The 56,856-nt window shown below is 39.2% G+C and carries 70 protein-coding genes, 1 rRNA gene, 2 pseudogenes and 2 other annotated features (1 of these 75 only partly in view); of the genes and pseudogenes, 70 read left to right on the top strand and 3 right to left on the bottom strand.

Features of this window, described 5'->3' with window-relative positions; all coding sequences use genetic code 11:
* Positions 1–11 (top strand) — a binding site (T-box leader); it begins 207 nt to the left of the window's first position.
* A gap of 159 nt (positions 12–170) precedes the next feature.
* The 64 genes and pseudogenes from cysE (at position 171) to rpsI (ending at position 49,054) form a co-directional block, all read left to right on the top strand.
* A complete protein-coding gene (gene cysE, locus BFJ97_RS20925; protein ID WP_068986567.1) occupies positions 171–821 on the top strand; it encodes a serine O-acetyltransferase in 651 nt (216 codons plus the stop codon).
* Positions 818–2,218, top strand: coding sequence for a cysteine--tRNA ligase (gene cysS, locus BFJ97_RS20920; protein WP_068986561.1), 1,401 nt, complete (start codon positions 818–820; stop codon positions 2,216–2,218). The genes cysE and cysS overlap by 4 nt, the downstream gene beginning before the upstream one ends.
* A 5-nt stretch (positions 2,219–2,223) precedes the next feature.
* Complete coding sequence (locus BFJ97_RS20915) at positions 2,224–2,643, top strand: Mini-ribonuclease 3 (RefSeq protein ID WP_068986560.1); 420 nt, start codon at positions 2,224–2,226, stop codon at positions 2,641–2,643.
* On the top strand, positions 2,643–3,395 hold the full coding sequence (gene rlmB, locus BFJ97_RS20910; protein ID WP_068986559.1) for a 23S rRNA (guanosine(2251)-2'-O)-methyltransferase RlmB: 753 nt from the start codon (positions 2,643–2,645) through the stop codon (positions 3,393–3,395). Before BFJ97_RS20915 ends, rlmB begins: the two co-directional genes overlap by 1 nt.
* 2 nt (positions 3,396–3,397) lie before the next feature.
* Complete coding sequence (locus tag BFJ97_RS20905; RefSeq protein WP_068986566.1) at positions 3,398–3,910, top strand: NYN domain-containing protein; 513 nt, start codon at positions 3,398–3,400, stop codon at positions 3,908–3,910.
* A 68-nt stretch (positions 3,911–3,978) separates the two neighbouring features.
* Entirely contained in the window at positions 3,979–4,626 is a 648-nt protein-coding gene (sigH, locus tag BFJ97_RS20900; protein WP_068986558.1) for an RNA polymerase sporulation sigma factor SigH, read from the top strand.
* Positions 4,627–4,702: 76 nt separating this feature from the next.
* Positions 4,703–4,849: a 50S ribosomal protein L33 gene (rpmG, locus tag BFJ97_RS23875; protein ID WP_004233588.1), complete on the top strand. Its 147-nt coding sequence runs from the start codon at positions 4,703–4,705 to the stop codon at positions 4,847–4,849.
* 48 nt (positions 4,850–4,897) lie between these two features.
* Positions 4,898–5,083, top strand: a complete 186-nt coding sequence (secE, locus tag BFJ97_RS20895; RefSeq protein ID WP_068986557.1) for a preprotein translocase subunit SecE — start codon at positions 4,898–4,900, stop codon at positions 5,081–5,083.
* A gap of 567 nt (positions 5,084–5,650) precedes the next feature.
* The gene (gene nusG / locus BFJ97_RS20890; protein ID WP_049662801.1) at positions 5,651–6,184 is read left to right on the top strand and encodes a transcription termination/antitermination protein NusG; all 534 of its coding nucleotides are present in this window, start codon (positions 5,651–5,653) and stop codon (positions 6,182–6,184) included.
* Positions 6,185–6,410: 226 nt separating this feature from the next.
* A complete protein-coding gene (gene rplK, locus BFJ97_RS20885) occupies positions 6,411–6,836 on the top strand; it encodes a 50S ribosomal protein L11 (protein ID WP_004233593.1) in 426 nt (141 codons plus the stop codon).
* A gap of 119 nt (positions 6,837–6,955) precedes the next feature.
* Positions 6,956–7,654, top strand: a complete 699-nt coding sequence (rplA, locus tag BFJ97_RS20880) for a 50S ribosomal protein L1 (RefSeq protein WP_068986556.1) — start codon at positions 6,956–6,958, stop codon at positions 7,652–7,654.
* Between the two features lie 61 nt (positions 7,655–7,715).
* Positions 7,716–7,860: a sequence feature (ribosomal protein L10 leader region), on the top strand.
* Positions 7,861–7,892: 32 nt separating this feature from the next.
* Positions 7,893–8,393 (top strand): 50S ribosomal protein L10, encoded by a 501-nt coding sequence (gene rplJ, locus BFJ97_RS20875; protein WP_068986555.1) that lies wholly within the window; start codon positions 7,893–7,895, stop codon positions 8,391–8,393.
* Positions 8,394–8,465: 72 nt separating this feature from the next.
* Entirely contained in the window at positions 8,466–8,828 is a 363-nt protein-coding gene (rplL, locus tag BFJ97_RS20870) for a 50S ribosomal protein L7/L12 (RefSeq protein ID WP_068986554.1), read from the top strand.
* A 76-nt stretch (positions 8,829–8,904) separates the two neighbouring features.
* Positions 8,905–9,507, top strand: coding sequence for a class I SAM-dependent methyltransferase (locus BFJ97_RS20865; protein ID WP_068986553.1), 603 nt, complete (start codon positions 8,905–8,907; stop codon positions 9,505–9,507).
* A gap of 241 nt (positions 9,508–9,748) precedes the next feature.
* Positions 9,749–13,324, top strand: a complete 3,576-nt coding sequence (gene rpoB, locus BFJ97_RS20860) for a DNA-directed RNA polymerase subunit beta (protein ID WP_175401824.1) — start codon at positions 9,749–9,751, stop codon at positions 13,322–13,324.
* Positions 13,325–13,531: 207 nt separating this feature from the next.
* Positions 13,532–17,218 (top strand): DNA-directed RNA polymerase subunit beta', encoded by a 3,687-nt coding sequence (gene rpoC, locus BFJ97_RS20855; RefSeq protein ID WP_068986551.1) that lies wholly within the window; start codon positions 13,532–13,534, stop codon positions 17,216–17,218.
* A gap of 138 nt (positions 17,219–17,356) precedes the next feature.
* Positions 17,357–17,605, top strand: a complete 249-nt coding sequence (locus BFJ97_RS20850) for a ribosomal L7Ae/L30e/S12e/Gadd45 family protein (protein WP_068986550.1) — start codon at positions 17,357–17,359, stop codon at positions 17,603–17,605.
* A gap of 98 nt (positions 17,606–17,703) precedes the next feature.
* Positions 17,704–18,123 carry a 30S ribosomal protein S12 gene (rpsL, locus tag BFJ97_RS20845; RefSeq protein WP_008181595.1) on the top strand — a complete coding sequence of 140 codons (420 nt, stop codon included), beginning with the start codon at positions 17,704–17,706 and terminating at the stop codon, positions 18,121–18,123.
* Between the two features lie 146 nt (positions 18,124–18,269).
* Positions 18,270–18,740 (top strand): 30S ribosomal protein S7, encoded by a 471-nt coding sequence (rpsG, locus tag BFJ97_RS20840; protein WP_024364378.1) that lies wholly within the window; start codon positions 18,270–18,272, stop codon positions 18,738–18,740.
* A gap of 80 nt (positions 18,741–18,820) precedes the next feature.
* Entirely contained in the window at positions 18,821–20,899 is a 2,079-nt protein-coding gene (gene fusA / locus BFJ97_RS20835) for an elongation factor G (RefSeq protein WP_068986549.1), read from the top strand.
* Between the two features lie 139 nt (positions 20,900–21,038).
* Positions 21,039–22,226 (top strand): elongation factor Tu, encoded by a 1,188-nt coding sequence (tuf, locus tag BFJ97_RS20830; RefSeq protein WP_068986548.1) that lies wholly within the window; start codon positions 21,039–21,041, stop codon positions 22,224–22,226.
* A gap of 507 nt (positions 22,227–22,733) precedes the next feature.
* Complete coding sequence (locus BFJ97_RS24915) at positions 22,734–22,871, top strand: hypothetical protein (RefSeq protein ID WP_175401823.1); 138 nt, start codon at positions 22,734–22,736, stop codon at positions 22,869–22,871.
* Positions 22,872–22,928: 57 nt separating this feature from the next.
* Entirely contained in the window at positions 22,929–23,612 is a 684-nt protein-coding gene (locus tag BFJ97_RS20825) for a response regulator transcription factor (protein ID WP_068986565.1), read from the top strand.
* Between the two features lie 6 nt (positions 23,613–23,618).
* Entirely contained in the window at positions 23,619–24,635 is a 1,017-nt protein-coding gene (locus tag BFJ97_RS20820) for a sensor histidine kinase (RefSeq protein WP_068986564.1), read from the top strand.
* Between the two features lie 96 nt (positions 24,636–24,731).
* Entirely contained in the window at positions 24,732–25,493 is a 762-nt protein-coding gene (locus tag BFJ97_RS20815; RefSeq protein ID WP_068986547.1) for an ABC transporter ATP-binding protein, read from the top strand.
* Complete coding sequence (locus BFJ97_RS20810) at positions 25,483–27,471, top strand: FtsX-like permease family protein (protein ID WP_068986546.1); 1,989 nt, start codon at positions 25,483–25,485, stop codon at positions 27,469–27,471. Before BFJ97_RS20815 ends, BFJ97_RS20810 begins: the two co-directional genes overlap by 11 nt.
* 169 nt (positions 27,472–27,640) lie before the next feature.
* The gene (locus BFJ97_RS20805) at positions 27,641–28,957 is read left to right on the top strand and encodes a Na+/H+ antiporter family protein (RefSeq protein WP_068986545.1); all 1,317 of its coding nucleotides are present in this window, start codon (positions 27,641–27,643) and stop codon (positions 28,955–28,957) included.
* Between the two features lie 478 nt (positions 28,958–29,435).
* Complete coding sequence (gene rpsJ / locus BFJ97_RS20800; protein ID WP_004233624.1) at positions 29,436–29,744, top strand: 30S ribosomal protein S10; 309 nt, start codon at positions 29,436–29,438, stop codon at positions 29,742–29,744.
* 43 nt (positions 29,745–29,787) lie between these two features.
* Positions 29,788–30,417, top strand: a complete 630-nt coding sequence (rplC, locus tag BFJ97_RS20795) for a 50S ribosomal protein L3 (protein WP_068986544.1) — start codon at positions 29,788–29,790, stop codon at positions 30,415–30,417.
* A gap of 26 nt (positions 30,418–30,443) precedes the next feature.
* Entirely contained in the window at positions 30,444–31,067 is a 624-nt protein-coding gene (gene rplD, locus BFJ97_RS20790) for a 50S ribosomal protein L4 (RefSeq protein WP_012296062.1), read from the top strand.
* On the top strand, positions 31,067–31,351 hold the full coding sequence (gene rplW, locus BFJ97_RS20785; protein ID WP_068986543.1) for a 50S ribosomal protein L23: 285 nt from the start codon (positions 31,067–31,069) through the stop codon (positions 31,349–31,351). The genes rplD and rplW overlap by 1 nt, the downstream gene beginning before the upstream one ends.
* A 48-nt stretch (positions 31,352–31,399) precedes the next feature.
* Entirely contained in the window at positions 31,400–32,230 is an 831-nt protein-coding gene (gene rplB, locus BFJ97_RS20780) for a 50S ribosomal protein L2 (protein ID WP_068986542.1), read from the top strand.
* Between the two features lie 60 nt (positions 32,231–32,290).
* Positions 32,291–32,569: a 30S ribosomal protein S19 gene (gene rpsS, locus BFJ97_RS20775; protein ID WP_004233637.1), complete on the top strand. Its 279-nt coding sequence runs from the start codon at positions 32,291–32,293 to the stop codon at positions 32,567–32,569.
* A 22-nt stretch (positions 32,570–32,591) separates the two neighbouring features.
* On the top strand, positions 32,592–32,936 hold the full coding sequence (gene rplV, locus BFJ97_RS20770) for a 50S ribosomal protein L22 (protein ID WP_004233639.1): 345 nt from the start codon (positions 32,592–32,594) through the stop codon (positions 32,934–32,936).
* A 3-nt stretch (positions 32,937–32,939) separates the two neighbouring features.
* A complete protein-coding gene (gene rpsC / locus BFJ97_RS20765; protein ID WP_025116438.1) occupies positions 32,940–33,593 on the top strand; it encodes a 30S ribosomal protein S3 in 654 nt (217 codons plus the stop codon).
* Between the two features lies 1 nt (position 33,594).
* On the top strand, positions 33,595–34,029 hold the full coding sequence (gene rplP, locus BFJ97_RS20760) for a 50S ribosomal protein L16 (protein WP_054767906.1): 435 nt from the start codon (positions 33,595–33,597) through the stop codon (positions 34,027–34,029).
* Entirely contained in the window at positions 34,019–34,219 is a 201-nt protein-coding gene (gene rpmC / locus BFJ97_RS20755; RefSeq protein ID WP_004233646.1) for a 50S ribosomal protein L29, read from the top strand. Before rplP ends, rpmC begins: the two co-directional genes overlap by 11 nt.
* An 18-nt stretch (positions 34,220–34,237) precedes the next feature.
* Positions 34,238–34,501 (top strand): 30S ribosomal protein S17, encoded by a 264-nt coding sequence (gene rpsQ / locus BFJ97_RS20750; protein ID WP_053482810.1) that lies wholly within the window; start codon positions 34,238–34,240, stop codon positions 34,499–34,501.
* A 43-nt stretch (positions 34,502–34,544) separates the two neighbouring features.
* Positions 34,545–34,913, top strand: a complete 369-nt coding sequence (gene rplN / locus BFJ97_RS20745; protein WP_004233650.1) for a 50S ribosomal protein L14 — start codon at positions 34,545–34,547, stop codon at positions 34,911–34,913.
* 35 nt (positions 34,914–34,948) lie between these two features.
* Complete coding sequence (gene rplX / locus BFJ97_RS20740; RefSeq protein ID WP_053482809.1) at positions 34,949–35,257, top strand: 50S ribosomal protein L24; 309 nt, start codon at positions 34,949–34,951, stop codon at positions 35,255–35,257.
* 28 nt (positions 35,258–35,285) lie between these two features.
* Positions 35,286–35,825, top strand: coding sequence for a 50S ribosomal protein L5 (rplE, locus tag BFJ97_RS20735; RefSeq protein WP_068986541.1), 540 nt, complete (start codon positions 35,286–35,288; stop codon positions 35,823–35,825).
* 21 nt (positions 35,826–35,846) lie between these two features.
* Positions 35,847–36,032, top strand: a complete 186-nt coding sequence (locus BFJ97_RS20730; RefSeq protein ID WP_004233656.1) for a type Z 30S ribosomal protein S14 — start codon at positions 35,847–35,849, stop codon at positions 36,030–36,032.
* A gap of 29 nt (positions 36,033–36,061) precedes the next feature.
* Complete coding sequence (rpsH, locus tag BFJ97_RS20725) at positions 36,062–36,460, top strand: 30S ribosomal protein S8 (protein ID WP_008181717.1); 399 nt, start codon at positions 36,062–36,064, stop codon at positions 36,458–36,460.
* Positions 36,461–36,490: 30 nt separating this feature from the next.
* The gene (gene rplF, locus BFJ97_RS20720; RefSeq protein WP_068986540.1) at positions 36,491–37,030 is read left to right on the top strand and encodes a 50S ribosomal protein L6; all 540 of its coding nucleotides are present in this window, start codon (positions 36,491–36,493) and stop codon (positions 37,028–37,030) included.
* A gap of 32 nt (positions 37,031–37,062) precedes the next feature.
* Entirely contained in the window at positions 37,063–37,422 is a 360-nt protein-coding gene (gene rplR / locus BFJ97_RS20715; protein ID WP_083227117.1) for a 50S ribosomal protein L18, read from the top strand.
* A gap of 21 nt (positions 37,423–37,443) precedes the next feature.
* Positions 37,444–37,947: a 30S ribosomal protein S5 gene (gene rpsE / locus BFJ97_RS20710; RefSeq protein ID WP_068986538.1), complete on the top strand. Its 504-nt coding sequence runs from the start codon at positions 37,444–37,446 to the stop codon at positions 37,945–37,947.
* Between the two features lie 13 nt (positions 37,948–37,960).
* Positions 37,961–38,143 carry a 50S ribosomal protein L30 gene (rpmD, locus tag BFJ97_RS20705; RefSeq protein WP_068986537.1) on the top strand — a complete coding sequence of 61 codons (183 nt, stop codon included), beginning with the start codon at positions 37,961–37,963 and terminating at the stop codon, positions 38,141–38,143.
* A 34-nt stretch (positions 38,144–38,177) separates the two neighbouring features.
* Positions 38,178–38,618, top strand: coding sequence for a 50S ribosomal protein L15 (rplO, locus tag BFJ97_RS20700; protein WP_010860592.1), 441 nt, complete (start codon positions 38,178–38,180; stop codon positions 38,616–38,618).
* Positions 38,618–39,913 carry a preprotein translocase subunit SecY gene (gene secY / locus BFJ97_RS20695; protein WP_068986536.1) on the top strand — a complete coding sequence of 432 codons (1,296 nt, stop codon included), beginning with the start codon at positions 38,618–38,620 and terminating at the stop codon, positions 39,911–39,913. Before rplO ends, secY begins: the two co-directional genes overlap by 1 nt.
* Before the next feature lie 70 nt (positions 39,914–39,983).
* Positions 39,984–40,637 (top strand): adenylate kinase, encoded by a 654-nt coding sequence (locus tag BFJ97_RS20690; protein WP_068986535.1) that lies wholly within the window; start codon positions 39,984–39,986, stop codon positions 40,635–40,637.
* A gap of 249 nt (positions 40,638–40,886) precedes the next feature.
* Positions 40,887–40,964 (top strand): annotated as a pseudogene (locus BFJ97_RS24390) (type I methionyl aminopeptidase); the annotation flags it as partial.
* An 86-nt stretch (positions 40,965–41,050) separates the two neighbouring features.
* Complete coding sequence (gene infA / locus BFJ97_RS20685) at positions 41,051–41,269, top strand: translation initiation factor IF-1 (protein ID WP_004233690.1); 219 nt, start codon at positions 41,051–41,053, stop codon at positions 41,267–41,269.
* 37 nt (positions 41,270–41,306) lie between these two features.
* Positions 41,307–41,420 carry a 50S ribosomal protein L36 gene (gene rpmJ, locus BFJ97_RS20680; RefSeq protein WP_000868344.1) on the top strand — a complete coding sequence of 38 codons (114 nt, stop codon included), beginning with the start codon at positions 41,307–41,309 and terminating at the stop codon, positions 41,418–41,420.
* 24 nt (positions 41,421–41,444) lie between these two features.
* Positions 41,445–41,810: a 30S ribosomal protein S13 gene (gene rpsM / locus BFJ97_RS20675; protein WP_004233729.1), complete on the top strand. Its 366-nt coding sequence runs from the start codon at positions 41,445–41,447 to the stop codon at positions 41,808–41,810.
* Between the two features lie 25 nt (positions 41,811–41,835).
* Positions 41,836–42,225 carry a 30S ribosomal protein S11 gene (gene rpsK / locus BFJ97_RS20670; protein WP_036151912.1) on the top strand — a complete coding sequence of 130 codons (390 nt, stop codon included), beginning with the start codon at positions 41,836–41,838 and terminating at the stop codon, positions 42,223–42,225.
* 139 nt (positions 42,226–42,364) lie between these two features.
* On the top strand, positions 42,365–43,309 hold the full coding sequence (locus tag BFJ97_RS20665; RefSeq protein WP_004233733.1) for a DNA-directed RNA polymerase subunit alpha: 945 nt from the start codon (positions 42,365–42,367) through the stop codon (positions 43,307–43,309).
* A gap of 57 nt (positions 43,310–43,366) precedes the next feature.
* Positions 43,367–43,747 (top strand): 50S ribosomal protein L17, encoded by a 381-nt coding sequence (gene rplQ, locus BFJ97_RS20660; protein ID WP_068986534.1) that lies wholly within the window; start codon positions 43,367–43,369, stop codon positions 43,745–43,747.
* 552 nt (positions 43,748–44,299) lie between these two features.
* On the top strand, positions 44,300–45,145 hold the full coding sequence (locus BFJ97_RS20655; protein ID WP_068986533.1) for an energy-coupling factor ABC transporter ATP-binding protein: 846 nt from the start codon (positions 44,300–44,302) through the stop codon (positions 45,143–45,145).
* The gene (locus BFJ97_RS20650) at positions 45,121–45,993 is read left to right on the top strand and encodes an energy-coupling factor ABC transporter ATP-binding protein (RefSeq protein WP_068986532.1); all 873 of its coding nucleotides are present in this window, start codon (positions 45,121–45,123) and stop codon (positions 45,991–45,993) included. The genes BFJ97_RS20655 and BFJ97_RS20650 overlap by 25 nt, the downstream gene beginning before the upstream one ends.
* Positions 45,990–46,787: an energy-coupling factor transporter transmembrane component T family protein gene (locus BFJ97_RS20645; protein WP_068986531.1), complete on the top strand. Its 798-nt coding sequence runs from the start codon at positions 45,990–45,992 to the stop codon at positions 46,785–46,787. The genes BFJ97_RS20650 and BFJ97_RS20645 overlap by 4 nt, the downstream gene beginning before the upstream one ends.
* 13 nt (positions 46,788–46,800) lie before the next feature.
* The gene (truA, locus tag BFJ97_RS20640; protein ID WP_068986530.1) at positions 46,801–47,541 is read left to right on the top strand and encodes a tRNA pseudouridine(38-40) synthase TruA; all 741 of its coding nucleotides are present in this window, start codon (positions 46,801–46,803) and stop codon (positions 47,539–47,541) included.
* Positions 47,542–47,624: 83 nt separating this feature from the next.
* Positions 47,625–47,921 carry a hypothetical protein gene (locus tag BFJ97_RS24910; RefSeq protein WP_068986529.1) on the top strand — a complete coding sequence of 99 codons (297 nt, stop codon included), beginning with the start codon at positions 47,625–47,627 and terminating at the stop codon, positions 47,919–47,921.
* Positions 47,922–48,198: 277 nt separating this feature from the next.
* Complete coding sequence (rplM, locus tag BFJ97_RS20630; protein ID WP_049662886.1) at positions 48,199–48,636, top strand: 50S ribosomal protein L13; 438 nt, start codon at positions 48,199–48,201, stop codon at positions 48,634–48,636.
* A 25-nt stretch (positions 48,637–48,661) separates the two neighbouring features.
* Complete coding sequence (gene rpsI / locus BFJ97_RS20625) at positions 48,662–49,054, top strand: 30S ribosomal protein S9 (RefSeq protein ID WP_004233744.1); 393 nt, start codon at positions 48,662–48,664, stop codon at positions 49,052–49,054.
* Positions 49,055–49,452: 398 nt separating this feature from the next.
* Here the strand turns inward: rpsI and BFJ97_RS20620 are convergent, their stop codons facing one another.
* Entirely contained in the window at positions 49,453–49,938 is a 486-nt protein-coding gene (locus tag BFJ97_RS20620; protein ID WP_068986528.1) for a nucleoside deaminase, read from the bottom strand.
* Positions 49,939–50,315: 377 nt separating this feature from the next.
* Here BFJ97_RS20620 and BFJ97_RS20615 point away from each other — a divergent pair, with 377 nt between their 5' ends.
* The 4 genes and pseudogenes from BFJ97_RS20615 (at position 50,316) to BFJ97_RS20600 (ending at position 54,339) form a co-directional block, all read left to right on the top strand.
* Positions 50,316–51,206, top strand: coding sequence for a LysR family transcriptional regulator (locus BFJ97_RS20615; protein WP_068986527.1), 891 nt, complete (start codon positions 50,316–50,318; stop codon positions 51,204–51,206).
* Positions 51,207–51,546: 340 nt separating this feature from the next.
* A pseudogene (locus tag BFJ97_RS20610) lies at positions 51,547–52,371 on the top strand (DUF4822 domain-containing protein); the annotation flags it as partial.
* A gap of 126 nt (positions 52,372–52,497) precedes the next feature.
* A complete protein-coding gene (locus BFJ97_RS20605; protein ID WP_068986525.1) occupies positions 52,498–53,211 on the top strand; it encodes an N-acetylmuramoyl-L-alanine amidase in 714 nt (237 codons plus the stop codon).
* 72 nt (positions 53,212–53,283) lie between these two features.
* Complete coding sequence (locus BFJ97_RS20600; RefSeq protein ID WP_068986524.1) at positions 53,284–54,339, top strand: P-loop NTPase; 1,056 nt, start codon at positions 53,284–53,286, stop codon at positions 54,337–54,339.
* 54 nt (positions 54,340–54,393) lie between these two features.
* On the opposite strand, the gene gerD is transcribed toward BFJ97_RS20600, so the two are convergent.
* Positions 54,394–54,996, bottom strand: coding sequence for a spore germination lipoprotein GerD (gerD, locus tag BFJ97_RS20595; RefSeq protein ID WP_068986523.1), 603 nt, complete (start codon positions 54,994–54,996; stop codon positions 54,394–54,396).
* Between the two features lie 153 nt (positions 54,997–55,149).
* On the opposite strand from gerD, the gene BFJ97_RS20590 reads away from it, so the two are divergent.
* On the top strand, positions 55,150–55,824 hold the full coding sequence (locus tag BFJ97_RS20590) for a KinB-signaling pathway activation protein (protein ID WP_068986522.1): 675 nt from the start codon (positions 55,150–55,152) through the stop codon (positions 55,822–55,824).
* Positions 55,825–55,874: 50 nt separating this feature from the next.
* Here the strand turns inward: BFJ97_RS20590 and BFJ97_RS20585 are convergent, their stop codons facing one another.
* Positions 55,875–56,534, bottom strand: coding sequence for a hypothetical protein (locus tag BFJ97_RS20585; RefSeq protein WP_254660219.1), 660 nt, complete (start codon positions 56,532–56,534; stop codon positions 55,875–55,877).
* Between the two features lie 257 nt (positions 56,535–56,791).
* On the opposite strand from BFJ97_RS20585, the gene BFJ97_RS20580 reads away from it, so the two are divergent.
* Positions 56,792–56,856 (top strand): 16S ribosomal RNA (locus BFJ97_RS20580); the annotation flags it as partial.

Raw genomic sequence — 56,856 nt, 5'->3', positions numbered from 1 at the left:
GCGTCTCTGTCATTCCTTTTAGGGATGATAGGGGCGCTTTTTATTTTTTATCCACATGTTGATATGGTGGGGTGCGCGAACACAACTCAGCTAACTCTATGGTGAAATCAACGTCTGCTGCAGTATTTCAAAGGGTCAAGGCCAATCAGGATGAAAAGGGGGAGTTTTTTGTGTTTAAAAGAATGAAGGAAGATGTAGAAACAATTTTTGAGAATGATCCAGCAGCTCGTAGTGTACTTGAAGTTGTGCTAACATACTCAGGTTTACATGCTACATGGGCGCATCGAGTAGCCCATTGGTTCTTTAAAAGGCGCTTTTATTTTATAGCCCGGACCATTTCACAAATTAGTCGCTTCTTTACCGGAATTGAAATCCATCCTGGAGCAAAGATTGGTCGACGTTTCTTTATTGACCATGGGATGGGCGTTGTTATTGGCGAAACATGTGAGATTGGTGATAATGTAACCTTATATCAAGGGGTAACTTTAGGTGGTACAGGAAAAGAAAAGGGGAAACGCCATCCGACATTAAAGGACAATGTACTTGTTGCAACAGGAGCAAAAGTTTTAGGTTCTATTACAATTGGTGAGAATAGTAAAATTGGTGCAGGTTCAGTTGTCTTAAAAGAAGTGCCACCAAATGCTACAGTTGTCGGTATTCCTGGTAAAATAGTGATTAAGGATGGAGTTCGTCTAGAGAAAAAACTAGACCACCAAAATATACCTGACCCTGTAGAAGAACGTTGTCAAGCTTTTGAGAAACAGATTGCAACATTGCAACAGGAAATCGAAAGCTTACAAAAGGAGAGAGAAACACAATGAGTATTCAAATTTTCAACTCATTAACACGACAAAAGGAAACTTTCGTACCACTAGAAGAAGGTAAAGTAAAAATGTACGTTTGTGGTCCGACGGTTTATAACTATATTCATATTGGAAATTCACGCCCTGTAATTGTTTATGACACAGTGCGTCGTTATTTTCAATACAAAGGCTATGATGTGAAGTTTGTCTCAAATTTCACAGACGTGGATGACAAAATTATTAAGGCTGCTAACGAGCTTGGAGAGGAAGTTCACGAATTAACAGAGCGCTTCATTGCTGCGTATTTTGAAGATGTTACAGCATTGGGCTGCAAGAAGGCAGATGTACACCCTCGCGTTACAGAGCATATGGATGATATTATACAATTCATTCAAATCTTAATCGATAAAGGCTATGCTTATGAGTCAGCTGGAGATGTCTATTACCGAACTCGTAAATTTGATGGCTACGGTAAATTATCGCATCAATTGGTGGATGATTTAAAAATCGGTGCTCGTATTGAAGCCGGCGAGAAAAAAGATGATGCATTAGATTTCGCGCTATGGAAAGCTGTTAAGCCAGGTGAGATTTATTGGGAAAGTCCTTGGGGGAAAGGTCGTCCGGGTTGGCATATTGAATGCTCGGTAATGGCACGTGAACATTTAGGAGATACTATTGATATACATGCTGGTGGGCAAGATTTAACATTCCCGCATCATGAAAATGAAATCGCACAATCTGAAGCTCATAATGATAAAACATTTGCGCGTTATTGGATGCACAATGGGTATATTAATATTGATAATGAAAAAATGTCCAAATCTCTTGGTAATTTTATTCTCGTCAATGATATCCGCAAACAAATTGACCCGCAAATTTTACGCTTCTTTATGCTTTCTGTGCATTATCGACATCCAATTAACTTCGCGAAGGATTTAGTAGATGCAGCAGCAACTGGTTTAGAACGAATTCGTACTGCCTACAACAATGTTAAGCACCGTTTAACAGCAACTGCTGGCCTAGGTGATCATTCGGAAGAATGGCTTGGAAAAATTGCTGAACAAAAAGCGCATTTTGAAGAAGCGATGGATGATGATTTTAATACAGCCAATGCCATTTCCGTATTATTTGAAATAGCACGTATCGCCAATATTTATTTAAATGAAACAAATACCGATGAAAAAGTATTATTGCGTTTTGCTGAAACTTTTGAGGTGTTAGGTGACGTCTTAGGTATTGAATTTGCAAAAGAAGAAGAGCTATTAGACGAAGAAATTGAAGCACTTTTACAGGAGCGTGTAGAGGCACGTAAAAACCGTGATTTTGCTCGTTCAGATGAAATTCGTGACCATTTGCAAGCGCAAGGTATCATTTTAGAAGATACGCGACAAGGAACTAGATGGAAACGAGGGTAAGTAACTTGGATAAACTCCGTAACGAAGATGTCAAGCAATTGAATGCCTTAGCGTTAGCCTATATGGGAGACGCAGTTTTAGAGCAAAAGGTACGAGAGCATTTGCTACGTGCTGGCCGTGTTAAACCTAATACACTTCATAGAGAGGCGACACGTTATGTATCAGCGAAAGCGCAATCTATGATTGTACATCAAATGATGGATGAAGGCTTTTTAACAGAGGAGGAATTGGCTGTGTTCCGTCGTGGACGCAATGCCAAATCCGGCTCTGTGCCAAAAAATACAGATGTTCAAACATACCGTAATAGCTCAGGCTTTGAGGCGGTGCTTGGTAGTTTGTATTTATTAAATGAATTAGAACGCGTGTATGCAATCATTGCATACGCTATTCAAATAATCGAGGAATCAAAAGGAGTGTCGAAATAATGGCAGAGCAAAATGGTGAAATTATTGCCGGTAAAAACCCAGTGTTAGAAGCACTTCGTTCAGGCCGCGATATGAATAAAGTATGGATTGCAGAAGGTGTGAAAAAATCAGGGGTTAATGAACTTCTAGATTTGGCAAGAGAACGTGGAGTTATCGTTCAATTTGTCCCGAAAAAAAAGGTGGATCAATTATCAGATACCAATCACCAAGGAATAGTTGCCTCTGTTGCAGCATATAGATATGCAGAGCTAGAGGATTTATTCGCTGCAGCGGCAAAAAAACAAGAAGATCCATTCTTCTTAATTTTAGATGAGCTAGAGGACCCGCATAATCTGGGCTCTATAATGCGAACTGCTGATGCGATAGGTGCGCATGGCATAATTATTCCGAAGCGCCGTTCTGTGAGTTTAACAGCTGTAGTGGCAAAGGCGTCAACTGGAGCAATAGAGCACGTACCTGTTGTTCGTGTTAATAATCTAGCGCAGACAGTAGACGAGCTAAAAGAACGAGGAGTATGGATTGCGGGTACAGATGCAAAAGGTTCTGCAGACTATCGTAAAATGGATGCAACGTTGCCACTTGCGATTATTATTGGTAGTGAAGGCAAAGGAATGGGTCGCTTATTAAAAGAGAAATGTGACTTTTTATATCATTTACCAATGATCGGGCATGTCACATCACTAAATGCATCGGTAGCTGCGGCACTCTTAATGTATGAAGTGTATCGTAAACGTCAAGAAGCGAATGATTGACAATGAACAACATTTTGCTGGTTGACGGCTATAATATGATTGGAGCTTGGAAAGAGCTACGGCCATTACGAGATACGAATTTTGAAGATGCTCGTAAGAGATTAATTGAACTTATGGCTGAGTATAAGGCTGCTATGGGATGGCGCGTCGTTATCGTTTTTGACGCTCATCTTGTACCAGGTGTGGAGCAATCTTATATAGAAAATGATATCGAAGTCATTTATACAAGAAAAAACGAAACAGCAGATGAACGTATTGAAAAGATGACACGAGAACTAAAAGCTAGAAATGTTCAGATTCATGTAGCTACTTCGGATATGGCAGAGCAAAGTGTGATTTTTGGTAATGGTGCTTTGCGGAAATCGGCCCGAGAGCTAGAAATTGATATGGGCATTATTCAGCATAAAATTTCTCATGATGTGAAACAAAAACAGGATAGCAAGCCGCCATCTCGGATAGAGCTAAAGCCTGATGTTGCTGTGGCTTTTGAAAAATGGCGGCGTGGTTTGAAATGATTGATTGACTCATATTTTCCAATTCCGTTATACTGTTCCTAATTATCTGTTGTGGCTGAGGTGATACCATGTTTAAAAATAGTATTGTACAAGTGACACAAGATTTTGAACGATTCAATGATGAAGAACTTATTGAAATGGTGCATCAAGGTAATACAGATGCGTTGGATTATTTAATTACGAAATACCGTTTGTTAGTAAGAGCAAAGGCTAGATCTTATTTTTTAATTGGTGCGGATAAGGAAGACATTGTGCAAGAGGGCATGATTGGGTTATATAAAGCCATTCGTGATTTTAAGGGAGATAAGCTGGCTTCTTTTAGAGCTTTTGCTGAGCTGTGTATTACTAGACAGATTATCACGGCTATTAAAACAGCTACAAGGCAAAAGCATATACCATTAAATTCTTACGTTTCTTTGGACAAGCCTATTTTTGATGAAGAATCAGATCGTACATTAATGGACGTGTTAACAGGTGCTATTATGGATGATCCAGAAGAATTAATGATTCATAGAGAAGAGTTTGGTTACTTAGAAGAAAAGATGAGTGAGATTTTAAGTGAATTAGAGCTACAAGTATTAGCTCTTTACTTAGATGGCCAGTCTTATCATGAAATTTCCGAGAAATTAAATCGTCATGTGAAATCCATTGACAATGCTTTACAACGAGTAAAGCGTAAATTAGAGCGACATTTAGTACTTGAAGAAATGTCCTAGCGGTTGCATACCCTTGTTGACATTGACAAATATAGGTGTTAGTCTTGAAAAGACAAAGTGCCGAAAAGGTGATTATATGGCAAAAAAAGTCGTTTTAAATTGCGAAAAATGTGGATCGAGAAATTACACGTTTCCTGCTAAGGAAGGTTCAACTGTACGCCTCGAATTAAAGAAATTTTGCTCGCATTGCAATGAACATACAATGCATAAACAAACGCTATAAAACAATTTGTAAATAGACAGATATGATTGATTCGGAGGTCAGGCTAGAATGGGCAAGATTAAAGGCTTTTTCAGCAATGTAATGTCGGAAATGCGCAAAACAAGCTGGCCAAAAAGTAAAGAACTGACGAAATATACAGTCGTTGTAATTTCAACTGTTGTAATTATGGCTTTATTTTTTGTGTTAGTTGATTTAGGTATTTCATCATTACTCCGCTGGTACTTAGAGTTATAATTTATTTAGTGAATAGCATGTTAATACTTCTGAAATAGCCCGTCATTACAATAAACGGGTTTTTTCGTTTGTTTTATCTTCATTCGGCAGATCTTTTCTGTGCGAAAGAATTACGCCAAGGTGAAATTGAAGAAGTGAACAGCAGTAAAATATTCTCAATATGATAAGTATGCTACTAGGGATAGTATGAGGGTAGCAATAGATGACTATGCTAGTTTTGGTATAGATCATCGGGCTTTCACTAGACTATTAGCGGAAGCAATGTTTTTCTAATAGGTAGTTTGTGAAAAGAGTAAAGGATACGCTTAGTGTATATCGCGATTCATTTTTTCACTTGTATCTTCATTCAGTAGAAGATTCCTGCTTCTAAAAGTGGTAGGATAAATGCAAATGCAGTTCCTTTTTAGTAAGTGTTAAAACACCGACTGAATGAAGATAAAGTCATTGGCAGATGTCGCGGATTTTGAAAGGAACCAATTGTGCAAGCACAATACAAAATCCAGACACAATTACGCCAAGGCGTAATTGATTTGGTAAGGGAGGGACGGACGAGGAGTCCTAGTAGTTATGGAGAAAAATTGGTATGTTGTTCATACGTATTCAGGGTATGAAAACCGAGTAAAAGCAAACCTAGAGAAACGTGTAGAAACAATGGGTATGCAGGATAAGATTTTCCGTGTTATTGTGCCTGAACACGAAGAAACAGAAATGAAGGATGGGAAAAAGCGTACAATGATGCGTAAAGTTTTCCCTGGTTATGTTTTAGTAGAGCTAATTATGACAGATGATTCATGGTATGTTGTACGTAATACGCCAGGTGTAACTGGCTTTATCGGTTCATCTGGTGGTGGTGCAAAACCGACACCTTTATTACCTGAAGAAGCGGATCGTCTATTACAACAAATGGGAATGACTGACAAAATTGTCGAGATTGATATTTCTGTTGGAGAAGCAGTAGAAGTATTAGAAGGGCCTTTTGCTCACTTCCAAGGACGTGTTGAAGAAATTGATACTGAAAAAGGAAAAGTGAAAGTTTCTGTCGACATGTTTGGTCGCGAAACAATTATGGAACTAGATTTTGAGCAAATACAAAAAATGTAGTTCTAGTAACTAAAGTGACATATGTCTAAGACGTATGTCGCAGATTTTGTTAATTACTACTTGCTTAAAAAAATTAAAAGTGGTATCATTTCTAGGTCAGATTGTCATACTTTGGTTTGACGTCTGCAATGATAATTTTAATGTTATCGGCAATTAGCTGACAGACAGATATTGAGTGGGAGGGGCAACCCAATTACCACATCACGGACTTAAGGAGGTGTGTCTCGTGGCTAAAAAAGTTATTAAAGTTGTAAAACTTCAAATCCCTGCTGGTAAAGCAAATCCAGCTCCGCCGGTTGGTCCTGCATTAGGTCAAGCGGGTGTGAACATCATGGGATTCTGTAAAGAATTCAATGCGCGTACTGCTGATCAAGCTGGTCTTATTATTCCAGTTGAAATTTCAGTATTCGAAGACCGTTCTTTCACTTTCATTACAAAAACTCCACCTGCAGCAGTTCTACTTAAAGTAGCAGCTGGTATCCAATCTGGATCTGGTGAACCAAACCGTAAAAAAGTGGCAACGGTTAAACGTGATAAAGTTCGCGAAATCGCTGAAACTAAAATGCCAGACCTTAACGCTGCTTCAGTAGAAGCTGCTATGTTAATGGTTGAAGGTACTGCACGAAGCATGGGTATTGTTATCGAAGACTAATCCCATTACTTGATGATGTATTTGTTTTTTGGAAGGTTGCGGAGTTTCTTTGTGAACGCGCAACCTTTATTCGTGGGAGGTAAAATCCGCTATAACCACAATCAAGGAGGAATTATATAATGGCTAAAAAAGGTAAAAAACTGCAAGATGCAGCAAAATTAATCGACCGTAACGCATTATACGGCGCTCAAGAAGCAATCGAACTTGCTCAAAAAACTAGCACAGTGAACTTCGACGCTACTGTAGAAGTTGCTTTCCGTTTAGGAATCGATACTCGTAAAAACGACCAACAAATCCGTGGTGCAGTAGTGCTACCAAACGGTACTGGTAAAACTCAACGTGTATTAGTATTCGCTAAAGGTGAAAAACTTAAAGAAGCTGAAGCTGCTGGTGCTGACTATGTAGGCGATGCAGAATACATCCAAAAAATCCAACAAGGTTGGTTTGATTTCGATGTAATCGTTGCAACTCCTGACATGATGGGTGAAGTTGGTAAACTTGGTCGTGTATTAGGACCTAAAGGTTTAATGCCAAACCCTAAAACTGGTACAGTTACTTTCGATGTAACAAAAGCTATCAACGAAATTAAAGCTGGTAAAGTAGAATACCGTGCAGATAAAGCTGGTATCATCCACGCACCTATCGGTAAAGCTTCTTTCTCTACAGAAAAATTAGTAGAAAACTTCTTAACTGTTTTTGATGTAGTGCAAAAAGCAAAACCTGCTGCAGCTAAAGGTACTTACATGAAATCTGTAAACGTTACAACTACAATGGGTCCAGCTATTAAAATTGACGCTTCAAACGTAGTAGTAAAATAATTAAAGTTTTTATGTAAACCTGTTGACGGCGCTGTCTATCTATGATAAGATGGTTGCTGTTGTGAATCATCCATTTGTACCGTAGACAGTAGGAGTGACTTGTCACTTAATGATCCTACCGAGGACATCGGAATTCGGATTCTTATTAAAGATGATGACTTTCAGCCTCTGTGTCTATGTGACCCAGAGGCTTTTCTTTTGACGGTATAAATGACCCATTCTAATAGGAGGTGTCATCATGAGCAAAGCAATCGAAAACAAACAAGTACAAGTTCAAGAGATTACTGAAAAATTCCAAAACGCTGCTTCTGTAGTAGTTGTGGATTACCGTGGTCTTAACGTTGCACAAGTAACTGAGCTTCGTAAGCAACTTCGTGAAGCTGGCGTTGAGTTCAAAGTTTACAAAAACACTTTAACACGTCGTGCTACTGAAGCTGTTGGCCTTGAAGGAATCAACGACGTATTAGTTGGTCCTAACGCAATTGCGTTCTCAAATGAAGATGTTGTAGCTCCTGCTAAAATCATCAACGAGTTCGCTAAGAAAAATGAAGCTTTAGAAATTAAAGCAGGTATTATCGAAGGTACAATCTCTTCTGTTGAAGATGTTAAAGCACTTGCAGAACTTCCATCACGCGAAGGTCTTCTTTCTATGCTTTTATCTGTACTTCAAGCTCCAGTGCGCAACTTCGCACTTGCAACAAAAGCTGTTGCAGAACAAAAAGAAGAACAAGGCGCGTAATTTCTTACGCACTATAACTTCTGCGGCCTGACCCGCAAAAATAAAACATTATCCAATTAGGAGGAAATTATAATGAATAAAGAGCAAATCTTAGAAGCTATCAAAGCTATGACAGTTCTTGAATTAAACGATTTAGTAAAAGCTATCGAAGAAGAATTCGGTGTAACAGCTGCTGCTCCTGTAGCAGTAGTAGGTGGTGCTGCTGCTGGCGCTGCTGAAGAAAAAACTGAGTTTGACGTAGTATTAGCATCTGCTGGTGCAGAAAAAATTAAAGTAATCAAAGTGGTTCGTGAAATCACTGGTTTAGGTCTTAAAGAAGCTAAAGAAGTAGTAGATAACGCTCCTAAAGCTCTTAAAGAAGGCGTTTCTAAAGATGAAGCTGAACAAATCAAAGCTAAACTTGAAGAAGTTGGCGCATCTGTAGAAGTTAAGTAATCTCGCATTACTTTTAAACAAGAGGAAAGCTCGTCATTGCGGCGAGCTTTTTTCTTCATTCTGAGGAGGCGTGAAAATGTCAGATCATTATTATACAAGTAAGCCTCAAACTGAGAGTAAACCTCGTCATTGGACCTTCAAATTATTAGGTCATACGTTTTCCTTTGAAACGGATGCAGGTGTATTTAGTAAAAGCGAAGTAGATTTTGGATCCCGTGTCTTAATAGATGCTTTTCAAATGCCTGATATTGATGGTGCAATTTTGGATGTGGGTTGTGGCTACGGACCAATAGGATTATCGATCGCCAAAACAAACCCAGACCGTACCGTTTTTATGATGGATATTAATGAACGTGCAGTCGCGCTTTCGCAAAAAAATGCGCAAGTAAACGGTGTTCAAAATGTACGAATATTTGTGAGTGACGGACTATCGATGGTCGAAGAAAATGTAAAAGCTGCAGCTATATTAACTAATCCTCCAATTCGTGCAGGAAAGGAAACAGTTTTCCGTTTTTACGATGGTGCTTACGATAAGTTAGCGACATCCGGTGAGCTGTGGGTAGTTATACAGAAGAAGCAAGGTGCACCATCAACGGTAAGTTACTTAGAAGAAAAATTTTCAGAAGTCGATGTTGTGGAGAAGAAAAAAGGGTACTGGATAGTACGTGCAAAAAAATAAGTGAAATATGTATAAAATATTGACTTGACAAATCGGCTATGATAACATGATACAATGCAAAAATATTATTTTGAGGTCGTGTGCCCTTTTGTATATGATTGTTTAAATGTGGGTATACTTGCCAAGATAAGTTTAGTTAACCGAAAATGAGATCTTTTTGAAGACTCGTTTTCTTTTTGTCTTTCGAAATCATACACTATTTGTATGAATTTGCAAAGACCTAATATCGCTTTATTGAGGGGTGAATGAGTTGACAGGTCAACTAGTTCAGTATGGACAACACCGCCAGCGTAGAAGCTTTGCGCGTATTAAAGAGGTGCTTGAGCTTCCAAATCTGATTGAGATTCAAACGGCGTCTTACGAGTGGTTCCTTGAAGAAGGTTTACGTGAAATGTTCCGTGACATTTCGCCGATCGAGGACTTTACAGGCAATCTTTCATTAGAATTTATCGATTATTCATTAGGTGATCCTAAGTATGATGTCGATGAGTGTAAAGAGCGAGATGTTACTTACGCAGCTCCATTACGTGTGAAAGTACGTCTTTACAACAAAGAAACAGACGAAGTGAAAGAACAGGATGTCTTCATGGGTGACTTCCCATTAATGACAGAGACAGGTACGTTCATTATCAATGGTGCTGAACGTGTTATCGTTTCACAATTAGTTCGTTCACCGAGTGTGTATTTCCATGATAAAACTGATAAAAACGGTAAAAAAGGTTTTGGAGCTACAGTTATTCCGAACCGCGGTGCATGGTTAGAATATGAAACTGATGCGAAAGACGTAGTATATGTACGTATTGACCGTACGCGTAAGCTACCAGCAACAGTGTTACTTCGTGCATTAGGTTTCGGTTCAGACCAAGAAATTATCGATATTATCGGTGACAACGAGTATTTACGTAACACGCTAGAAAAGGATAACTCTGAAAGTACAGAAAAAGCACTTTTAGAAATCTATGAACGTTTACGTCCAGGTGAGCCACCAACAGTTGAAAGTGCGAAGAGTTTATTATACTCTCGTTTCTTTGATGCAAAACGCTATGATTTAGCGAATGTTGGTCGCTACAAAATGAATAAAAAGCTTCATATCAAAAATCGTTTATTTAACCAAACGATTGCTGAAACGCTTGTAGACCCAGAAACAGGCGAAATTTTAGTAGAGAAAGGTACAGTTCTTGACCGTCGTACTTTAGATAAAATCTTACCGTATCTAGAAGATTCATCAAAAGGAATCGGTTACCGCACTTTATCACAAGTAGGTGGAGTGCTTGAGGATGACGTAACAATTCAGTCTATTAAAATTTATGCACCAAAAGATGAAGCACAAAAAGAAATCAATATTATTGGTAATGCGTACATCGATGAAGAAGTGAAGAATATTACACCTGCTGACGTATTATCTTCAGTAAGTTATTTCTTCAACTTACTTTACCAAGTAGGGGCAACAGATGATATCGACCACTTAGGTAACCGTCGTCTACGCTCTGTTGGTGAGCTGTTACAAAACCAATTCCGTATCGGTTTATCTCGTATGGAACGTGTAGTACGTGAGCGTATGTCTATTAATGATACAGCTGCTATCGTACCACAACAATTAATTAATATTCGTCCAGTAATTGCGTCAATTAAAGAGTTCTTCGGTAGCTCTCAGTTATCACAATTCATGGACCAAACAAACCCATTGGCAGAATTAACACATAAACGTCGTCTTTCTGCATTAGGACCTGGTGGTTTAACACGTGAGCGTGCAGGATTTGAAGTACGTGACGTTCACTATTCTCACTATGGTCGTATGTGTCCTATCGAGACACCAGAGGGTCCAAACATTGGTTTAATCAACTCATTATCTTCATTTGCCAAAGTAAATAAATTTGGATTCATTGAAACACCTTATCGTCGTATTGACCACGAGACAGGTAGAGTAACGGAGCAAATTGATTATTTAACAGCTGACGAAGAAGATAACTACTATGTAGCACAAGCGAACTCACTATTAAATCCTGATGGTACATTTGCTAAAGACGAAGTAGTAGGTCGTTTCCGTGGGGATAATACAGTATTCAATAAAGCACAAATGGACTACATGGACGTTTCTCCTAAACAAGTAGTTTCGGCTGCGACTGCATGTATCCCGTTCTTAGAAAACGATGACTCGAACCGTGCACTTATGGGTGCCAACATGCAACGTCAAGCAGTTCCTCTTCTTAACCCAGAAGCACCATTCGTTGGTACTGGTATGGAACATGTTGATGCGCGTGACTCTGGTGCGGCTGTAGTAGCGAAATATGATGGTATTGTTGAGCATGTAGAAGCTCGCTCTATCCATGTTCGTCGAATTGAAGTCGTCGATGGTAAAGAAGTTAAAGGCGATTTAACAAAATATAAATTACAAAAATTCATTCGTTCTAACCAAGGTACTTCATACAACCAACGTCCACTTGTAAAAGTTGGCGAACGTGTGAAACCTCGTGATATTTTAGCAGATGGTCCATCTATGGAAAATGGTGAACTTGCTCTTGGTCGTAACGTACTTGTGGCGTTCATGACTTGGAACGGCTTTAACTATGAGGATGCTGTTATCATGAGCGAACGCCTTGTAAAAGACGATGTTTATACATCTGTTCATATTGAAGAATATGAATCAGAGTCTCGTGATACAAAATTAGGACCTGAAGAAATCACTCGCGATATTCCAAACGTCGGGGAAGATGCACTTCGTAACTTAGACGAACGTGGTATCATCCGTATCGGTGCAGAAGTACGTGACGGTGACATTCTTGTAGGTAAAGTAACACCTAAGGGAGTTACAGAATTAACTGCTGAAGAACGCCTATTACATGCTATCTTCGGTGAAAAAGCTCGTGAAGTTCGTGATACTTCATTACGTGTACCACACGGTGCTGGTGGTATTATTCTTGACGTGAAAGTATTTAACCGTGAAGATGGCGATGAATTACCACCAGGTGTTAACCAATTAGTTCGTGCTTACATTGTTCAAAAGCGTAAAATTCGCGTTGGGGACAAAATGGCCGGACGTCATGGTAACAAAGGGGTTATCTCTCGTATCTTACCGGAAGAGGATATGCCATTCATGCCAGACGGAACTCCTGTCGATATCATGTTAAACCCACTAGGCGTACCTTCTCGTATGAACATCGGACAAGTTTTAGAGCTACACTTAGGTATGGCTTCTCGTTACTTAGGCGTTCATATGGCAACTCCAGTATTTGATGGTGCCAACGAGGAAGATGTTTGGGAAACGATGGAAGAAGCAGGTATGAACCGTGATGGTAAAACAATCCTGTATGATGGACGTTCAGGTGAACCATTTGATAACCGCGTATCAGTAGGGATCATGTACATGATCAAACTTGCTCACATGGTTGATGATAAACTTCACGCACGTTCAACTGGTCCTTACTCACTTGTTACTCAACAGCCACTTGGTGGTAAAGCACAGTTCGGTGGACAACGTTTTGGTGAGATGGAAGTATGGGCACTTGAAGCATACGGTGCTGCTTACACACTTCAAGAAATCTTAACAGTTAAATCTGATGACGTTGTTGGTCGTGTGAAAACATACGAAGCAATCGTTAAAGGTGAAAGTGTACCAGAGCCAGGCGTTCCTGAATCATTCAAAGTATTGATTAAAGAACTTCAATCTCTTGGTATGGATGTGAAAATGTTAACAGTTAATGATGAAGAGGTAGAACTTCGTGACTTAGACGAGGAAGATGATCTTCAACCAGCTGATGCTCTTAACATTGCACCACAGCAAGATAAAGAAGAAGAGCCAGTAGAGTCTTTTGAATAATGGATAACCCAAATTCACAGCCTTTGTGAATAAGGTCAAACTTATTTTTCAAACTAGCCGGGCAGGATTTAACGCCCTGCCCGGCTTTTTCTTTCAATAAATCATTCTATTTTTAATCCTTTGTTAAAGAGGCATTTCTTTGCAAACGATTATCGAGCTGCGTAAAAGAGTCTTTATAAAGACCTATACTAGAGGGAGGTAGGCTCCTTGATAGACGTTAATGAATTTGAATATATGAAAATTGGTTTAGCTTCTCCTGACAAGATCCGTTCTTGGTCATACGGTGAAGTTAAAAAACCTGAAACAATCAACTATCGTACTTTAAAACCAGAAAAAGATGGTTTATTCTGTGAGCGTATTTTCGGTCCAACTAAGGACTGGGAGTGTCATTGTGGTAAATACAAACGTGTACGCTATAAAGGCGTAGTTTGTGATCGTTGTGGAGTGGAAGTAACACGCGCTAAAGTTCGTCGTGAACGTATGGGCCACATCGAATTAGCAGCACCAGTATCTCACATCTGGTACTTCAAAGGTATTCCTAGCCGTATGGGTCTTATTTTAGATATGTCCCCACGTGCACTAGAAGAAGTAATCTACTTTGCTTCTTACGTTGTAATCGAGCCAGGTGCTACAAACTTAGAAAGTAAACAACTACTTTCTGAAAAAGAGTACCGTGCATATCGCGAAAAATTCGGCAACACATTCGAAGCATCTATGGGTGCTGAAGCAATTAAAAAATTATTAGGCAAAATTGATCTTGAAGATGAAACTCAATCTTTAAAAGAAGAGTTAAAATCAGCACAAGGTCAACGTCGTACACGTGCAATTAAACGTCTTGAAGTTGTTGAATCATTCCGTAACTCAGGTAACTCTCCTGAATGGATGATTTTAGATGTACTACCAGTTATTCCACCGGAGCTTCGTCCGATGGTGCAATTAGATGGTGGCCGTTTCGCAACTTCTGACTTAAACGATTTATATCGTCGTGTAATCAACCGTAATAACCGTTTAAAACGTTTACTAGACCTTGGTGCTCCAAGTATCATCGTTCAAAACGAAAAACGTATGTTACAAGAAGCTGTTGATGCATTAATTGATAACGGTCGTCGTGGTCGTCCAGTAACAGGTCCAGGTAACCGTCCATTAAAATCACTTTCACATATGCTGAAAGGTAAACAAGGTCGTTTCCGTCAAAACTTACTAGGTAAACGTGTTGACTACTCTGGTCGTTCGGTTATCGTAGTAGGTCCAAACTTAAAAATGTACCAATGTGGTCTGCCGAAAGAAATGGCAATTGAGCTGTTCAAGCCGTTCGTGATGAAAGAGTTAGTAGAACGTGGTCTTGCACATAATATTAAATCTGCTAAACGTAAAATCGAGCGTTTAAACAACGACGTATGGGACGTTTTAGAAGATGTAATTCGCGAGCATCCAGTATTACTTAACCGTGCACCAACGCTTCACCGTCTTGGTATTCAGGCCTTTGAACCAACATTAGTTGAAGGTCGTGCTATTCGTCTTCACCCGTTAGTATGTACAGCTTATAACGCTGACTTCGATGGTGACCAAATGGCGGTTCACGTACCATTATCAGCAGAAGCACAAGCTGAAGCCCGTCTTCTAATGCTTGCTGCACAAAATATCCTGAACCCGAAAGATGGTAAACCAGTTGTAACACCATCTCAAGATATGGTATTAGGTAACTATTACTTAACACTTGAACGCGAGGATGCTCGTGGTGAAGGATCAATTTTCTATGGACCAAACGAAGTACTAATTGCATATGATACAGGTCATGTTCATTTGCATACTCGTATTGCAATTAAAGCAGGTTCGTTAAATAACCCAACGTTTACTGAAGAACAAAATGATATGTTCTTATTAACGACTGTTGGTAAAGTAATCTTTAACGAAATCTTGCCGAAATCATTCCCATACATTAACGAGCCAACTGATTTCAACTTAGAGCAAGAAACACCAGACAAATTCTTTGTTAATTTAACAATTGATGAAGAAACGTTAAAAGAACTTGAAGCAGATGCAGCCTATAATGCACTTGATGAAAAAGGCAAAGTTGATGCACAACGTACAGCTGTATTACGCAAACACTTTGCATCAGTACCAGTTGTTAACCCATTCCGTAAGAAGTTCTTAGGAAATATCATTGCTGAAGTGTTTAAACGTTTCCACATTACTGAAACATCTAAAATGCTTGACCGTATGAAAAACCTAGGATTCAAATATTCAACACGCGCTGGTATTACTGTAGGTGTATCTGACATCGTCGTATTACCAGACAAAGGTGAAATTTTAGCAGAAGCTCAAGAAAAAGTAGATAAAGTTCAAGCGCAATTCCGTCGTGGTTTCATCACGGAAGAAGAGCGTTATGATCGTGTTATCTCAAGCTGGAGTGCTGCAAAAGATGAAATTCAAGCGAAACTGATGAAGTCTCTTGAAAAAACAAACCCAATTTTCATGATGTCTGACTCAGGTGCCCGTGGTAACGCATCTAACTTTACACAGTTAGCAGGTATGCGTGGTCTGATGGCCAACCCGGCTGGTCGTATCATCGAACTTCCAATTAAATCTTCATTCCGTGAAGGTTTAACGGTATTAGAGTACTTCATCTCAACTCACGGTGCTCGTAAAGGTCTTGCCGATACAGCCCTAAAAACTGCCGATTCAGGTTACTTAACACGTCGTCTTGTTGACGTAGCACAAGATGTTATCGTTCGTGAGGATGACTGTGGAACTGACCGTGGTTTAACAATTGGTGCGTTAATGGAAGGTACAGAGCTAATTGAAGCGTTAGATGAACGTATTATCGGTCGTCATACGAAGAAAACAATCGTACATCCGGAAACAGGTGAAGTTATTTTAGAAAAAGACGGTTTAATCGACCAAGATATCGCACGTACAATTATCGAGGTTGGTATCGAGGAAATAACAATCCGTTCAGCATTCACATGTAATACAAAACATGGTGTATGTAAAAAATGTTACGGCATGAACTTGGCAACAGGTGAAAAGGTTGAAGTTGGGGAAGCAGTTGGTATTATTGCCGCTCAATCAATCGGTGAACCAGGTACACAGTTAACAATGCGTACATTCCATACTGGTGGGGTTGCCGGTGACGATATTACACAAGGTCTTCCACGTATCCAAGAGATCTTCGAAGCACGTAATCCAAAAGGTCAATCTGTTATTTCAGAAATCGCTGGTACTGTTTCGGATATCACTGAAATCCGTGAAGGTCTAAAAGAAATTACAGTTCAAGGTGACGTCGAAACTCGTAAATATGCAGCACCTTACAATGCTCGTCTGAAAGTACAAGAAGGCGACTTTGTAGAACGTGGTCAAGTATTAACAGAAGGTTCTATCGATCCAAAACAATTGTTAAAAGTTAAAGACGTTTCAACAGTTCAAGAATATTTACTAAAAGAAGTACAAAAAGTATACCGTATGCAAGGGGTAGAAATTGGAGACAAACATATCGAGGTAATGGTTCGCCAGATGCTTCGTAAAGTACGTGTAATTGAAGCTGGAGATACAGAATTATTACCAGGCTCATTACTAGATATCCACCAATTCTCAGAAGCAAATGCAGATGCTGTGTTAAATGGCAAAAACCCTGCAACTTGTCGCCCTGTAATTCTTGGTATTACAAAAGCTTCTCTTGAAACAGAATCATTCTTATCTGCTGCTTCCTTCCAAGAAACAACACGCGTGTTAACAGATGCAGCTATTAAAGGTAAGCGTGACGAGCTTCTTGGATTAAAAGAGAACGTAATTATCGGTAAACTTGTTCCTGCAGGTACTGGTATGCAACGTTATCGTCAAATCCGTATCGAAAAAGATGAGCTTGACACAGATGAGCTAATTTCTGCTGAATAATCATTAAATAAATGCCGAAGAGATGTATTTTCATCATCTCTTCGGGCTTTTTAAAGATATTAGTTGACAGTCGAAATTGGTAATGATAATATATTGAAGGTTGATAGTTAACTGTTCTGTACTTTGGAGGATATGAAAATGTCTTATGATAGAGTAAGGGCTAGTCAAACAATCATAGGTACAAAGCAAGCAGTAAAAGCAATGCGCGATGGTTCAGTGAAAGAACTTTTTGTGGCACTTGATGCAGACAATTGGGTAACCGATTTGGCCATTACTTTCGCGAGAGAAATCGGTGTGCCAGTTATTCTTGTTGAGTCCAAAAAGGAACTGGGCAAGGCCTGTGGAATCCACGTTGGAGCAGCGGTTGTTGCTATTGCTGTAGTGTAGTTTTTGTGTATAAAACACAAAGACTTTGTTTTTACCCAAAAAATGAACCACCTGGATGTGTGGTATTAACAAGGAATAAATGAAGGGAGGAAAAATCGATGCCTACAATTAACCAATTAGTACGTAAGCCTCGTCAATCTAAAAGCACGAAATCAAAATCACCAGCGTTAAACAAAGGATATAACTCATTTAAAAAATCTTTAACTGATGTTAAATCTCCACAAAAACGTGGTGTTTGTACTCGTGTAGGTACAATGACACCTCGTAAACCAAACTCAGCGTTACGTAAATACGCTCGTGTTCGTTTAACTAACCAAATTGAGGTTACAGCTTATATCCCAGGTGAAGGCCACAACTTACAAGAGCACAGTGTTGTTCTTATCCGTGGCGGACGCGTAAAAGACTTAGCGGGTGTTCGTTACCATATCGTACGTGGAGCTCTTGATACAGCTGGTGTAAACGGTCGTTTACAATCACGTTCTAAATACGGAACAAAACGCCCTAAAGAAAAAAAATAATATAACACTATATAGTGTTTCTTAATAAGAGTCTTATGTAGGTGTGACAAATTTCAAATCTTGCTAGCAGATTTGAAATATAATAACAACTACGATAAGGCAACTTTATAAAATAAATCGATAACTATTCGAAAGGAGGAAAACACATGCCTCGTAAAGGTCCTGTTTCCAAACGTGACGTGTTACCAGATCCAATTTATAATTCAAAACTAGTAACTCGTTTAATCAATAAAATGATGGTTGATGGTAAAAGAGGTACTTCTCAAAAGATTTTATACGGTGCGTTCGAACTAGTTAAAGAACGTTCTGGTGAAAATCCAATCGAAGTATTCGAAGCTGCTCTAAACAACGTAATGCCAGTTCTTGAAGTACGTGCTCGCCGTGTTGGTGGTTCTAACTACCAAGTACCAGTTGAAGTACGTCCAGAACGTCGTACAACTTTAGGTCTTCGTTACCTAGTTAACTATTCTCGTCTTCGTGGTGAAAAAACTATGGAAGAGCGTTTAGCTAACGAAATCCTAGATGCTTCAAACAACACTGGTGCATCAGTTAAGAAACGTGAAGATATGCACAAAATGGCAGAAGCGAACAAAGCATTCGCTCACTACCGTTGGTAATTTAACCTATGTGTTAGCTAATTGGCTAACACAAGGTCTTTTATACAGTCTTTACCCCAATATGGAAGGAGAAATTTCCTATGAAACGCGAATTCTCACTTGAGAATACTCGTAATATTGGGATCATGGCTCACATTGATGCTGGTAAAACAACAACAACTGAGCGTATCCTTTATTACACTGGTAAGATTCACAAAATCGGTGAAACTCATGAAGGCGCTTCTCAAATGGACTGGATGGAGCAAGAGCAAGAACGTGGTATTACAATCACTTCTGCTGCAACAACAGCACAATGGGCAGGCCACCGTGTAAACATCATCGATACTCCTGGACACGTAGACTTCACTGTAGAAGTAGAGCGTTCATTACGCGTACTTGACGGTGCTGTAACAGTACTAGATGCTCAATCTGGTGTTGAGCCTCAAACTGAAACTGTATGGCGTCAAGCTACAACATACGGTGTTCCACGTATTGTATTCATTAACAAAATGGATAAAACAGGAGCAGATTTCTTATATTCTGTAGGAACTCTACATGACCGTTTACAAGCAAACGCTCACCCTGTTCAATTACCTATCGGATCTGAAGATGAGTTCTCTGCAATCATCGACTTAGTTGAAATGAAAGCTACTTTCTACGGTGACGAAAAAGGTACAGCAGTAACTGAAGGTGAAATTCCTGCAGAATACCGTGAACAAGCTGAAGAGTACCGTGAAAAACTAATCGACGCTGTTGCAAGTGTTGATGAAGAAATCATGGAAAAATATTTAGAAGGTGAAGAAATTTCTGTTGCTGAACTTAAAGCGGCTATCCGTCGTGCTACGATCGCAGTAGAATTCTACCCAGTAATCTGTGGTACAGCATTCAAACACAAAGGCGTACGCCCAATGTTAAATGCAGTTATCGATTACTTACCATCTCCAGTTGATGTACCAGCAATCAAAGGTACTTCAGTTGATGGTGACGAAGAGTTAGAACGTAAATCTTCTGATGAAGAGCCATTCTCAGCTCTTGCATTCAAAGTTATGACTGACCCATTCGTAGGTAAATTAACTTTCTTCCGTGTGTACTCTGGAACATTAGATTCAGGTTCATACGTACAAAACTCTTCTAAAGGTAAACGTGAGCGTGTAGGTCGTATCCTACAAATGCACGCTAACTCTCGTGAAGAGATTTCTAAAGTATTCGCTGGGGACATCGCAGCAGCAGTAGGTCTTAAAGATACTACTACTGGTGATACTCTATGTGACGAGAAAAACCTAGTTATTCTTGAATCAATGGAGTTCCCTGAGCCAGTAATTTCTCTTTCTGTAGAACCAAAATCAAAGGCTGACCAAGATAAAATGGGTCAAGCTTTACAAAAACTTCAAGAAGAGGATCCAACTTTCCGTGCTTACACTGACACAGAAACTGGTCAAACAATCATCTCAGGTATGGGTGAGCTTCACCTTGATATCTTAGTTGACCGTATGCGCCGTGAATTCAAAGTAGAAGCTAACGTAGGTGCTCCAATGGTATCTTACCGTGAAACATTCCGTAGCTCTGCAAAAGTTCAAGGTAAATTCACTCGCCAATCTGGTGGTCGTGGACAATACGGTGACGTAACGATTGAGTTCTCTCCAAATGAAGAAGGTAAAGGCTTTGAATTCGAAAACGCTATCGTTGGTGGTGTAGTACCTCGTGAATACATTCCTGCAGTAGAAGCGGGTCTTCGTGACTCTCTTGAACGCGGTGTAGTAGCTGGTTACCCACTAATCGACATTAAAGCGAAATTAGTATTCGGTTCTTACCATGACGTTGACTCGAATGAGATGGCGTTCAAAATTGCTGCATCTATGGCTCTTAAAGAAGCTGCGAAACAATGTGACGCAGTTATTTTAGAACCAATGATGAAAGTTGAAGTTGTAATCCCAGAAGAATACCTTGGTGATATAATGGGTAACATTACTTCTCGTCGCGGACGCGTTGAGGGTATGGATGCTCGCGGTAACTCTCAAGTTGTTCGTTCAATGGTTCCTTTATCGGAAATGTTTGGTTACGCAACAACTCTTCGTTCTGCAACGCAAGGACGTGGTGTATTCTCAATGACATTCGATCATTATGAAGAAGTACCAAAATCAATCGCTGCAGAAATCATCAAAAAAAATAAAGGTGAATAATTGAAATTTCATCTTGCATAAAGTATAACTAATTTGTAAGCTATGATTGTGGGATGGTGGATGGGCCCGTTCACCATCAGCAAGCATTCTATAATTACAAAAAAAATATAAACATATAATTTTGAGGAGGCAATCTCTAATGGCTAAAGAAAAATTTGACCGTTCAAAAACGCATGCTAACATTGGTACAATCGGACACGTTGACCATGGTAAAACTACTTTAACTGCTGCAATCGCTACAGTTCTTTCTAAAAAAATGGGTGGTACAGCTAAATCTTACGCTGACATCGATAACGCTCCAGAAGAAAAAGAGCGTGGTATCACAATCAATACTTCTCACGTAGAATATGAAACAGCTACTCGTCACTATGCACACGTTGACTGCCCAGGACACGCTGACTATGTTAAAAACATGATCACTGGTGCTGCACAAATGGACGGCGGTATCTTAGTAGTATCTGCTGCTGATGGTCCAATGCCACAAACTCGTGAACACATCCTTTTATCTCGTCAAGTAGGTGTTCCATACTTAGTAGTATTCATGAACAAATGTGATATGGTTGACGACGAAGAATTATTAGAATTAGTAGAAATGGAAATCCGTGACCTACTATCTGAATATGACTTCCCAGGTGACGATCTTCCTGTAATCAAAGGTTCTGCTCTTAAAGCTCTTGAAGGCGAAGCAGAATGGGAAGAAAAAATCGTTGAATTAATGGACGCTGTAGATGCTTACATCCCAACTCCAGAACGTCAAACTGACAAACCATTCATGATGCCAGTTGAGGACGTATTCTCAATCACTGGTCGTGGTACAGTTGCAACTGGCCGTGTTGAACGTGGTCAAGTTAAAGTTGGTGACGTAGTTGAAATCATCGGTATCGCTGAAGAAGCTAAATCTACAACTGTAACTGGTGTAGAAATGTTCCGTAAATTATTAGACTATGCTGAAGCTGGTGACAACATCGGTGCTTTACTTCGTGGTGTAGCTCGTGAAGAAATCCAACGTGGTCAAGTATTAGCTAAACCAGGCTCAATCACTCCACACACTAACTTCAAAGCTGAAGTTTACGTTTTATCAAAAGAAGAGGGTGGCCGTCATACTCCATTCTTCACTAACTACCGTCCTCAGTTCTACTTCCGTACAACTGACGTAACAGGTATCTGTAACTTACCAGAAGGCGTTGAAATGGTAATGCCTGGTGATAACATCGAAATGACAGTAGAACTTATCGCTCCAATCGCTCTTGAAGAAGGTACTAAATTCTCTATCCGTGAGGGTGGCCGTACTGTAGGCGCTGGCGTAGTTGCTTCTATCCAAAAATAATTTTAGCGCAAGCTAATTTTTCAAAACCAATCTGTAGGGACGCTTACAGATTGGTTTTTTATGTTAAAATAAGTAAAGAACATTTGATAATCTTATTTGAATTAGATTATTTTATGTATACATAATAGGTGAAATACCAAAAAAGCAGAATTAGTAGTCTTTTTTACGAACTGCTAGCGATGAAAGCTAGTGCCAGAGATTAAAATAAAGTACAGTGCAGAATCGCATCCCTTTTAATTGCTAACAATCGTTTAAATAGTTCATCTTCAAAAAGTTAGGATGACTATTTGTTAAAAATGTATGCCATATATAAGTTGATTGAAGTGGAGGCTAGGCGACTCCTTGGGAATCAGCGGTAGAGGAACGAAGGCTAAGAGTATCACGTCCTGTGATAACGCCTTCGTGACCAACATCGTGCTACTGCCGCTACGTTAGCACTACGCTTTCGCGCAAAAAACATCTGTTGCCCCAAGCGGCTCATCGGACGCCCCCAGTAAGCTTTGCTCTGTGCGAAAGCGAAGCGTCAGCGACAAATGTTTTATCTGTGCGAAAGCGAAGCGTCAGCGACAAATGTTTTATCTGCGCGAAAGCGAAGCGTCAGCGACAAAGCACCCAGCCGGAGCGGAAATCAACCTCACGTTATGATACTGTGCATATTTAGTACATAAAAACACTTCATGGAAGGGGAATTTGCAAGTGGAGATGAAAATATTGCTGATCGAAGATGATCCATCAATTTTTGAAATGATTCAGACGCGTTTTGCACAATGGACTCTTGAAGTTATTGGTCCTAAAGATTTCCGAAAAGTGATGGATGATTTTATTGAGGAAAAGCCACAGCTTGTATTGATTGATATTCAACTACCAGCCTATGATGGCTTTCATTGGTGTCGTGAGATTCGCCATATCTCAAAGGTGCCAATTCTCTTTCTATCATCACGGGATCACCCAATGGATATGGTGATGGCAATGCAAATGGGCGCTGATGATTTCGTACAGAAACCCTTCAATATGGACGTACTACTTGCAAAGGTACAGGCCATTTTACGTCGTACATATGATTATGTAGAAGAGTCGATGGATGTTACACGATTTAATGGTGCAGTTATTGACTATGCACGAAGTGAAATTATGTATGAAGGACAGCTTGTTTCCTTAACTAAAAATGAGCTTTTTATTTTACGTATTTTAGTGGAGAAGTCTGATCAAATTGTTTCTAGAGATGATTTAATGAGAAAGTTATGGGACGATGAGCGTTTTGTAAATGATAATACCTTATCTGTAAACGTAAATAGATTACGTGCAAAGCTTGAGGATATCGGTTTACAGGATGTTATTTTAACAAAAAAGGGACTGGGTTATATGGCAGTAACGCAGGGGACGTGAGTGAAAATGTTACTTTTATTTCTAAAAGAACGCCTTGCATGGATAGGCTTTTTTGTATTTATTATTGTTATTCTTAACGTTTTATTCACTTTAGATGCTGGATTAATTGGTGTTTCAATTTGGTATGTGAATGTTTCCTTGATTGTTAGTTTTATAGTTTTTTTTATATGGCGGTATGTAGTTGAAGTAGGGCAGTTGAAGGATTTCCTGGGAAATGTGGACAGCCATCTTGATGACGCACACAGTAGAAACTTAGCGTTATCACCTTTTCAAGCTGCGTATTTTACAAAGATTGAAGATGTCTTTTACGATAAGGATACGGAGTTAAATCAGGCAAAAGTACAGATACAGGAATATACAGATGAGCTCTTGGCCTGGGTTCATGAGGTAAAAGCACCATTAACTTCGATTAATTTAATGTTAGACCGTATAGAAGATTTAACTTTACGTCGTAAATTGGAAGCTGAGTGGTTAAGACTACATTTATTGGTTGATCAGCAGCTACATCAAACACGTTTTTCTTCGATTGAAAAAGATAATTATATGGCAGAGATCGAGCTCAGAACGGTTGTCTATAAGGAAATAAGAGCTATGCAAGCGTGGTGTATTGAAAAAGGTATTGGTTTTGATGTGGATGAGTTAACGGAGACAGTGAAGACGGATGGTAAATGGCTAGCTTTTATCATGCGACAAATTTTATCCAATGCGATTAAATATAGTCCTACAAATTCAGAAGTGTTGATATTTACGGAGGTAGATCCGATGGGCGCAACTTTACTACATATAAAAGATGCAGGCATTGGTATTTGTAAGGAGGATCTGCCTCGAATTTTTCAAAAGTCGTATACTGGAACAGCTGGGAGAGAATCTGCACAGTCAACAGGCATGGGTTTGTATTTAGCGCATAACGTGGCTCATAAGATAGGTGTTCGTATTAGTGTACAATCAACTGTAGATGAAGGCTCAATATTTACCTTACGTTTTCCGTTACAAAATGAATATGTCAAACTAAAAGGTAGATGACGAAATTGTCACCTACCTTTTTATATTGTCATGTAAAACGCACGAATTGACGGAGTAGACAGGGTACACTTGAACTATAGAAAGGGGCGTTTACAAGTGGCAGTTTTAATTGGTCGTAAGGTAAAAAAAGTATATGGAAAAAAATCAACAGCTCAAGAGGTTTTAAAGGGCATTGATTTAGAAGTGAATAAAGGTGAATTTGTCGGCATTATGGGACCATCAGGCTCAGGAAAAACAACACTTTTAAACGTTTTGTGTTCGATTGACTTTGCAACAGAAGGTGTTATTGAAATAAACGGTCAAAACCTACGTGGTATGAAGGAGAAGGCGCTGGCTAATTTCCGCCGTGAGCAATTAGGGTTCATATTCCAGGATTATAATTTATTAGATACATTGACGGTGAAAGAAAATATTCTGCTCCCATTAGCCATTAGTAAACTACCGAAGGCTGTTGCGGAGAGTCGTTTAAAGGAGCTTACACACTTATTAGGTATTACCGAGATTTTAAATAAATACCCAAACGAAATATCTGGTGGCCAAAAGCAACGTACATCGGCAGCGCGTGCACTTATTACAAATCCATCGCTTGTATTTGCTGATGAACCTACAGGCGCACTTGATTCAAAATCAGCTACTGCACTTTTAAAAAACCTACAAAGTATTAATGAGACAAAAAAAGCGACGATTATGATGGTTACGCATGATGCGGTGGCAGCAAGCTTTTGTACACGCGTGTTATTTTTAAAGGACGGACTCATCTATAGTGAGCTATATAAAGGGGATAAAACGAGACAGGCATTTTTCCAAGAGATCATGCATACGCAAAGTGTGCTAGGTGGTGACGGTTATGAGTCTTAGTAAACTCGTGTTACGCAGCATGAAGAAAAATATGAAGCACTATTATTTATATTTCTTCGCACTTATTTTTAGTGTTACTTTATATTTTTCCTTTGTGACATTGCAAAATAACCCTGAAGTGCTAGTTACTGTACAGCAGAGCGGTACAGCCACAGCAGGCTTTGAAGCAGCAACATATATGTTGTACTTTATTATTTTGTTTTTCGTACTATATGCAAACCATTTATTTATGAAGCGTCGCAGTAAGGAAGTAGGTTTGTATCAGTTGATAGGGATGACAAAGGGGCTTATCGTACGCTTATTGGCGGTAGAAAGTATCCTGTTATTTGTAGGCGCGGTCGTTTTAGGTATACTTGCGGGGTTCTTTAGCTCACGCTTATTCGCAATGATCTTACTGCGCATACTTGAAAAAGAGACATTTGTGGCAATGAAATTTAGTACAGAGGCATTACAGCAGTCTATCGTAGTATTTGCCATTCTACTAGTAATTGTACTTGTGCAAATGGCTTGGATGATTTATCGCGTATCATTACTATCGTTATTCAGTGCTGCAAAGCAAGCCGATGAGCGTGTAAAACGATTTAGTCCACTACAAATGGTCATCGGTTTTTTAGGTCTTGTGTTAATTGTATATGGCTACTATGCATCAACAAAGTTATTCGATATTGACAATTCAGGCAATTTATTTTTAAATATGATCATTATTTTAGCTTCTACCATTGGCGGAACATTTCTCGTTTTCCGTTTCTCTGTAGCATTTATTATGAATTCAATTCGTCTAAAGAAAAATGGGCATTTATCTGTACATGATGTACTCGCATTAACACCAATTATGCATCGTATGAAAAGTAATGCAAAATCATTGACGCTCATTACTGTTTTAACGGGTGTATCACTCGGGATTGCCACATTAGCATATATTTCGTATTATTCATCAGAAGCACATGCACATAGTTCAGTACCAGGTGATTATATATTGCTTGAAGATAATGATCAGGATTTTTTAAAAAAGCTAGAGGAAAATAAAATTGCTTATAATAAAATAGACTACCGATTACAGGGTGTAACAGCGGCAGTTGGACAATTAATACCAGAAGAAGATCAACAAGAAGGTAATCCTTTTTATTCTATGGAAGGAACTGTCTATACAATTCCACTTTCTGATTATCAACAAAGAGTTCCTGAGGCATCAGTATCTGGTAATGAAGCCATCTTAACAAACTATGGTGGTTATATGGAAGCGATGTTCAAGTTAGAGAAAGACCGTGATATTGTAGTATCTGCAGGAGAGCTTGAGGAAACTTTCCATGTTGTAGATATTCAAAAGGAAAGTATTATCAGTGGAATTGTGACTGGTGGGGCAGGAGGACCTATTTTTGTAGTAGCAGATGATGTATTTGAAAAGCTTGCTACAAAATCGGATCTTTTCCAATTTCATAAACAAACTACCATTATATTAGAGTCGAAAAGCGATATAGAGTTAGCTGAGAAATTGTATAAACAAACAATAGGTTCGGGTGTTATATCTGTTAGAGATAGCGAAGGCAGAACAATGAAATTTACGCAAACATCTTATGAAGGTGAGCGTCAAGAAAATATTGAAACATTAGGCATAACAATTTTTACAACGGCCTTTTTAGCTTTAGCATTTTTAATGACAACAGGTAGTATTTTATACTTTAAACAAATGTCTGAGGCTGAAGAGGAAAGAGGTTCATACACAATTTTAAGGAAAATCGGTTTTGCAGAAAAAGATATTATGAAAGGTATATATATGAAACAAGCCTTTAACTTCGGTGTTCCATTAATAATAGGGTTACTCCATAGTTACTTTGCTGTTAAATCAGGGTGGTTCTTCTTTGGAACTGAGTTAACAATCCCATTATGGATTGCTATGGGCTGCTATATAGCGTTATATGCTATTTTCGCTGTACTTTCTATTGGTTATTATAAAAAAGTCATTCGCGAATCACTGTAATAGGAAAAAAACTAAAAGCAGTATGATTATTTAAGATCATACTGTTTTTTTTTGCGTCGTTTGAACTTGGAAAATTATTATAGAGGTATAAAAATATCTTGACTTTCAATTAGCAGACGATTAAAGTTTAATCTGTTAGTAATCTAGTGTGTGAAAGTGGAGTGTTAAAATGAACGCAGTAATAGTGGCAGTAGCTGTCATGTTAATATTAAGCTTGCTCCGTATCAATGTTGTTCTTTCTCTTGTATTGGGGGCCTTTGTAGGAGGCTTAGCGAGTGGCATGGGGATAGAAGCAACTGTTCAATCATTTACAGAGGGATTAGGAGCAGGTGCAACGATTGCTTTAAGTTATGGATTGCTTGGTGGTTTTGCTATTGCCATTTCAAAAACGGGAATTCCTGAATTAATGATTGCAGGGATTTTAAAGATATTAAATAAAAACGGTTCAAGTAATCGAAAAGGTTTAGTAAAGGTCTTAATCTTTTTACTCATCTTTTTGATGTCAATTTTCTCACAAAATTTAATTCCAATTCATATAGCTTTTATTCCATTACTGATTCCTCCAATCTTAAAGGTTTTAAATATACTAGAGGTTGACCGACGAATTATTGCAACATTAATCGCTGTTGGTTTAATAGGAACATATAGTTTCGTCCCAGCTGGTTTCGGAGCTATTTTCCAAGATATCGTTTCTACACAAGTATCTGAAGCTGGTATGGAGGTATCTTCACGTGATGTACCGGTAGCGATGGCTATACCTGTTCTAGGGATGCTAATTGGATTAGGTATAGCATTTTTTGTTTATCGAAAACCTCGGCAATATCAAAATAATGATGTTGAAACAGAGTCTTTAAATGTTAATGTTAGTAAATATGTTATTTTTTCAACGGCTGCGGCTTTAATCGTGTCATTATGTGCGCAAATTTATACTGATTCGATGATTGTTGGTGCTTTTGCAGGGATTATGATTATGTATTTTACAGGTGCACTTAAATGGAAAGAAGCAGATGAAATCCTTTCTGAGGGAATGAAAATGATGGCCTTTATTGGTTTTGTTATGATCGCTGCAAATGGGTTTGCATCTGTTATTAACGCCACAGGTCAAGTAGATAGCTTAATTACTAATGCATTAGCAGTTCTTCAAGGGAATAAGAGTCTTGCTGTATTCATTATGTTGGTTATTGGTTTAATCGTAACGATGGGGATCGGTTCATCGTTCGCAACAGTACCTATTATTGCGACCTTATTCGTACCCCTTGCACAAGGATTAGGATTGAGTCCTTTGGCGATTATTTGTCTAATAGGTACAGCGGGTGCTTTAGGCGATGCAGGATCTCCTGCTTCAGACTCTACGCTTGGACCAACTGCAGGTTTAAATGTAGATGGACAGCATAATCACATTTGGGATACGTGTGTGCCGACGTTCCTATTTATTAACATCCCACTTATTATATTTGGTTGGGTTGCATGTGTGTTCTTCTTATAAAGATATAGAAAGAGCGGTTTCTAAATATTAGAGACTGCTTTTTTATTGTTAAAGAAACGATAGACTATTAATTAAGACATAACTAAGGGCATAATTTTCATCTAGGATATAGCACTACATCCTCGAAGTAAGTTTGTCAGCGATTAAGTGAACTCGTTCTTGGATTAATTAATTGTTTGAAATGTTCGAAAACGTTGATATAACAACCTTAAGTGTTGCAATATGCATAGAAATTTTATATACTAATAAACGGCTTAGATAAGCGAGAAATATTAAGTAGTATGAATACCTGCAACATTTAAAAGAATTTAGCGAAAAGACTTGCTTATTCTTTTTTTATTGTATATAATGTTGAATGTTGGTCTTTGACTGCGATGAAGCGAGAGGTTGCCGACACACCCGGCCGCTTTGCCATGGCGGTGCGTTGGAAAATTTTCGTGGAGAATGTCTAGAAAATAGGCGAGAAGGAGGGAAAATAATGGCAAAACAAAAGATTCGTATTCGTTTAAAAGCGTATGATCACCGTATTTTAGATCAGTCTGCTGAGAAAATTGTGGAAACTGCAAAACGTTCAGGTGCAAGTGTATCAGGTCCGATTCCACTTCCAACTGAGAAGTCTGTGTACACAATTCTTCGTGCGGTTCACAAGTACAAAGATTCTCGTGAACAATTCGAAATGCGTACGCATAAACGTCTGATCGATATCGTTAACCCAACACCACAAACTGTTGATGCGTTAATGAAACTTGATTTACCATCTGGCGTTGATATCGAAATCAAACTTTAATGGTAAAAATATAACTTTTTAAAACTTACAGGAGGTGTGACAAATGGCTAAAGGAATCTTAGGTAGAAAAATTGGTATGACACAAGTTTTCGCTGAAAACGGCGATTTAATCCCGGTAACAGTTATCGAAGCTACTCCAAACGTAGTTCTTCAAAAGAAAACTGTTGATACAGATGGCTACGAAGCGATCCAAGTTGGTTTCGAAGACAAGCGCGTTAAGCTTTCTAACAAACCAGAACAAGGTCACGTAGCAAAAGCGAACACTGCTCCTAAGCGCTTCATTCGTGAATTCCGCAACGTGAACGTGGGAGAATACGAAGTTGGTCAAGAAGTCAAAGTAGAAATTTTCGCAGAAGGCGATGTAATTGATGTAACAGGTGTTACTAAAGGTAAAGGTTTCCAAGGTGTAATTAAACGCCATGGTCAATCTCGTGGTCCTATGGCCCACGGTTCTCGTTACCACCGTCGTCCTGGTTCAATGGGTCCAGTTGCTCCGAACCGCGTATTCAAACAAAAGAAATTACCTGGTCAAATGGGTGGCACAGTAGTTACAATCCAAAACTTAGAAATCGTGAAAGTTGATGCGGAACGTAACTTACTACTTGTTAAAGGTAATGTTCCTGGTTCTAAAAAAGCTCTAGTTACAGTTAAAACTGCAATTAAAGCTAAGTAATCACCTAAGGAAAGGAGGAAACAGGAATGACAAAAGTATCTGTACTTAGTCAAACAGGTGCTTCAGTTGGTGAAATCGAGTTAAACGATGCGATTTTTGGAATCGAGCCAAATGAAGCAGTATTATTCGACGCTGTAGTAGCACAACGCGCTTCTCTTCGTCAAGGTAATCACAAGGTTAAAAACCGTTCTGAAGTTGCTGGTGGTGGTCGTAAACCATGGCGTCAAAAAGGAACTGGTCGTGCTCGTCAAGGTTCTATCCGTTCTCCACAATGGCGCGGCGGTGGTATCGTATTCGGTCCAACTCCACGTAGCTACTCTTACAAATTACCTAAAAAAGTTCGTCGCTTAGCTCTTAAATCTGCTTTATCAGCTAAAGTTGTAGAACAAAACTTCTTAGTTCTTGATGCTCTTACACTAGCAGCACCAAAAACAAAAGAATTTACAAAAATCCTTAAAGATCTTTCTTTAGAGAAAAAATCTTTATTCGTTACTGCTGACCTAGATGAAAACGTAGCATTATCTGCTCGTAACATCCCTGGTGTAACAGTTTTAACTGCAAATGGAATCAACGTTCTTGATCTATTAGGTCATGAAAAAGTTGTATTCACAAAATCTGCAGTAGAAAAAGTTGAGGAGGTGCTTGGATAATGGAAGCACGTGATATTTTAAAACGTCCGGTCATTACTGAGCGTTCTTCAGAACTTATGGCAGAGAAAAAGTATACTTTCGAAGTAGACACTCGCGCTAACAAAACTCAAGTAAAAGACGCTGTAGAAGAAATCTTTGGTGTTGAAGTTGAGAAAGTAAACGTTCTTAACTACAAAGGTAAATTCAAACGCGTTGGCCGTTACGGTGGTTACACTAACAAACGTCGTAAAGCGATTGTTAAATTAACTGCGGACAGCAAAGAAATTGAATTATTCGAAATGTAATCCTTAAAGGATTTATGATTTGAACACTTAAGAAGGAGGGAAAACACAATGGCGATTAAAAAGTATAAACCTACCTCTAATGGTCGTCGTAATATGACGTCTTTAGACTTTGCGGAAATTACAACTAACAAGCCTGAGAAATCATTGCTTGAACCAACTAAACGCAAAGCTGGTCGTAACAACCAAGGTAAAATCACTGTTCGTCATCATGGTGGTGGTCATAAGAAGCAATACCGTGTTATCGATTTCAAACGTGTTAAAGATGGCATTCCGGCAAAAGTTGCTACTATTGAATATGATCCAAACCGTTCTGCGAATATCGCATTAATTAATTACGCTGATGGAGCAAAAGCTTACATCTTAGCACCAAAAGGTCTAGAGGTTGGTCAAACAATCGTATCTGGTCCAGATGCTGATATTAAAGCAGGTAACGCATTACCATTAGCAAACATTCCAATGGGTACTACAATCCATAACATCGAGTTAAAACCTGGTAAAGGTGGACAATTAGTACGTTCTGCTGGTACTTCTGCGCAAGTACTTGGTCGTGAAGATAAGTACGTAATCGTTCGTCTTCAATCTGGTGAAGTACGTTTAGTTTTAGCTACTTGCCGTGCTACAATCGGTCAAGTTGGTAACGAACAACACGAACTTGTAAACATCGGTAAAGCAGGTCGTAGCCGTTGGTTAGGTAAACGCCCAGTAGTTCGTGGTTCTGTAATGAACCCTAACGATCACCCACACGGTGGTGGTGAAGGACGTTCTCCAATCGGACGTAAATCACCAATGACTCCTTGGGGTAAACCAGCACTTGGTTACAAAACTCGCAAGAAGAAAAACAAATCGGATAAATTCATCATCCGTAGTCGTAAAAAATAAAGTGGTTAAACTACGGTTCTATGTGAGAGCCGTGGTGGAATCACGGAGGGAGGTTCCTACATGGGTCGCAGCTTGAAAAAAGGACCTTTTGTCGATGACCACTTAATGAAAAAAGTGGAAGCGCAAGAGGCTTCTGAGAAAAAACAAGTTATTAAAACTTGGTCACGCCGTTCTACAATCTTCCCGAACTTCATCGGTTTAACGATTGCTGTTTATGATGGACGTAAACACGTTCCTGTATACGTAACAGAAGATATGGTCGGCCACAAACTTGGTGAGTTCGCACCGACTCGTACTTACAAAGGTCACGGTGCAGACGACAAGAAAACAAGACGCTAATTTTGAGAGGAGGTAAATCCTAATGACACAAGCTAAAGCTATCGCTCGTACAGTACGCATTGCTCCTCGTAAAGTGCGTCTAGTTGTAGACTTAATCCGAGGCAAGCAAGTTGGTGAAGCAGTTGCAATTTTACGTCATACTCCAAAAGCGGCGTCTCCAGTCGTTGAAAAAGTATTAAAATCTGCAGTTGCTAACGCTGAGCATAACTACGATCTTGACATCAACTCTTTAGTAGTTTCTGAAGTATTCGTTGATGAAGGTCCAACATTAAAACGTTTCCGTCCACGTGCACAAGGACGCGCAAGCGCAATTAACAAACGCACAAGCCACATTACTCTAGTGGTATCTGAGAAGAAGGAGGGTTAATCCGTGGGTCAAAAAGTACATCCAATAGGACTACGCGTTGGTATTATTCGTGACTGGGAGTCAAAATGGTACGCTGAAAAAGACTATGCAACTCTACTTCACGAAGACATCAAAGTGCGTAAATATATTGAAACGGCTCTTAAAGACGCTTCTGTTTCTAAAGTAGAAATCGAACGTGCTGCGAACCGTGTAAACATTACAATTCACACTGCGAAACCAGGTATGGTAATCGGTAAAGGTGGTACTGAAGTTGAAAATCTTCGTAAATACCTTAGCGAGTTAACTGGTAAACGTGTACACATTAACATTATCGAAATCAAACGTGCTGATCTTGACGCTCGTCTAGTAGCTGAAAACATCGCTCGTCAATTAGAAAACCGTGTATCATTCCGTCGTGCGCAAAAGCAAGCGATCCAACGCACAATCCGTGCTGGTGCAAAAGGAATTAAAACACAAGTATCTGGTCGTTTAGGTGGCGCTGATATCGCGCGTGCTGAACACTATAGTGAAGGAACTGTTCCACTTCATACTCTACGTGCTGACATTGACTATGCACACGCAGAAGCTGACACTACTTACGGTAAATTAGGCGTTAAAGTATGGATCTACCGTGGTGAAGTTCTTCCTACGAAGAAATCTGTGGAAGGAGGCAAATAATATGTTATTGCCTAAACGCGTAAAATACCGTCGTGAACACCGCGGAAACATGCGTGGCGAAGCGAAAGGCGGCAAAGAAGTATCTTTCGGCGAATGGGGCTTACAAGCTCAAACAGCTAGCTGGATTACTAACCGTCAAATCGAATCTGCCCGTATCGCGATGACTCGTTACATGAAACGTGGCGGTAAAGTTTGGATTAAAATCTTCCCACACAAGCCTTACACTAAAAAACCTCTAGAAGTCCGCATGGGTTCTGGTAAAGGTTCTCCTGAAGGCTGGGTAGCAGTAGTAAAACCAGGAAAAGTTATGTTCGAAATCGCTGGTGTATCTGAAGAGGTAGCACGTGAAGCACTTCGTTTAGCATCACATAAGCTTCCTGTTAAATGTAAGATCGTAAAACGTCAAGAAACTGGTGGTGAATCTAATGAAAGCTAATGAAATCCGTGACCTTGCCACTTCTGAAATCGAATTAAAAGTGAAATCACTGAAAGAAGAGCTTTTCAACCTTCGCTTCCAATTGGCGACTGGTCAATTAGAAAACACAGCTCGTATTCGTGAAGTGCGTAAAGCAATCGCGCGTATGAAAACTGTTATTCGTGAAAGAGAAATCAGTGCAAATAACTGATAAAGGAGGTTTTCAAGTATGACTGAGCGTAATCAACGCAAAGTTTACACGGGCCGCGTTGTTTCAGATAAAATGGATAAAACGATTTCTGTTTTAGTTGAAACTCACAAAAAGCACAAGCTTTATGGTAAACGTGTAAAATACTCTAAAAAGTTTAAAGCTCATGATGAGTTAAACACAGCGAAAATCGGTGATATCGTACGTATCATGGAAACTCGCCCGCTATCAGCTACTAAACGATTCCGTCTAGTTGAAGTTGTAGAAAAAGCGGTTATTATTTAATAACTATTTCGGAACAACCAATTTCCGAAGGGAGGTAACCTAAGTGATCCAACAAGAAAGTCGTATGAAAGTTGCTGACAACTCAGGTGCACGTGAAGTTCTTACAATTAAAGTGCTTGGTGGCTCTGGCCGTAAAACTGCTAACATCGGTGATATCGTTGTTTGTACAGTTAAGAAAGCAACACCAGGTGGCGTTGTCAAGAAGGGTGACGTTGTTAAAGCTGTTATCGTTCGTACTAAATCAGGCGTACGTCGTAAAGATGGTACGTACATCAAATTTGATGAAAATGCTTGTGTAATTATTCGTGATGATAAATCACCACGCGGAACTCGTATTTTCGGACCTGTTGCACGTGAATTACGTGACAGCAACTTCATGAAAATCGTTTCTCTAGCTCCAGAAGTTCTTTAATTTCATGATAGTGCCAATCAAGGAGGTGCGACAGCATGCATGTAAAAAAAGGTGACAAGGTTAAGGTAATCACTGGTAAGGACAAAGGCAAAGAAGGCGTAATCCTTGCTGCTTACCCTAAACAAGATCGCGTTCTTGTTGAAGGTGTGAACATCGTGAAAAAACACGTAAAACCTAACCAATTGAATCCACAAGGTGGAATTGTTAGCCAAGAAGCTGCAATTCACGTTTCGAACGTAATGCTAATCGATCCTAAATCTGGCGAGCCGACTCGTGTAGGTTATAAAATCGAAAACGGTAAAAAAGTTCGTGTTGCAAAAAAATCAGGTGCAGTAATCGACTAACTAGTATAAAAAGAAGGGAGGTACACACATGAGCCGCCTAAAAGAAAAATATTTAAATGAAGTTTCAACTGCTCTTATGAGCAAGTTTGGATATGAATCAGTTATGCAATTGCCGAAAGTTGAGAAAATCGTTATCAACATGGGTGTTGGTGATGCAGTTCAAAACTCAAAAGCATTAGATTCAGCTGTAGAAGAATTAACAATTATCACTGGTCAAAAACCAGTTGTAACTAAAGCGAAAAAATCGATCGCAGGTTTCCGTCTACGTGAAGGTATGCCTATCGGTGCTAAAGTTACATTACGCGGTGAGCGTATGTATGAATTCTTGGACAAATTAATCTCAATTTCACTACCTCGTGTACGTGACTTCCGCGGTGTTTCTAAAAAAGCATTCGATGGTCGCGGTAACTACACTTTAGGTGTTAAAGAGCAATTAATTTTCCCAGAAATCGATTACGATAAAGTTTCAAAAGTACGCGGTATGGACATCGTGATCGTAACGACAGCGAACTCTGACGAAGAAGCTCGCGAGTTATTGACACAATTCGGTATGCCGTTCCAAAAGTAATTAAACAAGGAGGGCGAAAACGTGGCTAAAAAATCTATGATCGTTAAACAACAACGTAAGCAAAAGTTTAAAGTGCAAGAATATACACGTTGTGAACGCTGTGGTCGTCCACACTCTGTATATCGCAAATTCAAACTTTGCCGTATTTGTTTCCGAGAACTTGCATATAAGGGACAAATTCCTGGCGTGAAAAAAGCCAGCTGGTAATCCCCTAATTTGGGAAGGAGGTAAATGTAATGACAATGACTGATCCGATTGCAGATATGCTTACTCGCATTCGTAATGCGAACATGGTTCGTCACGAGAAGTTAGAAGTACCAGCTTCCAACGTGAAAAAAGAAATCGCTGAAATTTTAAAGCGCGAAGGTTTCGTACGTGACGTAGAATACGTAGAAGATAACAAGCAAGGTATTATCCGTATCTTCTTAAAATACGGTAAAGATAACGAGCGTGTTATCACTGGTTTAAAACGTATTTCTAAACCTGGTCTACGAGTATATGCTAAAACAAATGAAGTGCCTAAAGTACTGAACGGTCTTGGTATCGCTTTAGTGTCAACTTCACAAGGTCTATTAACTGATAAAGAAGCTCGCGCTAAACAAGTTGGCGGCGAAGTTCTAGCATACGTTTGGTAATTAGCAATAAATGAATGGAGGTGCAACTAAATGTCTCGTGTAGGTAAAAAAATTATCGAGGTACCAGCTAACGTAACTGTTACTGTTGCAGCTGACAACACTGTTACTGTTAAAGGTCCTAAAGGCGAACTTGTTCGTTCTTTCCACCAAGATATGAAAATTGAGCAAGAAGGTAACGTGATTACTGTATCTCGCCCTTCTGACTCAAAAGAACACCGCACAAACCACGGTACAACTCGTGCGCTTTTAGCGAACATGGTTACTGGTGTTTCTGCAGGTTTCGAAAAATCATTAGAACTAATCGGTGTCGGTTACCGTGCGCAATTACAAGGTAAAAAACTTGTTCTTAACGTAGGTTACTCTCACCCAGTTGAGTTCACACCTGAAGATGGTCTAGAAGTAGAAGTTCCTTCTAACACTAAAATCATCGTTAAAGGTATTAGCAAAGAACGCGTTGGCGCTCTTGCATCTAACATCCGTGACGTTCGTCCACCAGAGCCATACAAAGGTAAAGGTATCCGTTACGAAGGCGAATACGTTCGTCGTAAAGAAGGTAAAACAGGTAAATAATGCTGCCTAAGCATTAGAAAGGAGTGACCCTTGTGATTACGAAACAAGATAAAAATCAGGTTCGTAAAAAACGTCATGCACGTGTACGTTCTAAAATTTCGGGTACTGCTGAGCGTCCACGCTTAAACGTATTCCGTTCTAACAAGAACATTTACGCGCAACTTATCGATGACGTAGCAGGCGTAACACTTGTTAGCGCATCTTCTCAAGAAAATGGTTTTGAAGGTGCTGGTAGCAATGTTGATGCTGCAACTAAAGTCGGTGAAACAATCGCAAAACGCGCTACGGAAAAAAATATTACTGCTGTAGTATTTGACCGTGGTGGTTACTTATATCATGGACGTGTAAAAGCTTTAGCTGAAGCTGCACGTGAGAACGGTTTAGAATTTTAATAAGAAGGAGGGACACATTTCATGAGTCGAATTGACGCAAACAAACTTGGAGAACTTGAAGAACGCGTAGTTACTATTAACCGTGTTGCTAAAGTTGTTAAAGGTGGACGTCGCTTCCGCTTCACAGCATTAGTTGTTGTTGGCGATAAAAACGGACATGTAGGTTTCGGTACTGGTAAAGCTCAAGAAGTGCCAGACGCTATCCGCAAAGCTGTTGAAGATGCGAAGAAAAACTTAATCGAAGTGCCACGCGTAGGTGGAACAACTCCACACTTAGTGCAAGGTCGCTTTGGTGCAGGAGAAATCCTAATTAAACCTGCTGCTCCTGGTACAGGGGTTATCGCTGGTGGTCCAGTACGTGCCGTACTAGAACTTGCTGGTATTACTGATATTCTTTCAAAATCACTTGGATCTAACACACCAATTAACATGGTGCGTGCAACTATTCAAGGTTTAACTGAATTAAAACGCGTAGAGGACGTAGCGAAATTACGTGGTAAATCAGTGGAAGAAATATTAGGATAAGGGGGGAAAGATAATGGCTAACAAATTACAAATCACCCTTACAAAATCAGTGATTGGTTCTAAACCAGCACAACGTAAAACTATCGAAGCATTAGGTTTACGTAAATTAAACCAAACTGTTGAGAAAGCTGATAATGCAGCAACTCGCGGTATGATTGATGTAGTAGCTCACTTAGTTACTGTAAAAGAAAACTAATTTTTAATTAACGAACAAGGAGGTGCCATCCAATATGAAACTTCATGAGTTAAAACCAGCAGAAGGTTCCCGTAAAGTACGTAACCGCGTAGGTCGCGGTATCGGTTCTGGTAACGGTAAAACTGCAGGTAGAGGTCATAAAGGTCAAAACTCTCGTTCTGGCGGCGGTGTACGCCCAGGATTCGAAGGTGGTCAAAACCCTTTATTCCGTCGTTTACCGAAACGCGGCTTTACTAACATTAACCGTAAAGAGTACGCGATCGTTAATCTTGATACATTAAACCGTTTTGAAGATGGTGCAGAGGTAACAACTGCATTATTACTTGAAACAGGTTTAGTGAGCAATGAAAAAGCTGGAATTAAAGTTCTTGGAAACGGAACTCTTAATAAAAAGCTTACAGTAAAAGCTCATAAATTCTCAGCTTCGGCTAAAGAAGCAATTGAAAATGCCGGCGGAACTACTGAGGTGATTTAATGTTTCAGACAATCTCTAACTTTATGCGTGTTCGAGATATACGAAATAAAATCATTTTCACTCTTCTAATGTTAATCGTTTTCCGTATTGGTACGTTTGTACCAGTACCGAACGTTGACGCTAATGTATTACAGGCAACTGATGAGTTCAATCTCGTTGGTTTCCTCAATACTTTTGGCGGTGGTGCTTTAAAGAACTTCTCTATCTTTGCGATGGGGATTATGCCTTACATCACTGCTTCAATCATTGTTCAGTTATTGCAAATGGACGTAGTACCGAAATTTGCTGAGTGGGCAAAGCAAGGTGAAGTCGGAAGACGTAAACTTGCTCAATTTACTCGTTACTTTACAATTGTTCTTGCTTTTATCCAATCATTCGCGATGTCATTTGGCTTTAATAAAATGTATGGCGGATCATTGATTAAAGAAGAAGGAGTTTTAACTTACGTTACGATTTCCATTGTATTGACAGCGGGTACAGCATTCCTAGTATGGCTTGCTGAACAAATTACTGCGCATGGTGTTGGGAATGGTATTTCTGTTATAATTTTCGCAGGTATCGTTGCGGCATTACCAACAAGTATCAACCAAATCTATGCACAGCAAATTGAGGGCGCTGGTGATAAGCTATTTATCAATCTAGTGATCCTTGGATTACTTGTTTTAGTTATGCTTGCAGTTGTTGTTGGGGTTATCTACGTGCAACAAGCACTACGTAAAATTCCAATTCAATATGCAAAACGAGTTACTGGACGTAACCAACAAACTGGTGGTCAACAAACGCATTTACCGTTAAAAGTGAATGCTGCAGGGGTTATTCCGGTAATCTTTGCATCAGCGTTTCTAATGACACCACGTACGTTAGTTCCGTTCTTTGGTGAAAGTGCCGTAACAACATTCATTGAAAACACGTTTGATTATACAAAACCTGTTGGAATGATTATTTACGTTGCATTGATCGTCGCGTTCACATATTTCTATGCATTCGTACAAGTGAATCCGGAAAATGTGGCAGATAACTTGAAAAAACAAGGTGCTTACATTCCAGGTATTCGTCCTGGTGAAAGCACACAAACGTATTTAACAAGCGTGTTATATCGTCTGACATTTGTCGGTGCGATTTTCTTAACTGTTATTTCTGTAATGCCGATTATATTCACAAACTTTATGAATCTACCTGCTACAGTGCAGATCGGTGGTACTAGTATAATTATCGTGGTCGGCGTAGCGCTAGAAACGATGAAACAGCTAGAATCTCAACTTGTTAAACGTCACTACAAAGGCTTTATGAAATAATGTTGGTTTTTAGGGAACGTTCTATCGTTTCCTGAAATCAGCAAACCTTTTGTGGGGGGAATATTTCCGTATGAATATCGTTTTAATGGGTCTGCCAGGTGCTGGTAAAGGTACACAGGCAGATAAAATCGTTGAGAAGTACGCGATTCCTCATATTTCTACAGGCGATATGTTCCGTGCTGCTATGAAAGATGGCACAGAACTAGGCTTACAGGCTAAATCGTTTATTGATCAAGGTGCTCTAGTACCTGATGAAGTAACGATTGGTATTGTTCGTGAGCGACTTGCTAAACCTGATTGTGAAAAAGGATTCTTACTTGATGGTTTCCCACGTACTGTTCCTCAAGCTGAAGCTTTAGACAGCATTCTTGCGGATCTTGGCAAAGTTATTGAGCATACGTTAAACATCCAGGTTGAAAAGGATGAGCTAATTGCTCGTTTATCAGGTCGTCGTATTTGTAAAACTTGTGGTACATCTTATCATTTAATTTTCAATCCTCCAGCAGAGGAAGGGAAATGTGATAAAGATGGTGGCGAGCTTTATACACGTGCGGATGATAATCCTGAAACGGTTGCGAACCGTCTGGAAGTAAATATGAAACAAGCACAACCTTTACTTGACTACTATCAAGTAAAAAATGTGTTAACAAATATAGATGGACAGCAAGATATTAATATAGTGTTTGCTGATCTTGATGCTCTATTACAGGGCAGCCGCAGCTGATACCCGGCTCCGGGCGCAGAATACTGCTTCCGCGGGAGGCATGCGGGAGCAACAACGAAACATAATTTTTTTGAGAGTTGCAAAAGCATATTGTGCCCGGTATATATTTCTTTTAAAAAGTGCAACATTACTTTTGAAAGAGTATAATGGGTTTCGTGGAAGCATCTGTGTAACGGGTATGAATATCTCATCAAAGACATTCCGGTATTCGTGTAAACATGGGAGATTCAGTTCCCTTACTGGTTCTGTATATTCCGTGGATTGTGTGAAGCGAAACCAGACGAGCGTCTTTCAAACATCTCTCATACAATCCAAACATATGTTGAAACGAGGTTGCTTCTATGGTTGCAGCAGATATCCGTTTGATGTAACGATGAGAACTTTAATTTGCATATAGAGAGGAGACAGAGTAGATGGCGAAAGATGATGTAATTGAAGTCGAAGGGACAGTTGTTGAGACTTTGCCAAACGCGATGTTTAAGGTAGAATTAGAAAATGGACATGTGATTCTAGCACACGTTTCTGGTAAGATTCGTATGCACTTTATCCGTATTCTACCTGGAGATAAGGTTACTATCGAGTTATCTCCTTATGATTTAACTCGCGGTCGTATCACATACCGTTTTAAATAATCTTTTGCGCTCCGGACTACTAAGGAGGTTAGGTTAGATGAAAGTGAGACCATCTGTGAAACCGATCTGCGAAAAATGTAAAGTAATTCGCCGACGCGGTAAAGTAATGGTAATCTGTGAAAATCCTAAACACAAACAAAAACAAGGTTAATTCTAAAGGAGGTGCACAACGTACATGGCACGTATTGCTGGTGTTGACATTCCTCGCGACAAACGCGTGGTAATTTCATTAACGTACATTTTCGGTATTGGTAAAACTACAGCTCAGAAAGTACTAGCTGACGCAGGTATTTCAGAAGATACACGCGTACGCGACTTAACTGAAGATGAGTTAAACAAAATCCGTGAACAATTAGATTCATACAAACTTGAAGGTGACTTACGTCGCGAAACTTCATTAAACATTAAACGTCTGATGGAAATCGGTTCATTCCGTGGTATCCGTCACCGTCGTGGTTTACCTGTTCGTGGTCAAAATACGAAGAACAATGCGCGTACGCGTAAAGGTCCTCGTAAAACAGTTGCGAACAAGAAAAAATAATAAGTAAAGGAGGTTCCTTCTTAACATGGCTCGTAAACAACAAACTCGTAAACGTCGTGTGAAAAAGAATATCGAATCAGGTATTGCACATATTCGTTCTACATTTAACAATACAATCGTAACGATTACAGATATGCAAGGTAACGCTGTATCTTGGTCAAGTGCTGGTGCTCTTGGTTTCCGTGGTTCACGTAAATCTACACCATTCGCTGCTCAAATGGCTGCAGAAACTGCTGCTAAAGCATCCCTTGAACATGGTCTGAAAACGTTGGAAGTAACTGTTAAAGGTCCTGGTGCAGGTCGTGAAGCTGCAATTCGTGCACTTCAAGCTGCTGGTTTAGAAGTAACTGCTATTAAAGACGTTACTCCAGTTCCTCATAATGGTTGCCGTCCGCCAAAACGTCGTCGCGTGTAATGGGTGCGTCTCATATTGTATGAGAACATCATTTTTTGTACAGACTGTCTTGTGCAGATAATAAACGATACGTCATTGACGATCGAATCTATGATGGAAAGAACCTATACATTCGATGTTTTGAGGGAGGGTAAATGAAATGATCGAAATTGAAAAACCAAAGATTGAAACGGTGGAGATCAGCGAAGATTCCAAATATGGAAAGTTTGTTGTAGAACCGCTTGAACGCGGATATGGAAACACTTTGGGTAATTCTTTACGTCGTATCCTTCTGTCTTCATTACCAGGAGCTGCTGTCACTTCAATTCAAATTGACGGTGTTCTTCACGAATTCTCAACTGTAGAAGGCGTAGTAGAAGATGTAGCTTCAATTATTTTGAACGTGAAAAAACTAGCTCTTAAAATCTACTCTGACGAAGAAAAAGTTATTGAGATTGATGTAAAAGGCGATGGTACAGTTACGGCTGCTGATATTACACATGACAGTGATGTAGAAATTTTAAACCCGGATCTATATATTGCAACAATCGCTAAAAACGGTCATTTACGTATGCGTATGTACGCTCAACGCGGCCGTGGTTACACTCCTGCTGATCAAAACAAACGTGAGGATCTTCCTATCGGCGTGATCCCGATCGACTCTATTTACACTCCAGTATCACGCGTCAATTTCCAAGTGGAAAATACTCGTGTAGGTCAGTCTTCTGACTACGATAAACTTTCTCTTGATGTGTGGACAGATGGTAGCATCGGTCCGAAAGAGGCGATTTCGCTCGGAGCAAAAATTTTAACCGAGCATCTAAACATCTTCGTTGGCATGACAGATGAGGCACAAACTGCTGAAATCATGGTCGAAAAAGAAGAAGATCAAAAAGAAAAAGTTTTAGAGATGACTATCGAAGAACTTGATCTTTCTGTTCGTTCTTATAACTGCTTGAAACGCGCTGGTATTAACACAGTACTAGAACTTGCGAATAAGTCAGAAGACGATATGATGAAAGTTCGTAACCTTGGACGTAAGTCACTAGAAGAAGTAAAAGCGAAGTTAGAAGAGCTTGGTTTAGGATTACGCAAAGAAGACTAAGCGATTTAAACAAAACTTACAAGATCAGATATTTTTTAATAAAGGAGGGAAACATCCATGGGTTACAGAAAACTTGGTCGTACAAGTTCTCAACGTAAAGCGATGTTACGTGACTTAGCTACTGATTTAATCATCAACGAGCGTATCGAAACTACTGAGGCTCGCGCTAAAGAAGTACGTAAAGCTGTTGAAAAAATGATTACTTTAGGTAAACGCGGAGATTTACACGCACGCCGTCAAGCTGCTGCATTCATCCGTCGTGAACTAGTAACAACTACTGATGCAGAAGGTAACGAAACAACTTCATTTGCACTTCAAAAGTTATTTGATGATGTTGCACCACGTTATGCAGAGCGTCAAGGTGGTTACACTCGTATTCTTAAAGTAGGTCAACGTCGTGGTGACGGTGCACCTGTTGTTGTGATTGAATTAGTTTAATCATAATAGAAGACAAGTGGTGAAGAGGGTGGAATCACCACCCTCTTTCTTTATAAATGATTTATACGACAAATAATTAAGCTGAGCGTTATGATGAGCGGACACTGTTGTGTGGCGTCTCGTTTAGCTCTCCGCACCTCATTCAGAGGAAACAAGGGCTTGAGCACCCATGTTTCTTGAAAATGTAACGACTAGCGCATTTCTATCGAATGAGGTGCGCGCTTTTTTATTTTTTAGAGAAGTATTTGATAGCGCCAATAGTGGTGCTTTTTTTAATATACGGGCTTTTTATATTTTGTTTCTAAAATAATTGTTATCAGAACGTTTGGATAACTTTTAAGTCTTTACTTTAATATTTGATGTACTTAAATTTGAGATATCATTTTGTATATTAAAAGATAATTTATACATTAAATTTAGAACTATATAGGAAAACAAAAGAAAGTCTTTTTTGCACTTTTCTTTTATCGACATAATGATTGTAGTAGAATTCATACATAAAAAAGTGTAAGTTAGTTAGTAGAGCTGAGCAAGTAGAGAGGAGTTCTAGAAATGCCAGAAATTTTATCATTAAATAATGTGACATTTTCATATACACCAGAAGAAGAACGAAGTCGTAATGCTGTTGAAAATGTAAGCTTTTCGGTACAGGAAGGGGATTGGATTGCCATTGTCGGCCATAACGGTTCTGGTAAATCCACGATTGCGAAGCTTATGAATGGCTTGCTATACCCACAACAGGGCGATGTGCGTATACTGCGCGAAGTGTTGAATGAGGAAAACCTATGGGAGAGCCGTTCACAGATGGGCATGGTTTTTCAAAATCCAGACAATCAATTTGTTGGAGCGACAGTGCAGGATGATGTTGCTTTCGCCCTTGAAAATAACGGAGTACCGTTCGAAGAGATGGTGGAACGTGTACATGCAGCACTCGGACAAGTAAAAATGGGTAATTTTTTAGATCACGAGCCACATCACTTATCAGGTGGGCAAAAGCAGCGTGTTGCTATTGCCGGTGCACTTGCATTGAAACCAAAGCTCCTGATTCTAGACGAAGCTACGTCAATGCTAGATCCACAGGGACGTGCGGAGGTATTACAGACAGTACAAGCATTACGTGCTGAAACAGGGCTAACGGTAATATCCATTACACACGATTTAGAGGAAGCGATGCTTGCAGATCGTGTTCTCTTTATGAATGATGGAAAAAAATTTGCTGAAGGTTCACCTGATGAAATTTTTGCGCTGGGGGACAAGTTAGTTGAGTTCGGGCTAGACTTACCATTTGCCATGAAGTTATCAAAGTTATTACAAAAGGAAGGTGTTCCGTTAATGGGACAACATATGACAGAAGAAGAGTTGGTGAATGATTTATGGACATCAAACTTCAACAAATAAGTTATGCCTATGCACAGGGTACGCCTTTTGAAAAACGTGCATTATTCGATGTAGATTTTGAAATTCCTTCACATACGTATCAGGCGATAATTGGGCATACTGGCTCCGGTAAGTCGACAATTCTTCAACATTTTAATGCACTTCTAAAACCAACTTCAGGGGAAGTACATATTGGAGATCGCATTGTTGTAGCTGGAAAAAAGGCGAAGGATTTAAAGGCTGTACGTCAAAAGGTTGGTATTGTGTTTCAATTCCCGGAGCATCAGTTATTTGAAGAAACGGTATTAAAGGATATTATGTTTGGTCCTATGAACTTTGGTGTATCGGAGAAAGAGGCCGAAGCGCGAGCAAGAGAACTTGTAGGCTTAGTAGGTTTACCAGAGGACGTACTTGAAAAATCACCTTTTGATTTATCAGGTGGCCAAATGCGCAGAGTGGCCATTGCTGGTGTATTAGCGATGGAGCCTGAAGTTATTGTATTAGATGAACCAACTGCAGGGCTTGATCCACGTGGTCAGAAAGAGATTATGGATATGTTTTATAAGCTACATCAGGAACGTGGTTTAACGACGATTCTCGTTACGCATAGTATGGAGGACGCAGCTCGTTATGCAGACAATATCGTCATTATGCATGAAGGGAAAAATGTATTACGTGGTACACCACAAGACATTTTCAAAGATGTGGAGACATTAAAAAATCTTCGCTTAGAACCACCTCGTATCGTACGCTTTCAACAAAAAATCGAAAAAATGATTAATACACCCTTCTCAAAGATATGCTTAACCGAAGAAGAGCTAGCAACTGAAATTGCTCGAGTGCTAAGAGAGGAGCGTGCAGAATCATGATGGAGAAAATGATATTTGGACGCTTCCTACCAGGGGATTCTCCAGTTCATAAGCTCGACCCACGATCAAAGCTTATATTTGTGTTTGCGTTCATTATTATTGTTTTTTTAGCAAACAATACAGTGACATATGCCCTACTATTGGCATTTACCTTACTCGTTGTACTAGTGTCACGTATTCGCCTGTATTTTTTAATTAATGGTCTAAAGCCAGTGCTCTTTTTAATGGCTTTTACATTCCTGCTGCATATTTTTATGACGAGGGAAGGCGCTGTAGTTTTCGAATGGAAGTTTATCACGATCTATGAAGAAGGTCTCCGACAAGGGATATTTATTTCGATACGTTTCTTAGTTCTAGTGTTTATGACATCTATCTTAACGCTTACCACATCACCGATTTCTATTACGGATGGTATTGAAGTACTGCTAAATCCATTAAAAGCGGTGAAAGTGCCTGTGCATGAGTTAGCTCTGATGATGTCTATATCATTGCGCTTTATTCCAACGTTAATGGATGAAACAGATAAAATCATGAAGGCGCAAATGGCACGTGGCTCTGATTTATCTTCTGGACCGATAAAAGATCGTATCAAAGCGGTTGTACCATTATTGGTGCCTCTCTTTGTAAGTGCTTTTAAACGAGCCGAGGATTTAGCAACAGCTATGGAAGTAAGAGGTTACCGTGGAGGAGAAGGCCGTACAAGATATCGCAAGCTAAAGTGGGATATGAGTGATACATTTGCACTCGTGCTATTAGGAGCAATGGCCGTTTTACTATTCTTCTATAGAAGTTAAAAGGAGTAACTTTATGCGACGATTAAAAGTAATAATTAGTTATGATGGAACGCAATTTTCTGGCTATCAAATACAGCCTGGGGAGCGGACAGTACAGGCAGAACTTGAGCGTGTTCTAGCCATTATGCATAAAGGGGAAAAGGTAAAGGTAACAGCGAGTGGACGTACAGATGCAAGAGTGCATGCAATAGGCCAAACCTTGCATTTTGATTCACCACTTGCGATCCCAGTAGATAAATACATGAAGGCATTGAATGTTCAACTGCCAAGAGATATTCGAGTAATGTCGATTGAAGAAGTAGCTGTGGATTTTCACGCGCGCTACAGTGTAACAGGGAAGCGGTATCGATATATATGGTCATGTGAGTCTGTACAGAGTCCATTTCGTAGACATTATACGGTAGAGACAAATGGTGTAAAACCAAATGTTGAGGCAATGCAGGAGGCAGCAAGAGCTATTATCGGTACACATGATTTTTCATGCTTTTGTGCAGCCAATACAAGTGTCAAAGATAAGGTGCGAACGGTAACGACGCTACAATTTGAATGGCATGGTGAAGAGCTACATATGGTAATTGAAGGGAATGGCTTCTTGTATAATATGGTACGTATTATCGCAGGCACACTTTGGGAAGTCGGTATAGGACGTCGTGACATTGAAAACGTGGAGTTAGTCGTTAAATCTATGAATCGCGATCAGGCGGGTAAGACTGCACCTCCACAAGGTCTGTATCTTGAGCAAGTCTTCTATTAAAGAATCACCACCAAAAGTTAAGATGCCATTTTAGAACGTATGCCATGCAGATAAGTTGATTGGAGTGGAGGCTGGGCGACTCCTTGGGGATCAGCAATAGAGGAACGCAGGCTAAAACCATCACGTCCTGTGATAACGCCTTCGTGACCAACATCGTGTTGGCCCGAGACCCTGGAGCGAGCAACGCGAGTGAAGCGGCTCATCGGACGCTCCCAGGAAGCTTTGCTCTGTGCGAAAGCGTAGTGCTAACGAAGCGACAGCAATGTTTTATCTGTGCGAAAGTGCAACGACAGCAACAACAAATGTTTTATCTGCGCGAAAGCGAAGCGTCAGAGGCAAAGCGCCCAGCCGGAACGGAAATCAACCCCACGTTATGGTGACGAATCATTAAGAAGAACAACTAGCAAATGTTATAGAATCCTTGAAGCGAAATATCATTGTATTTTTACAAAATAAAGGCTCACAGACGCCTTAATTTTAACAATTAATGAATCTGAACAACTTCTCCAGGTGTTTATTGAAATTGCTTGACTTTAAAAGTCATTCATTATATGATAACAGATGGTATTTTCATTACCACCACAAATAAGCCCCGAAAACTTATAGTGTAGTTTAATGAAAAATAACGGTAATCGAATCGATTAGGAGGATATATACATGCGTACAACATTCATGGCTAAAGGTCACGAAGTAGACCGTAAATGGCTAGTAGTTGATGCAGAAGGCCAAACTCTTGGACGTTTAGCTTCTGAAGTAGCTGCTATCTTACGTGGTAAACATAAACCAACATTCACACCAAACGTTGATACAGGTGATCACGTAATCATCATCAACGCTGACAAAATCCATTTAACTGGTAACAAATTAGAGGGTAAACTTTACCGTCACCATACTCAATTTGCGGGTGGTTTAAAAACTCGTACTGCTGGTGAAATGTTAGATAAATACCCAACACGAATGATCGAATTAGCAATTAAAGGGATGCTTCCTAAAAACTCTTTAGGTCGCAAAATGTTCACTAAACTTAACGTTTACACTGGAACAGAGCATCCACATGCTGCACAAAAACCAGAAGCTTACGAGCTTCGCGGATAATATAAATTAAGAGGAGGATATTACTTTGGCACAAGTTCAATACATCGGCACTGGTCGCCGTAAAAGCTCTGTAGCTCGCGTACGTTTAGTACCAGGTACAGGTAAAATTGTTATCAACAAACGTGAAATCGAAGAATACGTACCATTCGCTGCATTACGCGAAGTAATTAAACAACCATTAGTGGCTACTGAAACAACTGGAAGCTACGATATCCACGTAAACGTTAACGGTGGTGGATACACTGGTCAAGCTGGTGCAGTACGTCACGGTATCGCTCGTGCTCTACTTCAAGTAGACCCAGATTTCCGTGCTGCATTAAAATCTGCTGGATTACTTACTCGTGATTCACGCATGAAAGAACGTAAAAAACCAGGTCTACGCGGCGCTCGTCGTGCACCTCAGTTCTCAAAACGTTAATCATACGATTATATCAACGTTTTCAAGCCCTTTCCCGGTTCTGTCGGGAAAGGGTTTTTTGTATGCATTGAACCCCTTTGCTATGTGAGTGGTTCTGGAAAGCTGGTAGGAAAATACCCCAAACGCACAATAAAGTTTGGTCTGGTCAACCGACTTCATGCGAAAGGGGCACCCAAATGTTAATGCTATAAGAAAGTACAAAGAATGGCAGGTAGCTTTAAGTTAGGAGTCACAGATACCTACCAAAAAAGATAGATACAATTCTTCTTTTATAACAGAAAAGGGCTGGAACAAAACTGGGCCAAACCCTTAAAAAACGCGAGAAATCAATTTTAGAAACGTTGATTTCTCGCGCTATTCTGATGAAAATTATTCATAAGCCTTTCCCGACGATAAGTTCAATGCTTCGCCGCATAAAACTGGCGATGAAGTTTATGAACTTCCTCCACAAGCTCAGGAACAGGGCCTTCTATTGTAGTATCACGTATGACTTCATGAATAGGCAAACTGCGTACACGTGATGTATAAACGACGTCCATCGCATTCAGCCATTGTGTTAACTGTTTTGAGGAACTTACATAAACAATCCGACCTAAGCCAACCCATCCGTGAGCGGCAGCGCACATTGGGCAATGTTCACCAGAGGTGTATACGGTTGCCTTGCCTCGCTCTTCAGTAGTCATGTTTTCAGCAGCCCAACGTGCCAGCGCAAATTCTGGATGCTGAGTATAATCCCCGCCCGAAACATGATTATGGTCTTCCGCAAGCACGTCTCCGTTAGCAGAAACGAGAACTGAACCGAATGGCTCGTCTCCAATCTGCAAAGCAAATTTTGCAAGTTCAATACAGCGTCTTAGATGCTTTAAATCTGTCTCGTTTATCATGTTGAATCCTCCTTGAATATTAGAAGTAACTTACGATATTAAGTAATGAACTTTCATAAACGCTTTCCAATTAACGAGCCATTGCCTAAGATTTACCTATTATTTTCCTCTCCAACTTTTATTAATATGTTGTCGAATTTCATGAAATCCTAGTTTTCGAGCACGTTGCAACGGTGTCATCCCATCTCTATCCCCAATACTTGTATCAGCGTCAGATTGAACATGTCCGCGTTGAAGCAGGGATAATCGTTATGCCTCTTTCCGATTCTCGTTTCATCGTTCATTAAAAATATGGTAACATGAAGATATTTAAACAAAAAATATATTAATACTATCAATTACTTAAGTTTTTCATATATAAAAGGAGGTTTTCTTCGATGGACATAAGACAACTGCGATATTTTATTGCAATTGTAGAGGAAAAAAGCATTTCAGCTGCTGCGAAGAGACTGCATCTTTCTCAGCCTCCATTAAGTCAACAATTGAAAGCAATGGAAGAAGAACTAGGCTCAATATTAATAGAGAGAAGCAAAAAACATTTAGAAGTAACGGAAGCAGGGAAAGCCTTATATAAATATGCTTTACAAATGATTCAGTTAATGGACGAGGCAAAGATGGAAGTGAAGGAAGTAGGAAGTGGAGTAAAAGGTAGACTAACGATAGGTATAAATACGTTTTCGGATGTTTCGTTACCTGAAATCCTCCATCAGTTCCGAAATTACTACCCTAAGGTGACGTTTAAAATTCAGCAAAATGAGTCTGCTGTCCTTTGTCAATTAGTAAGAGATCGTGTAATTGAGTTAGCAATTATTCGATTACCGCTTGAGTTAAATGACTTTTCAGTTGTCCATCTTTATAATGAACCCTTTTATTTCATCACATCTAATAAACAGAAACCGTTCAATCATGAAGTGACGCTTACAGATGTTCAAAACTATCCAATAATACTACCAAGTACACAAGGTTTAGGTGTTCACTATTTGATTTTGGAAGCTTTTTCTCGAATGGATTTAAATCCTAATCTAGTTGGTGAGTGCTCTGATATTTCTCTGTTAATGGATTTAATTTCATCTGATTTTTGCACATCGATTGTTCCAGAGACATTGCTTAAACGTCATAAAGGGTATGCTATACATGCTTATAAAATTTCAGGTGCAACTGAGTTTTCGTCACCTGTTGGGTTAATATGGATGAAGAATTATCGCTTGTCCAATACCGCCCAACACTTTATCGAATTACTTAAAAATCATTTGCAACTGCATACATAACTGCATAGAATTGCAAAAACCTTGTCACTTCACTTTAGTGGCGGGTTTTTTGCGTTTTTTAGTACTAGAAAAATAAACATATATCAAGTATTTGCATTTACCGATAAAAAGTTACCGCTGATTTAGTAATAAACAAGGATGAGTATTTAATGTGAAAATGGTTGATACTACTTATAGGTTGATTATTTATGCTAAAAAATGGAGGTTAGTACCTATGAAAAAGCTATTAATTGTATCACTTGCAACAATGGCACTACTTGCTGCATGTCAAAATAAGGAAGATGTTAAAAAAATGGAGGAAGTAAAAACAGAAAATACTGCAGATAAAAGGCAAGTAGAAATAACAAAAGGTCAAGCAAATGCCAATATTCTTAGTAGTACAAACTGGCAGGGAACAAAAGTTTACGATAAAAATAAAAAAGATTTAACAGCTGAAAATTCAAATTTTATTGGTTTAGCCAAATATGACGCTAAGTCAGGACGTTATGAATTCTTCGATCCAAATACAGGTCGAAGCCGCGACGATAAAGGTGTTTTCTTTATTACGAATGATGGAAAACATAGAATATTGATTTCAGAGACGAAAAATTATCAAGCAATTGTTGAAATTACTGAGCTAAAAAATAATATGTTCACTTATAAACGAATGGGGAAAGATGCAAATGGTAACGATGTAGAAGTATTCGTTGAGCATGTCCCTTATAAGGATAAAAAGCTTACATTTACTGAACCAGATAAAACTTTAAATACTTCTACAGGCACTATCGTAAAAGATGTTGATGGAGATAAGATTTTAGCCGATACACTTTGGCAGGGAACCGTTGTATTAGATGTAAACAAAAATGATGTAACACAATATAATACTAATTTTATTAGCCTTGCGAAATATGATGCTAATACGAATAAATATGAATTTTTCAACCTTGACACGGGTAACAGCCGTGGTGACTATGGTTACTATAATGTTATCGATGGCAATAAATTACGAGCACATGTTTCAATTGGCGATAATAAATATGGAGCTGTACTCGAAATTACTGAGCTAAATAATAAGAAGTTCACGTATAAAAGAACTGGCAAAGGCAAAGATGGTAAGGATATAACAGTATTTGTTGAGCATGAGCCTTATACAGGTAAGTTTAAACCAGAATTTACACTAAAATAAACAGCAATAGTCCTCGTGCAGATCAAGATCAAACTCTCAAATTCAATACTTGAGAGTTTTTTTTACTTTCTGGCATAGTTTAATCACTAACTTCGTACACTGAATGTAAAAGGGTGGTGGATATAGGTGAAGCGCTGGCTTGCACTAGGAGTAATTATGCTGATGAGTATAGTGGTCGTGGCATACGAAACGAATGCTTCGGACCGCAACTTCTTCTTACCGGACCCACTTGGTGGCCTGAAAATAGTTATTGATGCGGGGCACGGAGGTCAGGATGGAGGGGCTTCAAAGGGCGAAGTAATTGAAAAGGAGATTACACTTGCAATTGCTCAGCATGTGGAGAAGCAATTAAAGAAAAAAGGCGCAACAGTCGTAATGACACGAACAAAAGATGGAGATGTTATCGACGAGCACGCGTCATCAGAAAAGTATGGAACATTAAGAGAACGAAAGAAGCAGGACATCTTTCTAAGAAAAGACATAGTAGAAAAGGAAAAACCGGATGTTTTTATTACAATTCATGCAAATGCCATTCCTGAAACAAAATGGCGTGGAGCACAGGTGTTTTATCATAAAGAGGGACATGCTGAAAGTGAATTATTAGCCAAGAGCATTCAAGAATCTATTCGTACTAATTTGAAAAATACCGATCGAGAAGCGTTGTCTATAAAACAAATATATTTACTGAAAAAAGCTGAGGTACCTGCTGCTCTAGTAGAAACAGGGTTTATAAGTAATGATGAGGAACGTGCACTATTAACTGATAAAAAATACCAAGAAAAAATGGGAGATGCAATTGTTGAAGGTATTGAAGCGTATTTATTAGCTAAAATTGAATAGAGCAACAACACAACGTAAATCAAATCATTTATGATATACTAACATTGAGATAATATAAGGGGAGTGTTCGTCGTGATAACTGAACAACAAGTACATGAAATATTAGGACAACTACAAGATCCATTTTTACATAAATCACTTGCAGAAACAGACGGTATTACAAATGTAGCAATAAAAGAAGAGAAAAATCATGTCAGTGTAAAAATTGCGATTGCAAAAACAAATACACCTGAACAATTACAGTTCCAAATGAAAATTGTTGAAATTTTGAAAGAAGCGGGTGCTGATACAGTTGGTATTCGTTTCGAAGAGATGTCTGCAGAAAAACTTCAAAGCTTCCGTGGAGTTGCAACTGAGGCTGAGGCACAAGATATTTTATCTCCGCTTAGCACGGTACAAGTTATTTCAATTGCCTCTGGTAAAGGCGGTGTAGGGAAATCTACAGTATCAGTTAACTTAGCTGTTGCATTAGCTCGTCTAGGTAAGAAGGTTGGCTTGATTGATGCTGATATTTACGGATTCAGTGTACCTGATATGATGGGTGTTACAGATATGCCAAAAGTGGTAAATAATCGAATTTTCCCTGTTGATCGCCTTGGAGTGAAAATGATTTCAATGGGCTTCTTTGTTGAAAATAACGCACCGATTGTATGGCGTGGACCAATGTTAGGTAAAGTGTTAGATCAGTTCTTCCGTGATGTAGAATGGGGCGAGCTAGATTATCTACTATTGGATTTACCACCAGGTACAGGTGACGTTGCATTAGATATTCACCAGATGCTTCCTTCATCTAAAGAAATTGTCGTAACAACACCACATCCAACGGCAGCGTTCGTAGCAGCTCGTGCAGGTGCAATGGCTCTACAAACAGACCATGAAATTTTAGGTGTTGTTGAAAATATGGCATGGTATGAATCGAAATCTGGTGAACGTGAATTCGTTTTCGGTCAAGGGGGAGGTCCGAAATTAGCAGAAGAGCTACGTTCAGAGCTACTTGGCCAAATTCCTCTTGGTCAACCTGACTGGTCAGATGCAGATTTTGCACCTTCTGTTTATGCTGAAAAACACACAACAGGACAAATTTATTTAGACATCGCGACGAAAATCATTAATAAATTAAATAAATAATGAAAACGGATTTCCTCAAACAATAGAGGAAATCCGTTTTTTACATATAAGGGGTTACTGAGTGCTCTTTCCTTCTTTGTTTGTACCTTCACCGCCAGCTGCTTTTTTTCCACTGCCTTCAGCTTTCCCAGCTTCACCGCCGCTCTTCTTAATAAGCTCCTGCCATTTTGCTTGCATAAGTGGACTTTCTATCGTTTCTTTCACAATTTCCTCCACTTGTTTCCTCATGTTGGAGGATTTTAAAATAGTCTCTAACTGTTTTTGCATATCTGGCTGACCAAAGAATGCCTCCATATCCTTTTGGAAAGCAGGGTCTTTCATTAATTCCTTCATAATATCTTGCTGCTGCTTTTGCATACTTTTAGCTACGGTTTCCTTAAATTTTGGATCTTCAAATGTTTTCTTCCAAAATTCTTCTGCTTTCGGGGAAAGCAAGGTTTCCTCGGTAGCCTTCTTCACTTCTTCATGTTCCAAAACCAATAATTCACGGAAACTGGGGTCCTCTAAAAGCTGCCGCAACGCCTTTTTACCATCCTCGGTTTGTAAAGAGTCGATCATTATTTTTTTTATTTCATCATAGGACATGGTAGAGGTTTTCTCTTGTGAACAGGCAGAAAGAAAAAGTATTAGAAATAGCAATAAGGTAAATTTTCGCATTAATAATCAGTCCTTTCTATAGATAGACTCTTTCAATTATTGTTCACATTTACGATGACTTTATGTATTGGTTAGGATGAGAAATAGCTTTTTTAACGATGCATTGTTAAAATGAATACAGATATACATTGAGAAATTGGGGGACTTTTAGTTGTGACGATACGAAATTGGGCAAAGTTTTTCTTCTTTGCGATGCTCGTTGGTGGCGCAGTCAACGGAATTTGCAGTTTATTTATTCGATGGGAATTCTTCCAACCATATGCGGCAAATGGTCAATGGGGTGAATTTTTGGCCGGACTTTTATGGATGGTCTTCTTAGGATTTACAATGAGTGTTATTGCACAGGCAGGCTTTTTTGCGTATTTAACGCTCCATCAAGTGGGAGTTAATATTTTCAGAACACTTACATTATGGAATTGGGTACAGCTGTTATTAATTGCTATTACTATTTTCGATATTATTTTCTTCCGTTTTGTACCTGGCGTCAAGGATGGGCAAAGTTGGGTGTTCTATATTGGCTTGTTAATTGTATTAATATTCGGAGCCGTAGCAACAGCCGTTCAAAAAGTAAAATTAACAGGAAAAAAACATGTTTTCATTTCAGCTTTATTTTTTATGGTTGTCGTTACAACATTGGAATGGACAATTGCATTAATGGGTCGCGATGAAAATATTAACGAGTATGTTGCATTATTACTATTTCCACTACTCGCGGTAAATGCTTATCAATTATTAGTATTACCAAAATATAATGCGAAATCCGATGAGGATCGTCAAAAATTAGAAGCACGCCGTAAAGCACGTCTTGAACAAGCAAAAAATGCATAATAATTTAAAGAAAAAGTTGCCCCTAGAAAACGTAGGTGGCAACTTTTTTGTTATGGTGATTTTTTAGTTTGCACTTTATAGCCAAATATATTTTCCTCAACCGACATAAATTTATTTTGTTGTAGAAATGTGTTAAGCTCTTTAAACGAGATTTGATTATTTTGGTGTAAAGAAATAAAAACAAAATCTCCCTTTTGTATTTTTGGTGTTTTTTCCCCTTTCCAGATTAGAGAGGGAGAAAGTATATTCATCTGCTGTTGAAATAAGTTTTTTTGTAAACCCTGAGAATATTGATGGTTTCGAGTTGCAAACCAAAGCGGTGTTTCTTTCATGTGTTTTTCGTAAATATCAATATCTTTTTGCACGACGGCAAGATCAATGGGTTTATCCACTGAATCCTCAGGTCCTAATAATCCTATAGGTAGTTTTCTCTCTTGAATAATTTTTATGTGTTCGGGTGAACGTTCAATCCAAGCAGCATCTAACAAGAGAAGCGGATAAGGTGCTTTTACAGTTTTAAGCCAGTCCAACAGAGTTTCATCAGAAAAAGAAATTTCGACAATAAGTGATGTACCATAATATCCTTTTGTTACAACTGCTGGAGCATCAGCGATGTTAAATACAGAAATCATAGTAGAATTTATCGGCTTTATAAAGACAAAGAGTATTACAATAAAAAGCAGTGAAATCAACGTTTTACGAAACATCATAACGACCTCGTTTCTAGATAAAAATAAAGTTCTTAAAAAAACTTATGATTTAGTGTTGACTTTCATGAATAATCGATGTTATTATGTATAAGTCGCCAAGAGGTGACGCATTAAACGAAAAAATGAACCTTGAAAACTGAACAAGCAAAACGTAATCAATAAAGTTTTTAGTAACTAACCTTGAGTTAGTGAACAAAACAAAATTTTGGACATCAAACATGATGCCAGCAAAACAATTTGAGCTAATCAAATTTCTTTTTATGGAGAGTTTGATCCTGGCTCAGGACGAACGCTGGCGGCGTGCCTAATACATGCAAGTCGA

The sequence above is a fragment of the Lysinibacillus xylanilyticus genome, assembly GCF_001708185.1.
GTDB lineage: Bacteria > Bacillota > Bacilli > Bacillales_A > Planococcaceae > Lysinibacillus > Lysinibacillus xylanilyticus_A.
The sequence above is the reverse complement of the archived record's forward strand: the minus strand, read 5'-3'. Positions and strand labels throughout refer to the sequence as shown.

Bases quoted from the DNA above. Each gene is read 5' to 3' on its own strand.
- truA (WP_068986530.1), top strand. From the start codon at position 46,801: ATGCGACGATTAAAAGTAATAATTAGTTATGATGGAACGCAATTTTCT.
- rplX (WP_053482809.1), top strand. From the start codon at position 34,949: ATGCATGTAAAAAAAGGTGACAAGGTTAAGGTAATCACTGGTAAGGAC.
- secE (WP_068986557.1), top strand. From the start codon at position 4,898: ATGGGCAAGATTAAAGGCTTTTTCAGCAATGTAATGTCGGAAATGCGC.
- rpsH (WP_008181717.1), top strand. From the start codon at position 36,062: ATGACAATGACTGATCCGATTGCAGATATGCTTACTCGCATTCGTAAT.
- BFJ97_RS20665 (WP_004233733.1), top strand. From the start codon at position 42,365: ATGATCGAAATTGAAAAACCAAAGATTGAAACGGTGGAGATCAGCGAA.
- BFJ97_RS20805 (WP_068986545.1), top strand. From the start codon at position 27,641: ATGAACGCAGTAATAGTGGCAGTAGCTGTCATGTTAATATTAAGCTTG.
- rplJ (WP_068986555.1), top strand. From the start codon at position 7,893: ATGAGCAAAGCAATCGAAAACAAACAAGTACAAGTTCAAGAGATTACT.
- BFJ97_RS20865 (WP_068986553.1), top strand. From the start codon at position 8,905: ATGTCAGATCATTATTATACAAGTAAGCCTCAAACTGAGAGTAAACCT.
- rpsG (WP_024364378.1), top strand. From the start codon at position 18,270: ATGCCTCGTAAAGGTCCTGTTTCCAAACGTGACGTGTTACCAGATCCA.
- nusG (WP_049662801.1), top strand. From the start codon at position 5,651: ATGGAGAAAAATTGGTATGTTGTTCATACGTATTCAGGGTATGAAAAC.
- BFJ97_RS20615 (WP_068986527.1), top strand. From the start codon at position 50,316: ATGGACATAAGACAACTGCGATATTTTATTGCAATTGTAGAGGAAAAA.
- rpsM (WP_004233729.1), top strand. From the start codon at position 41,445: ATGGCACGTATTGCTGGTGTTGACATTCCTCGCGACAAACGCGTGGTA.
- rplA (WP_068986556.1), top strand. From the start codon at position 6,956: ATGGCTAAAAAAGGTAAAAAACTGCAAGATGCAGCAAAATTAATCGAC.
- secY (WP_068986536.1), top strand. From the start codon at position 38,618: ATGTTTCAGACAATCTCTAACTTTATGCGTGTTCGAGATATACGAAAT.
- rpsQ (WP_053482810.1), top strand. From the start codon at position 34,238: ATGACTGAGCGTAATCAACGCAAAGTTTACACGGGCCGCGTTGTTTCA.
- rpsK (WP_036151912.1), top strand. From the start codon at position 41,836: ATGGCTCGTAAACAACAAACTCGTAAACGTCGTGTGAAAAAGAATATC.
- rpsE (WP_068986538.1), top strand. From the start codon at position 37,444: ATGAGTCGAATTGACGCAAACAAACTTGGAGAACTTGAAGAACGCGTA.
- BFJ97_RS20810 (WP_068986546.1), top strand. From the start codon at position 25,483: ATGAGTCTTAGTAAACTCGTGTTACGCAGCATGAAGAAAAATATGAAG.
- BFJ97_RS20650 (WP_068986532.1), top strand. From the start codon at position 45,121: ATGGACATCAAACTTCAACAAATAAGTTATGCCTATGCACAGGGTACG.
- rplW (WP_068986543.1), top strand. From the start codon at position 31,067: ATGGAAGCACGTGATATTTTAAAACGTCCGGTCATTACTGAGCGTTCT.
- BFJ97_RS20620 (WP_068986528.1), bottom strand. From the start codon at position 49,938: ATGATAAACGAGACAGATTTAAAGCATCTAAGACGCTGTATTGAACTT.
- sigH (WP_068986558.1), top strand. From the start codon at position 3,979: ATGTTTAAAAATAGTATTGTACAAGTGACACAAGATTTTGAACGATTC.
- cysS (WP_068986561.1), top strand. From the start codon at position 818: ATGAGTATTCAAATTTTCAACTCATTAACACGACAAAAGGAAACTTTC.
- BFJ97_RS20585 (WP_254660219.1), bottom strand. From the start codon at position 56,534: ATGATGTTTCGTAAAACGTTGATTTCACTGCTTTTTATTGTAATACTC.
- rpmC (WP_004233646.1), top strand. From the start codon at position 34,019: ATGAAAGCTAATGAAATCCGTGACCTTGCCACTTCTGAAATCGAATTA.
- BFJ97_RS20825 (WP_068986565.1), top strand. From the start codon at position 22,929: ATGAAAATATTGCTGATCGAAGATGATCCATCAATTTTTGAAATGATT.
- rplD (WP_012296062.1), top strand. From the start codon at position 30,444: ATGACAAAAGTATCTGTACTTAGTCAAACAGGTGCTTCAGTTGGTGAA.
- rplP (WP_054767906.1), top strand. From the start codon at position 33,595: ATGTTATTGCCTAAACGCGTAAAATACCGTCGTGAACACCGCGGAAAC.
- BFJ97_RS20645 (WP_068986531.1), top strand. From the start codon at position 45,990: ATGATGGAGAAAATGATATTTGGACGCTTCCTACCAGGGGATTCTCCA.
- rplO (WP_010860592.1), top strand. From the start codon at position 38,178: ATGAAACTTCATGAGTTAAAACCAGCAGAAGGTTCCCGTAAAGTACGT.
- BFJ97_RS20655 (WP_068986533.1), top strand. From the start codon at position 44,300: ATGCCAGAAATTTTATCATTAAATAATGTGACATTTTCATATACACCA.
- rplF (WP_068986540.1), top strand. From the start codon at position 36,491: ATGTCTCGTGTAGGTAAAAAAATTATCGAGGTACCAGCTAACGTAACT.
- rplE (WP_068986541.1), top strand. From the start codon at position 35,286: ATGAGCCGCCTAAAAGAAAAATATTTAAATGAAGTTTCAACTGCTCTT.
- BFJ97_RS20690 (WP_068986535.1), top strand. From the start codon at position 39,984: ATGAATATCGTTTTAATGGGTCTGCCAGGTGCTGGTAAAGGTACACAG.
- rplV (WP_004233639.1), top strand. From the start codon at position 32,592: ATGACACAAGCTAAAGCTATCGCTCGTACAGTACGCATTGCTCCTCGT.
- rpmJ (WP_000868344.1), top strand. From the start codon at position 41,307: ATGAAAGTGAGACCATCTGTGAAACCGATCTGCGAAAAATGTAAAGTA.
- rpsL (WP_008181595.1), top strand. From the start codon at position 17,704: ATGCCTACAATTAACCAATTAGTACGTAAGCCTCGTCAATCTAAAAGC.
- gerD (WP_068986523.1), bottom strand. From the start codon at position 54,996: ATGCGAAAATTTACCTTATTGCTATTTCTAATACTTTTTCTTTCTGCC.
- rpsJ (WP_004233624.1), top strand. From the start codon at position 29,436: ATGGCAAAACAAAAGATTCGTATTCGTTTAAAAGCGTATGATCACCGT.
- rpmD (WP_068986537.1), top strand. From the start codon at position 37,961: ATGGCTAACAAATTACAAATCACCCTTACAAAATCAGTGATTGGTTCT.
- rpsS (WP_004233637.1), top strand. From the start codon at position 32,291: ATGGGTCGCAGCTTGAAAAAAGGACCTTTTGTCGATGACCACTTAATG.
- rplB (WP_068986542.1), top strand. From the start codon at position 31,400: ATGGCGATTAAAAAGTATAAACCTACCTCTAATGGTCGTCGTAATATG.
- BFJ97_RS20905 (WP_068986566.1), top strand. From the start codon at position 3,398: ATGAACAACATTTTGCTGGTTGACGGCTATAATATGATTGGAGCTTGG.
- rpmG (WP_004233588.1), top strand. From the start codon at position 4,703: ATGGCAAAAAAAGTCGTTTTAAATTGCGAAAAATGTGGATCGAGAAAT.
- fusA (WP_068986549.1), top strand. From the start codon at position 18,821: ATGAAACGCGAATTCTCACTTGAGAATACTCGTAATATTGGGATCATG.
- BFJ97_RS20850 (WP_068986550.1), top strand. From the start codon at position 17,357: ATGTCTTATGATAGAGTAAGGGCTAGTCAAACAATCATAGGTACAAAG.
- infA (WP_004233690.1), top strand. From the start codon at position 41,051: ATGGCGAAAGATGATGTAATTGAAGTCGAAGGGACAGTTGTTGAGACT.
- BFJ97_RS20820 (WP_068986564.1), top strand. From the start codon at position 23,619: ATGTTACTTTTATTTCTAAAAGAACGCCTTGCATGGATAGGCTTTTTT.
- rplQ (WP_068986534.1), top strand. From the start codon at position 43,367: ATGGGTTACAGAAAACTTGGTCGTACAAGTTCTCAACGTAAAGCGATG.
- rplL (WP_068986554.1), top strand. From the start codon at position 8,466: ATGAATAAAGAGCAAATCTTAGAAGCTATCAAAGCTATGACAGTTCTT.
- rplC (WP_068986544.1), top strand. From the start codon at position 29,788: ATGGCTAAAGGAATCTTAGGTAGAAAAATTGGTATGACACAAGTTTTC.
- rplM (WP_049662886.1), top strand. From the start codon at position 48,199: ATGCGTACAACATTCATGGCTAAAGGTCACGAAGTAGACCGTAAATGG.
- rlmB (WP_068986559.1), top strand. From the start codon at position 2,643: ATGGCAGAGCAAAATGGTGAAATTATTGCCGGTAAAAACCCAGTGTTA.
- tuf (WP_068986548.1), top strand. From the start codon at position 21,039: ATGGCTAAAGAAAAATTTGACCGTTCAAAAACGCATGCTAACATTGGT.